We start from the raw sequence: 57,671 nt of genomic DNA on the forward strand, positions 1-57,671 counted from the left end.
CCCCTAGCCCGCCCACCCGACGCATTCAAGCGGCCGGCAGTCTCGGATCTGCCTTACAATCGAAAACGATTAAATGTCATTAGAAGGGCCTTCAGCCTGATCGGCATCGACTCCGTAGCCGCTGTCGAGCCTTGGTGAGATCTTGCTCGGAGATCACCCTACGCACCTCGGGAGTCTTTCAGATCTCGCGACCGCTGCGCGTTTGTAGCCTGCGCCAGCAGCTAAAAAGTGCGTAGTACTAGCTTAACGTTGGTTAGGTTTTTTACCTTGATCTTGCGGCCTCCACATGGCCGAACACAGAGGGTTTGATAGAGAACAATCCGTCATTAGCATCGAACAGTTAACACGACTTTGCGCTGGTGTATGAGCAGCATTTGGAAGGGATTCATCCGTATGACTACCCCGCCAAATTAGCATGCCTAGAATAGCAACCTGAGAGTCTGCTATCCTCGCAAATTTGATTGCAGTAAATAAATTTTAGACACAAGGAGCAGTGCTACTAATCTGATATCAACTCCACGTGTGGCATTTCCTTACCTAGCAGGTCATTTATGGCATTGATGTTTTTTCATATCCCCAGAACTGGAGGATCATCGGTTTGGCACAGCTTGGCAGTTGTAGCTGCAAGGCAAAATAAAATCATTGCTGACCTCTATCATCAGTCTAAGGAGATGGTGGGACATCCATTTGCTCCGAATGAAGCGATCCAGTATTTCCACGACTTCCTTGAGAAAACCAATCTTTGCTTCGATGATGACGTCATTTATCACCACCACACCTATCACAACGTTCCTTACTTGCTTGAGTCTGATCAGATACAGCGTGTGACGATTATTCGTGATCCTGTGAGCCGCGTGATCTCAGAGGCCTTTCACATGCGTCGTTTTTTACGCGATGAGCATGCGAAAATTGTGGCTGGACACTCTCCAGGCGGAGAGTATGAATTTCACCGCGAGAAATTCGGAGAGTCCCTGTTCAATGAATTTATTGCAATTGATTCCGACCCAGACGCGTTGGTCTTGAATTTTGCCCGACTACATCAGAACTATTACCTTTCTTACTTTTCTCACTTCCTCCACCCACAACTTGAGCCAAAAGTATTCGATGAGCACACAGCTTTGGATTTAGCCAGACAGGTATGCCAAGCATTTATCTGGGTAGGCAAGTTCCCCATCTTGGATGAATTCATCAATGTGTGCGGTCTGCTTACTGATCTGGATGTATCCATCGAGCAAGATATGCAGCACATCACCAATAGTAGCGATGCGCCATCGCTGAAACCGGAAACACTTGCCCAAGTCAAAGCCATCAACTTGCTTGACTATGTATTCACTGATGCAGTGTTGGCAGCGTACGATCGTCGCCTGATTAGCAGACTGATTGACCTCAAAGAAAGACGAACCTCTAACAGCAAGAACACCTTAGATTACTCCAATGCAAAACCAGCCGAGCAAGCCGCTTTAGAGCAAGAAATCAACCAAGAAAGACTTAGGGAATCTGCAGCATCTGCCGAGTTGGCAGAGAATCTGGCGCAATGCAGAAGTACGCTTGAAGAAATGCGAAACTCAATTTCTTGGCAAGTAACCAAGCCACTACGCATGATTATTTCTCGGAGCAAGCGTTAGCCTAAAAAATATGTACTCGCCAATAAAAAATGCATCTACTCATTGAAAAACATATCGACCAGATTGAAACCACAGACATAGGTCCGAGACAAGATATGCATAAGACAAGAGTCAACGACAGTCTAATGGTGACATAAAATCTATAAATCGTTTCGTTACCCTACACCTTCGTGCTGCCTCCGACGCGAAGGTAACCCCCATTGCCACGACCAAGCCCCACAATACGCCCCACAAAAAAATCCTGGAAGCAGGACTACGAGGCTTAGACACATGACTCAAAAAAATCAAGATATGCTTGTCTGGCATAGCAGTCAGGTTAACGCTGAGGATCGCGAACAACTACTTGGCCACACACCCTTGACACTCTGGATGACGGGTTTGAGCGCGTCGGGAAAATCAACCCTGGCCTATGCTCTTGAACGCTGGCTCATCGATAATGAGCATCTGTGTTATGTCTTGGACGGCGATAACGTTCGGCATGGACTGAACAGCAATCTAGGATTCAGTAGTGAAGACCGAGCCGAAAATATCCGCCGTGTAGCCGAAGTAGCGAAACTGATGAATGAGGCAGGAATCATCGTGATAGCCGCATTCATTTCTCCCTATAAAAAAGATCGAGAGCGGGCTCTGAAAGTGATCGGTTCAGAACACTTCCGAGAGGTTTATGTAAGCACTAGTTTGGCGACGTGCGAAAAACGGGATCCAAAAGGGATGTACCGCATGGCACGAACTGGGCAGCTATTGAACTTTACTGGAGTTGATTCACCGTACGAGCCCCCCCTTCATCCTGACCTGCAAATAGATACAGATTTATATTCGTTCGAACAATCAATGGAACTGCTCCAAGGATTCATGAGGCACACAATGAGGTTCCAGAAACAACATGTTAAGAAAGCTAAAAGCGACCTTTGAGGAAGATTCGCACACATAGCTGCGCTTTCACATTCAATCAACGGATTATTCTGACTAAAAAAACGATTGTCCGTCGTTCCAACGCATTTTATATCTTCACCGAGGCCGCCCCCCGATACAGCGCCAACACCTGCATGATCTTGTTGGCGATCCCAAATAACCCTGTGATTCTCCTCCGAGCGCTGCGCGTTCGGAGGAGCCTGCGGAATCAGCTACAAAACCGCGGGCGGCGTGAGGTAGTTGAGGAGCCGCCTCAGCGGTACTCTTCCGGCGCCTCGCGTTCGAGGACTTCCTCCAGGTCGCTAAGGCCTCCGCGCTCCTTGAGAATGCCGCTGACCTGGTCGATCCACACCTGCTCCGAGGCAACCCCCACCCACGACTGGCTGCCGAAGCCGTGATACGGCCGGTCGTCGAAGGTGCTGATCAGCAACTGGTTGAAACGCCCGGTTTCCAGCTTGTTGCGCTGGACCTGCACTTGCAGTGCCCCCAGCACTTTCTGCTGCTCTTGCGGGTTGGGGCGATAGCGGTACAGCCGTGGCGAGCTGAGCACCAGGAATTCCGGTGGCAGGTTTTCATCAATGGCTGCCTGCAGGCGGTAATGGCCATCGAGGATCAGGTGGCAGTTCAAGCCGCTGACGTACCACAGCAGGATCGGCGGCAAGCTGCCTTCGCGGGCTTTCTTGCGCCACCACTTCAAGCGCCCGGAATGCGGGTCCACGGCATGCAGGCCGACCACCGCGCCACCGTACTCCCCCAGCTCGACCCAGCGCGCCGTACCGGCCTGTTGGTTGTCGAGGATATTGCGGCCATGGATCGCCCACTGCGGCATATGGCTCTGGCCATCTTCACCGCCCTTGAAATACCAGGCTTCGGTGCCGCTGAGCATGGGTCGCATGGGTTTCTGGGACGCCGGACGCAGGGCCCGCACCAACCAGTAGCCGGGGTAGAAGAAGTCCGGCTGGTGCTGTATCAGTTGCTGGACGAAGAAGCGGCTCCAGGCCTTGAGGCGCAGGGCCGGGTCGAGGCGCGCCTGTTGTTCCACCTGAGGCGAATCGATGGGGCCCACCAGGGTCTGCGGCAGTTGCTCCAGCAGGTCATTGCGCACCAGCCACACACCATAGAGGCAGCGGGACATGGTGCCCCAGAGCAGGGTCTGGTCCCCCAACACCAACTGCATGCGCTTGTTGTTGCCGCTGAGCAGGCACAGGTTGGGCTTGCCGCTGGCCGGACCTTTGACATCCACGCCGAGGCCGTTCCAGTGGCCGGCCAAATCCTCGATATCACGCCAGAAAATCTGTTCCACGATTGTCCCTAACCCTTGATCAATGACCGGCCCGGCGGCGGGCGGGCGCGACTATAGCAGATGGCTTGCCGGCGCTTTCGCCTGTAGGAGCTGGCTTGCCAGCGAAGGCGGCCAGCGCTTTACCCACGTCGGGCAATGACTGCCTCCACCTCATCCGCCAGCCCCTGCCCACTCAGGCACTGACGCACTTCGTCGCACCACTGCGCCTCCGACTCATGACTGGCCCAGGCCTGGGTAGCGCTGTGGTAATGCGGCCGGTCATCGAAGGCCTGAATCAGTACCCGATTGAGGTTCTCGGTGCTCAGGGCCGGGTTGCGCGACACCGAGTCGCCACGCTTGCGCAGTGAGTCCATGACCCGTTGCTGGTGCTCCAGGCTTGGCGCAAAGTCGCGCACCCGGGTGGCGCTGAGGACGATGAACGAGGGCGCAAGATTTTCCGCCAGGGCCGCCTGCAAGCGGTAATGGCCATCGATCACCACATGGGACGCCAGCCCGCCGACGTACCACAGCAGGATCGGCGGCAGGCTGCCTTCGCGGGCCTTTTTGCGCCACCACTTCAAGCGCCCGGCCTCGGAGTCGACACGGTGCAGGCCGATCAGCTTGCCGCCGCCGTGCCACCAGTCGATCCATTCCAGGGTCTGGGGTTGCAGGTTGTCGAGAAAATCCTCGCCGTACAGTCGCCAGTTGGGCAGGTGGGTCAGGGCGTCGTCCCGCGAGTTGAAGCGCCAATTATCCAGGCCCCGCGCGGTGCTGGTCGGCTCCGGCAGCAGGCCCTGGGCCAGCCAGTAACCGGGGGTGAGAAAGTGCCGGGCGCTTTCACTCAGGCGGCTGACGAAATAGCGGCTCCAGGCCTTGATCCGCTGCTCGGGCGCCAGCGCCGCGTGCTGCTCGACCGAGGGTGAATCGATGGGCGCCAGCAATCGGCATTCGGCGCCATCGGCCAGCGGGTTGCGCACCAGCCAAACGCCGCCGTAATCCCGGGCCAGGGTGGCCCAGAACAACGGTGTGTCGTGGTGCATCAACCTGATCCGGGCGTTGGCGCCGGTGCGCAGGTACAGCGGCGGTTTGTCCGTGGCGCCCGGTTCGACCTCGACGCCGAGGCCACTCCAGTTGCCCAAGGTGTCTTCGATGTCGTGCCAGTAAAGCTGTTCTGCCATGGTTCCGGTCCTTGAACTGTTTGAAACGACAAAGCCCGACAGGGCTGCTGTCGGGCTTTGCGCGGCGGACTATTTCAAACTGAAGGTTACTTAGCCATTGGCCCCATTCATGGTTGCAGCAATGGCAGCAGCCCATGCGTCACGGCCAAATAGTACAAATCGAGACTCTATACCCAGCTTTGTAAAAACAGATAAGGAGTTGGGGAAAACGGGGATAAGACCTAAAAATTTAGTCCACGCCGGTTTCAATGACTGGATGTTTGAGATTTCAATCTCGTCAGGAGCGCTTTGGAAGTTAATTTTATGCGCGACAAATAGCAGACGCTGGTTCGTCAGAAAAAGCCTTCCGCCCACCGTCTCAATATTTCTTTGAAGGTTTGCCGCCCCTTCTTTGATGATTTTTTCGCCGCCTCGCAACTCTGCTTTCATTCGGTGCATCCTTGTTATTCTTGCTTCTGCTCAGTCCAATCGATAAGGGCAAACAAAAACCCTTGGCTTAATATTGCCTTTCTATTTCCCCCCTGAATAGGCTTCCTGTAGAGATCGCTCGGTTATGCAGCGGCCGTAAAGTCTGAATGCGCGACCTTCCTGAAGGAGTGAGGCGCAGCCTTCGGGGTGGCTGCGCCCGCCGCATAAGCTTACAAGCCCTCCAGCTCGGCCATCAGGTCGCTCAACCGGTCCACCTTTTCCTCGCTGATTGCATTGGCACCCAGGCCTTCGATGTACGCGGCCAGTTCCTGCACCGTGCTGCACTCGAACATGGCCCGCAGCGGTACGTTGCGCTGCAGGGTTTTCTGCACCCGTGAGGCGATCTGGGTGGCCAGCAGGGAATGCCCGCCCAACTCGAAGAAGTTGTCGCGCACGCCCACCCGTTCGACCTTGAGCACCTCGGCCCAGATGTCCGCCAGGGTCTGCTCCAGTTCGCTGCCCGGGGCTTGATAGTCCTGGCTCTGCAACTGGCCGATCTCCAGGGCCGGCAGGGCCTTGCGGTCGAGCTTGCCGTTGGCGTTGAGCGGCAGGCGCGCAAGCCATAGCCAGTGCAGCGGCACCATGTATTCGGGCAGTTCGGCGCGCAGCCGCGGTTTGATCCGCTCCAGGCATTCGCTCGGGCTCAGGCTTGAGTCACTGGCCACCAGGTAGCCCACCAGATGCTTGCCGTTGACCCCGTCCTGCACGCCCACGGCGGCATCGCGGATTTCCGGCTGTTCGTGCAGGCGCGCTTCAATCTCGCCCAACTCGATGCGGTAGCCACGGATCTTCACCTGATGGTCAATGCGGCCGACGTATTCCAGCACGCCATCGCTGCGTCGGCGGGCCAGGTCGCCAGTGCGGTACAGGCGCTCGCCCGCCGCACCGAACGGATGGGGCACGAAGGCCAGCGCGGTACGCAATGGGTCGCTGACGTAGCCACGGCCGACACCGGTGCCGGCTACGCACAGCTCGCCGACGGCGCCCAGGGGCACCAGCTCCAGGGCTTCGTCCATCAGGTACAGGCGGTTGTTGTCGGTGGGCGTGCCAATCGGCAGGTAGGCGCCCCGGGTCGAAGCCAGGTCCACCCGGAAGAAGGCCACATCGTCGGAACACTCCGCCGGGCCGTAGGCGTTCACCAGACCGATCTGTGGATAACGCAGCAGCCATTGGTGCGCCAGTTCCGGTGGCATGGCCTCGCCGGTGGGCAACATCCAGCGCAGGCTCTCCAGGGCGATGGCGTCCTGGGCGAGCATGCCCTGGATCAGCGACGGCACGCTCTCCAGCACCGTGATGCCCTGCTCCTCGACGTGGGCCAAGAGGCCCTGGGGGTCGTGGGCGATGGCATTGGGCACGATGTCGACCCGGGCACCGAACAGCGGCGCGGCGAGGAACTGCCAGACCGAAATATCGAAACTCTGGGACGCGGTCTGGGCGATCACGTCAGCCTCGCTCAAGTGCAGGTACGGCACCTTGCTCAGTTGGTTGTTGAGCATGCCGCGCTGCTCCACCATCACGCCCTTGGGCAGGCCGGTGGAACCGGAGGTGTAGATCACGTAGGCCAGGTTGTACGGCGCGCTGTAGCGGCCCGGATTGCTTTCGGCATGCCCGGCGCCTTGCAGTTCTTCCCAGACCAGCAACCGTGGCCGCCCGGCGCAGGCGAATTCGTCCAGTAGGGCCAGGGCCTGTTCGTGGCAGGCCGCAGTGCACACCAGGATCGGCGTGCGGCTGAGCTCGATGATGCGCCCCAAGCGCTGGCTCGGCAGGCCCGGGTCCAGGGGCAGGTAGCCGGCCCCGGCCTTGAAGCTGCCGATGATCATGCCCAAGAGTTCCAGGCCGCGCTCGGCCAGCAAGGCCACGGGTTGGTCGAAGCCCACGCCGTTGGCGATCAAGGCATGACCCAGGCGGTTGCTGTCGCGATTCAACTCGGCGTAGCTGTAGCGCTGGTCCAGGCAACTGGCGGCCACGCGCTGCGGATGAGCCACCACCTGGGCCTCGAACAGTTCCACGTAGCTGCGCTCCAGTGGATACGGGTGCGCGCTCTGATTGCAGCCGGCGAGCAGGAAGTCCTGCTCCTCTGCACCCAGCAGCGGCAGGTCGGCCATGTCGCCCTGCAAGCCCTGCATCAGCGCCAGCAGCAGGCGCTTGAACTCGCCGAGCATGCGCTCGATGGTCGCCTGTTCGAAGTAGCGCTGGTCGTAGGACAGGTGCAGGCCCAGGTCATCCCCCGGGTAGCACACGGCGGTGATCGGGAAGTTGGTGTGAGTCCGGCCGGAATCGGAACTGGCGTTCAGGCTCTGGGCGCGGTCGAGCACCGAGACTTCCACCGGGGCGTTTTCGAACACGAACAGGCTGTCGAACAGCGGCTGGCCCTTGGGCAGCTCACTGCATTCCTGAATCGCCACCAGCGGCAGGTATTCGTATTCACGCAGCTGCATGTTGCGGTCGAGCAGGTCGCCAAGCCACTGGCGTACGCTGCAACGCTGGCCCTCTTCGGGCAGCTTGACCCGCAGCGCGATGCTGTTGATGAACAAACCAACGGTACGTTGCATCTCCGGCATGTCCACCGGGCGCCCGGCCACGGTAACGCCGAACAATACGTCGCGATCGCCGCTCATGCGCCGCAGCACCAGGGCCCAGGCCGCCTGGGCGAAGGTGTTGACGGTCAGTTGATGCTGTTGCGCCAGCTCGCGCAGTTGCGCGCCGTCCCGGGCATCGAGGCGGGTGTAGCAGTCACCGACAATCATGCCGCCGCTGTCACCGGCGTGTTCGCGCAGGAATGGCCGGTCACTGGGGATCGGCGTGGTGCGTTCGAAGCCTTCGAGGTTGTGCCGCCACCACTGCCGCGCCTCGGACAGGCTCTGGTGTTGCAGCCAGCCGATGTAGTCGCGGTAGCGCGGCGGTACTGCAAGCTGCGCCTCACGGCCTTCGCCGAGGGCGGTGTAGATCTCGAAGAAATCATTCATCAGCAGCGAGCGGCACCAGGCATCGATGAGGATGTGGTGGTTGCTCATCATGAACCAGTAGCGCGCGGCGCCGACGCGGATCAGCCGCAGGTGGAACGGCGCCTGGTTGAGCAGATCGAAACCGGCCTCGCGCTCGGCCTTGAGCAGCGCCTGGAGCTTGGGCTCCTGCTCGGCCTCGGGCACCGCGCTCCAGTCGAGGAACTCGATCGGGGTGCGGCCCGGCTTGTGGATAACTTGCAGCATGTCTTCGCCGACGTTCCAGCAGAACGACGCGCGCAGCGCTTCATGCCGGGCCACCACCGCCTGCCAGGCCTGGGCGAAACGCTGCGGGTCCAGCTCGCTGTTGATGCGGTAGCGGTCCTGCATGTAGTACAGGCCGGTGCCCGGCTCCAGCAGGGTGTGCAGCAGCATGCCTTCCTGCATCGGGGTCAGCGGGTAGACGTCTTCGATCTGCACGGCCGGCACCGGCAGGCCATCGAGCTGGGCCTGGGTCAGGCGCGCCAGGGGGAAGTCCGACGGCGTCAGGCCACCGGCATCGTCGCCCAGGCAATGGGCAATCAGACTCTGCAGCTCACTCAGGTAGGCGTCCGCCAGTTCGCCGATCAGCTCGGCGTCGAAACGTTCAGCGCTGTAGGTCCAGCGCAGCACCAGCTCGCCGCCGTAGACCTGGCTGTCGATGCTCAGTTCGTTGGGCAACGGCGCCTCTGGGGCGTGGGCCGGGCCGACGGATTCGTCCAGCGGACGCAGCAGCGCGTCAGCACCAAAACTCTGATCGAACTGGCCCAGGTAGTTGAAGGTCACCGGCGCCAGCGGCAGCGCCGCCAAGGCTTCACGGCAGGCGTCATCGGCCAGGTAGCGCAGCACGCCGTAGCCCAGGCCCTTGTGCGGCACGGCCCGCAGTTGTTCCTTGATGGCCTTGATCGAGGCGCCCTGCCCGGCCGCTTCTTCCACCTGCAACGGGGTCAGGCGCAGCGGATAGGCGCTGGTGAACCAGCCGACGCTGCGGGTCAGGTCGATCTCGTCGAACAGCGCTTCACGGCCGTGACCTTCCAGTTGCACCAGGGCCGAAGGCTGCCCGCTCCAGCGGCACAGCACCCGGGCCAGGGCGGTCAGCAGCAGGTCGTTGACCTGGGTGCGGTAGGCCGCCGGGGCCTGTTGCAACAGCTGACGGGTGCGCTCGGCATCCAGGGTCACGCTGTGGCTGCGGGCCTGCTGATGCTGCTGGCGGCCAGTGGCATTCAGGCCCGGCAATTGCGCGGCCGGGCCGGCCAGTTGCTGCTGCCACCAGCCGAGTTCTTCACGCAGGGATTCGCTGCCGGCATAGGCTTGCAGGCGGCTCGACCAGTCCCGCAGGGCGCTGGTCTTGGCCGGCAGGCTCAGGCTCTGCCCGGCTTGCAGTTGGCGATAAGCGTTCTGCAGATCCTCCAGCAGCACGCGCCAGGACACGCCGTCCACCACCAGGTGGTGGATGGCCAGCAGCAGGCGTTGCTCGCCTTGCGGCCCGTCCACCAGTACCGCCCGCAGCAGCGGCCCGTGTTCCAGGTCGAGGCTGCGCTGGGCATCGGCGAACAGCGCCTCGCAGGTGGCCATGGACGGCACCCGCACTTGCCACAGCAGCGGCGCGTCGGACAGCGGCAGGTACTCGGCGCGCCATTGCCCATCCAGCGCTTTGAAACGCAGGCGCAGGGCGTCGTGCTGCTCCAGCACCGCCAGCAGCGCTTGCTCAAGCAGTTGCGCATCGAGCACGCCCAGCGGCTCCAGCAGCAGCGCCTGGTTCCAGTGCTGCGGCTGAGGAATGGCCGCGTCGAAGAACCAATGCTGGATCGGTGTCAGCGGCGCTTCGCCACTGAGCTGACCCTGCTCGGCGCTGACCTGTTGAGTGTGGCTGGCCACCTGGGCCAGGGTCTGCACGGTCTGGTGCTGGAACAGGTCCCGCGGGGTGAAGTGCAGCCCCAGTTGGCGGGCGCGGCTGACCACCTGGATCGACAGGATCGAGTCGCCCCCCAGTTCGAAGAAATTGTCGTTGAGGCCCACCTGCTGCAGGTTCAGCACTTCGCCCCAGACCTGGGCCAGGGTCTGTTCCAGCGCGTTGCTCGGCGCCACGTACTGCTGGCGATTGAGCTCCGGGTCCGGCATTGGCAGGGCCCGGCGGTCGAGCTTGCCGTTGGCGGTCAGCGGCATGCTGGCCAGCAGGATCAGGTGGGTCGGCACCATGTAGTCCGGCAGCTGGGTTTTCAGCTGCTGCTTGAGGGCTTCGCGCAGGTTGGCCTGCTGCACTTCGCTGTGCTCGGCCACCTCGCTCACCAGATAAGCGGCAAGCTGCTTGCCCGCCGGGGTGTCCAGGGCCAGCACCACCGCTTCGCGCACGGCCGGATGATCCAGCAGGCGGGTTTCGATCTCCCCCAGCTCGATGCGGAAACCGCGGATCTTCACTTGGTGGTCGACCCGGCCGATGTACTCCAGCTGGCCGTCGGCGCACTGGCGCACCAAGTCGCCGGTGCGATACAGGCGCCCACCATCCGTGGCGAACGGGTCGGCGACAAAACGCTCGGCGCTCATCCCCGGACGACGGTGATAACCCTGGGCCAGCCCGGCCCCTCCGACATACAGCTCACCGGTGGCGCCGGGCGGCACCAGCGCCAGATCGGCATCGAGAATGTAGGCCACCCGCGCCCCGACGATACTGCCGATCGGCACGCTGGCCACGCCTTCGGCCAACTGCTGCGGCGCCAGGCTGGCCAGGGGCATGACCACGGTTTCGGTGGGGCCGTAGGCGTTGAAGAACAGGCTCGGCTGGAAGGCCGCGCGGATGCGTTGCAGGTGCTCGCCGGTCAGGGCCTCGCCACCGGTGATGCACATGCGCACCGGCAGGGTCTGCTGCTGGCTGGCCAGATGCTGGGCCAGCTGGCTGCCGTAGCTCGGGGTGAAGCCGAGGATGCTGATGCGGTGCTGACGGATCAGTTGGCAGATCTCTTCGGCGTCCCACTGGCCCTGGGCTCGCAGCACCACTTGGGCGCCGCTGAGCAGCGGCACCAGCAAGCGCTCGGTGGCGGCGTCGAAGTTGATGGAATAAAAATGCAGCTCGCAGTCGTCGGGGCGCATGCCGAAACGGCGGATCACCGCCTGGCAATGCATGGCGATTTCCCCGTGGGACACCACCACGCCCTTGGGCTGGCCGGTGGAGCCGGAGGTGTAGATCAGGTACGCCTGATGCTGCGGCAGGCTGATCAACGGCAGCTCGCTGGCCGGGTAGTCGGCCAGGCGCGGACCGTCCTCCTCCAGGCACCACCGGCCGACACCCGTCGGCAACTGGCCGAGGGCGGCGAACATCCGCGCATCGCTGAGCAGCAGGCCGAGGCCGCTGTCTTCGATCATGTAGTGCAGGCGGTCCAGGGGGTATTCCGGGTCCAGGGGCACGTAGGCGCCACCGGCCTTGAGGATCGCCAGCAGGCCGACGACCATCTCCAGGGAACGCTCCAGGGCCAGGCCGACCCGCACTTGCGGGCCCACGCCACGCTCGCGAAGCATCCAGGCCAGGCGATTAGCGCGGCTGTCCAGTTCGCTGTAGCTCAGGGTCTGCCCGGCGAAGGTCAGGGCCGGGGCATCGCCGCGGGCCAGGGCCTGCTCGCTGAACAGCTGGTGGATGCACTGATCCAGGCGTTGCTCGCCGGGCTCGACGCTCAGGCTGTCCAGCAGTTGTTGCTGCTCCTCGGCGTGCAGCAGCGGCAGTTCGCAAAGGCGCCGTTGCGGATCGTCGATCAGGGCCTGCAGCAGGTTGCGCCAATGACCGGCCATGCGCGCAATGCGCGGCTCATCGAACAGGTCGGTGCTGTAGGTCAGGCAGCAACCCAGGCGCTGATCCAGGTCGGTGACTTCCAGGTTGAGGTCGAACTTGGTGGCCCGGGCATCGTTGACCAGATACTCCACGGTCATGCCCGCCAGTTGCCGGCTTTGCTGGAACTCCCAGCGCTGGACGTTGCACATCACCTGGAACAGCGGGTTGTAGGCGGCACTGCGCGGCGGTTGCAAGGCTTCCACCAAATGGTCGAACGGCAGGTCCTGGTGCGACTGGCCCTCGATCACCGTGTGGCGCACCTGCTCCAGCAACTGGCCGACGCTCATCTGCCCGTCGAGTTGGCAACGCAGCACCTGGGTATTGAGGAAGGCGCCGATCAGCCCTTCGCTTTCCGGGCGGATGCGGTTGGCCACCGGCGCGCCGATGCGCAGGTCGGTCTGGCCGCTGTAGCGGTAGAGCAGCAGCGCCAGGGCGGCGGTCATGGTCATGAACAGGGTCAGGCCGTGTTCGGCATTGAAGGCGCGCACCCGGGCCGCCAACTCGTCGCTCAAGTCAAAGCGGTACAGCTCGCCCTGGTGGCTTTGCACCGCCGGCCGTGGCCGGTCGCTGGGCAGTTCCAGCAGCGGGTGTTCGCGGCCCAGTTGCCCGGTCCAGTAATCCAGCTGGCGCTGGCGCTCGCCGGACTCCAGCCACTGGCGCTGCCAGACGCTGTAGTCCAGGTATTGCACGGGCAAGGGTTCCAGGGGCGACTCGCGGTCGTCGAGGAAGGCTTCGTACAGCGCGCCCAATTCGCGGGCGAAGATGTCCATGGCCCAGCCTTCGGTGACGATATGGTGCAGGGTCAGGACGAAGTAGTGTTCCTGCTCGCCGGCCTTGACCAGGCAGGCGCGCAGCAAGGGTCCGGTTTCCAGGTCGAAGGGCTGGTGCGCCTCGCTGTCCGCCAGCTGTTGCAGGCGTTGTTGCCGGGCATCCGCGGCCAGGGCCGAGAAATCCTTCCAGGCCATGCGCAGGCCGCTGTCGGCGTGCACTTGCTGATGGGCCACGCCGTTGACGCTGGGGAAGGTGGTGCGCAGGGTTTCATGGCGCTGGATCAGCGCTTGCAACGCCGCCTCGAAGCGCCCCACGTCCAGCACCCCAGACAGCCGCGCCATGCCGCCCACGTTGTAGGCCGGGCTGTCGGGTTCCATCTGCCAGAGGAACCACATGCGCTGCTGGGAATAGGACAGCGGCACCGGCTGGCTGCGGTCAACCCGGGCCATCGGCGGCTGCTGGTTGCGCGCGCCGGACTGCTGGATCAGCAGCACCTGCTCGGCAAAGTCTCCCAGCTCGCTGGCTTCGAACAGCGCCCGCAGCGGCAGCTCGACATCGCAGGCCTGACGGGTGCGAGAGATGATCTGGGTGGCCAGCAGCGAATGCCCGCCCAGGGCGAAGAAGTCGTCCTTGAGGCCGATGCGGGGCTGGCCCAGCACGTCGCGCCAGATGGCGGCGAGCTGCCGTTCCAGATCGGTGCCCGGTTCGACGTGCTCGCGCACCTGCCATTGCGGCTCCGGCAGGGCCCGGCGGTCGAGCTTGCCGCTGGGGCTCAGGGGCATGGCTTCCAGGCGCAGCAGTTGCGCCGGCACCATGTACTCCGGCAGTTCGGCGGCCAGGGCAGCCTTCAGCCGGGCGCTGAATTGGGTTTCGTCTTCATCGCCGGCATGGGCGGTGTAGTAGCCGATCAACTGCGGGCCGGCGACGGTGTCGCGCACCAGCACCGCGGCCTGGGCCACGCCATCCTGGGCCAGCAGCCGCGCTTCGATTTCCTGTGGCTCGACCCGAACCCCCCGCAGCTTGACCTGCTGGTCGAGGCGGCCGAGGTATTCCAGCGCGCCGTCGGCGCACCAGCGTACGCGGTCGCCGGTGCGGTACAGGCGTGCGCCCTCCTCGCCCAGCGGGTCGACTACAAAGCGCTCGGCGGTCAGCGCCGGGCGTCCCAGGTAACCCCGGGCCAGCCCCTGGCCGCTGATGCACAGCTCACCCGGAACCCCGGCGGGCAGCGGGTTGAGCTCGGCATCCAGTACCCGGCACAGCACATTGCCCAGCGGACGACCGATGGGCGAACGCGGGCCATCATCGACCGAGCACGGCCAATGGGTGACGTTGATCGCGGTTTCGGTCGGGCCGTAGCGGTTGTGCAGTTGCGCGTTCGGCAAGAGCTCCAGCAGGCGGTCGCGCAGCTCGGCGGGCAAGGCTTCGCCACCGGAGAACACCCGGCGCAGGCTGTGGCATTCAGCGCTCAGCGGTTCATCGACAAACAGCTGCAACAGCGGCGGCACGAAGTGCAGCGTGGTCACGCCATATTCCTGTACCAACTGGGCGATGCGATGGGGATCGCGGTGTTCGCCGGGGGCGGCGAGCAGCAGGCGGCAGCCGCTGATCAGCGGCCAGAAGCATTCCCACACCGAGACGTCGAAGCTGATGGGGGCCTTCTGCATCAGCACATCGTCGGGCTGCAATTGATAGCTGTCCTGCATCCATTGCAGGCGCTCCATCAAGGCGCGATGGGTGTTGCCGACGCCCTTGGGCTGACCGGTGGAACCGGAGGTGTAGATCACGTAGGCCAGGTGCTCGCCGTCCAGGTGCAGGCCCGGGGCGTGGCTCGGCCAGTTGTCGAGCTTGAGGCTGTCCATGGCGATGGCACTGACGCCGGGAGCCTCGGGCATCTGGTCGAGCAGGTGGGCCTGGGTCAGCAGCAGTTGCACGCCACTGTCGGTGAGCATGTAGGCCAGGCGCTCGGCGGGGTAATCCGGGTCCAGGGGCACATAGGCGCCACCGGCCTTGATGATCGCCAACAGGCCGATCAGCAGCTGCGGCGAACGCTCGGCGGCGATGGCCACGCACACGTCCGGGCCCACGCCCTTGTCCCGCAGGTAGTGGGCCAGGCGGTTGGCCTGGGCATGGAGTTCGGCAAAGCTCAGCTGCCCGCCGTCCCACACCAGCGCGGTGCGCTCCGGGGTCTGCTGCAGTTGTTCATGCAAACGTTCCGGCAACCAACGCTCGGCCGGCGCACAGGGCGCCATGCTCCATTGCTGCAGTTGCGCCGCTTCGGTCTTGCCTAGCAACGGCAAATCGCCCAGGGCGCTGTCCGGTTGCTGGCAGGCATGCTCCAGCAGGCTGATGAAATGCCCGGCCAGGCGCTCGATGGTCGCCGCGTCGAACAGTTCGTCGGCGTAGTCGAAGGCCAGGCTCAGGCGGCCGTTGCGCTCTTCCTCGCTGTGCAGTTGCAGGTCGAACTTGGCCTCGCGGCTGTGCCACGGCAGCTCTTCGGCCAGCAGCCCCGGCAGGCGGCGCAAGGCGCCAAGATCACGCTGCTGATGGTTGAACATGACCTGGAACAGGCCCTGTTCACGGGCTTCGGGGAAGGCTTCGAGCAGTTGTTCGAAGGGCAGGTCCTGGTGAGCCTGGGCCTCAAGCACGGTGCTGCGGACCTGTTGCAGCAGCTCGGCGAAGGTCTGGCGCGCATCCAGTTGGCCGCGCAAAACCTGGGTATTGATGAAGAAGCCCAGCAGGCCCTGGGTTTCCAGGCGCGGGCGGTTGGCATTGGGCACGCCGATGCGGATCTCGGTCTGCCCGCTGTAGCGATGCAGCAGGGTCTGGAAAGTGGCCAGCAACAGCATGAACGGCGTGACCTGCCAGGCCTGGGCGGTCTGGCGCACGGCCTCGCTGAGGGTCACACCGAGGCGTTGGCTGTGGCGCGCAGCGCTGTGGCGGAGCTGGGCCGAGCGCGGGTGATCGGTAGCCAGGCTGAGCACCGGGGCCTCATCGGCCAGTTGCTGCTTCCAGTAGTCCAGCTGGCGCTGGCCTTCACCCTGGGCCAGCCACTGGCGCTGCCAACTGCCGTAGTCGGCGTATTGCAGGGTCAGGGGCGGCAGTTCCAGGTGCTGGCCTTGAACCGCAGCGGCATAGAGCCGGGAGAACTCGTCGAGCAGCACATTCAGCGACCAACCGTCGGCGATGATGTGGTGCAGGGTCAGCAGCAACTGGTGCTCTTCATCGTCCAGGCGCACCAGGGTCGCCCAGTACAGCGGGCCCTTTTCCAGGTCGAACTGGGTGCGGGCTTGGTCTTCGCGAATCTGCCGCGCCCGGGCTTCGCGCTCGACCGGCGGCAGGTCGCTGAGGTCGATTACCTGCAGGTTGAACTCACCGGCCGCGTCCACCTGTTGCAGGGCCTGGCCGTCGCGCTCGAAAAACCGCGTGCGCAGCGCTTCGTGGCGCTGCAGCAGGTGCTGGAAGCTGGCGCGCAGGGCCTCTTGGTTCAGCTCGCCGCGCAGGCGCAGGCCGCCGGGAATGTTGTAGGCGCTGCTGTGCGGGTCCAGTTGCCAGGTGATCCACAGGCGGTTCTGTGCCAGGGATTGGGGCAGCGGCTGCTGGCGCGACAGGGCCTGGATGCTGCCCTGGGCCACGCCACCGTCCTGTTGCAGGCGCGCCACCGCGGCCGTGAAGGCGCCCAGGGTCGGCGCTTCGAACAGCAGCCGCAGGCTCAGCTCCAGGCCCAGTTCCTCGCGCAGACGGGCCGTGACCTGGGTGGCGGCGATCGAGTTGCCCCCCAGCAGGAAGAAGTGATCGTCGGCGGCCACGGCGGCGCATTGCAGGTGCTCCTGCCAGATCCGCCCGATCAGGCTTTGCAGCGCGTCGTCGGACGCTTCCTGAACGCTGGCGGGGGCGGCGTCGGCCTGGGAGAACAGCGCGTAGTGATCCAGGCTGCCATCGGCCAGCCGGGTGCGGCAGGCGGAACGCTGCAACTTGCCGCTGGAAGTCTTCGGCAAGGCCCCGGGGTTGAGCAGCACCACCACGCTGGGCGCTTCCTGGCAGGCTTCGGCCACCGCCTGGCGGATGGCCTTGATCAGCGCTTCGGGGGGCAGGATCTTCTGCACGCTGCGGCTGATTTCCGCGGCGATGCCGATGCCTTCCTGGCCCTGGTCGCTGACCGCGAACGCTGCCACCCGGCCCTTGCGCACCACTTCCACTTCGCGCTCGATGGTTTTTTCGATGTCCTGGGGATACAGGTTGTGCCCACGCACGATCAGCAGGTCCTTCAGGCGTCCGGTGATGAACAGCTCACCGTCGCGCAGGAAGCCCAGGTCGCCGGTGCGCAGCCAGGTGCGGCCGGCATGCTGGACGAAGGTCTTGGCCGTGGCCTCGGGATTGCGCCAATAGCCATGGGCGATGCTTGGCCCGGCGGCCCAGACTTCGCCGATGCGGTTGTCTGGCAGTTCGCTGAGCTGTTGCGGGTCCATCACCAGCACTGCGTGCGCAGGCTGGCTGAAACCGCAACTCATCATGGCACTGCCCGGCCCCGGCTCGGCGCGGTTCTGCGCCAGGGCCTGGTCGTCCAGGTGCAAGGCCGGGATGCCCTGGCCGCGTACACCGCCGGCGACGAACAGGGTGGCCTCGGCCAGACCGTAGGAAGCCAGGAAGTTGTCGCGCGCAAAACCGCTGGCGCTGAATTTTTCGGCAAAGCCTTCCAGGGTGTCGAGGCGGATCGGCTCCGAACCGGAATAGGCCACGCGCCAGCGGCTGAGGTCGAGACGCTCCAGGGCCGACTCGCTGACCCGCTCGCTGCACAGGCGGTAGGCGAAATCCGGGCCGCCGCTGATGGTGCCGCCGTACTCGCTGATCGCTTCCAGCCAGCGCACGGGCCGCGCCAGGAAGTAGGCCGGCGACATCAGCACGCAGGGCACGCCGCTGAAGATCGGTTGCAGCAGACCGCCGATCAGGCCCATGTCGTGGTACAGCGGCAGCCAGCTGACGATCACATCGTCCGGGTTGAGATCAATGCCGAAGCCGCGGCGGATCAGCAGTTCGTTGGCCACCAGGTTGCCGTGGCTGACCTGCACCCCCTTGGGCAACGCGGTGGAGCCGGAGGTGTATTGCAGGAAGGCGATGTCGTCGTCCTTGAGCTCAACGGCCTGCCAGTCTTCGGCCAGCCCGGGCGCCAGGGTGTCCACGCACAGCAGTGGCGGCGCGCCCGCGGCCTTGAGTTCGTCCAGTTGCAACAGTGAGTCCCGCAGCCCGGCACTGGTCAGCAGCAACCGTGGCTCGGCATCGGCCAGGATCGACAGCAGCCGCTCCTGGTGATGACGCCGGGTCGACTCCGGCGGATAGGCCGGCACCGCGATCACCCCGGCGTACAGGCAACCGAAGAACGCCGCGACGTAGTCCGGGCCGCTGGGGAACAGCAGCACCGCGCGGTCGCCGAACTGGGCGTTGGCTTGCAGGGCTGCGGCAATGGTTCGCGCGCGAAGGTCCAGGTCCCGGTAACTGAGGACCACGTTCTGCTCCTGCTCTTGGGCGAGAAACCGCAACGCCACTTGATCAGGGGCCAGGACTGCCCGGCGTTGAAGGGCTTGGGCCAGGGTGCTGGGGAGTTCGAACGCGTCCGTCATGGGGTTTCCTGCCAGGAGTGTGCTTGCGATGGAGAGCGGCCCCTGCCCTGCCATGCCCCTGGCCACCCACCGACAATCAACGGCTTGGCCACAGGTCACAGGCATCCGCAAGGCGCCACGCCCGGGCTTGCTGCCCGGAATCTTTCTCCCATGGGAACGGATGACCTCGGCAAATAATTAGTCCCCACCGGCCCTGGCAAGACCCGCTCCGGCCCCTGAATGAGCCGCTGTTCTCAATCTGCACCGCTAGAGAGCATTAGTTCTTTTTCTCAATTGACAATCATTATCATTCATCCTAATTTGTCGCTCGATGTGTAGGACAGGTCAGACTTTTCTGACGTCCCACTTACCTCTTTGCAACAAGGTGATTTCCATGACGGAACCAGTATCCACAAGCAGGTGCGATTCACCGTTACTCCAGGCTTTTGTCGACAACCGCCTGATCCTGGTCAAGATCGCAGCACGGATTACCGGCTGCCGGTCCCGGGCTGAAGACGTGGTCCAGGACGCCTTTTTCCGCTTGCAGTCGGCCCCGCAAATCACCTCCTCGTTCAAGGCCCAGCTCAGCTACCTGTTCCAGATCGTGCGCAATCTGGCCATCGACCATTACCGCAAGCAGGCGCTGGAGCAGAAGTATTCGGGCACCGAAGAGGAAGGCTTGAATGTGGTGATTCATGGCGCTTCGCCCGAAACCTCGCACATGAACTTTTCCACCCTGGAACACATTGCCGATGCCCTGACCGAATTGCCCAGCCGCACCCGCTATGCCTTCGAGATGTATCGCTTGCACGGAGTCCCGCAAAAGGACATCGCCAAGGAGCTGGGCGTCTCGCCGACCCTGGTCAATTTCATGATTCGCGATGCCCTGGTGCATTGCCGCAAAGTCTCGGGCAACCGCCCCGACAGCTTCGCCCGGCGCTGAGCGCCGAGCACCGCTCACCCCTCCAGCAGGCCACTGCACCCCAGCACCAGCAACGCGGCACGTTTGTGCAAAAGATCGAAGTCCTGCCGGCAGTACCGACAAAGGTTTGGCCCGGCACAGGCATCGGCGTGGGCGGGTGGCGGTGGCGGCGCACCCGGCGGGTCCAGGTACAGCGCGTGCACCTGGGCCGACAGCCAGAACGCCAACTGATCCTGCCGCTCGGCCTGGGGCCCCGGGGCCAAGGACTCCTGGCCCTGGCTGCGCCATGCCGGGAACAACCGAGGCCGGGCGCCAACCTCATCGATGCCCGATAGCACGGCCGCCGACAGGATTTCGACACTCAGCGGACTTACAAGGGACATGGCAGGCCTCACCGTCAAAGGGCATTCAAGCAAGTGACGTGGGCCGGCGGGAAAAATTTAGGCGCCCCTCGGGGCGCCAGGGGCTCAGGCGTGGGGCACGGGCATCACGACGATGCGGTAGGGGTCGAAGATCTTGCGCATCTGGCCGTTGTCCCGCAGTTTTTGCAGCAGCCCGGCAAAGTCCTCGGCGCTGATCGGCGCCTGGGGGCGGATCAGGCTGTAGTGGTGGTAAACCTGGTCGATGCGCTGGGACACCAGCAACTGACCGTCGTCCTGGGCATTGCGGGCCAGGAAATCGCTGAGGTAGGAACGGGTCACCAGGGCTATGTCCGCCCTGCCCCGCAGGACCATCAGCAGGTTGCTGTCGTGGGAATAGGTAAGCGTGGCGTTGTAGGTGTCGGCCAGGTACTTGGGGTCGGCATTGAACTGGGCAAAGGCGTAGTGATAGCCACTGAACAGTGCCAGGCGCTTGCCCTTGAGGTCGGCGAAATACTCCTGGCCACGATTGGGCTGGCGCTGGGCGACGAAGATCTCCGCATCCTCCAGGCCCATGTCGACGCTGGTGTGGTCAATGTCCTTCCAGCCCCAGGCCGGGTTCTCGAAGATCGCCAAGTCGACCCGGCCTTGTTCGAAATCGCGGAAACGCCGGGGAATCGAGGTCGGCACCAGGACGAACTGGTACTTGCTCTGGGACTGGTTCAGGGCCTCCACCAGTTGCGGCAACAGGCCGGTGTCGGCACCGGTTTCAGGACGCACGGTATAGGGCGGAAAATGCGCCGCCGCGACCCGCACCAGTTGCGCCGAGGAGACCGGACAGACCCAAAGGGTTGCCAGCGCCAGCAAGAGCATTCGCAAGGCTGATCGCAGCGGCAAGGACATCAAGGCAACCCACCTCGGACAAAAGAAAAATAATGCTCTAAAGCTAGGCGCTTTAAGGCTCTTCGACAACGTTGCACGGCAGAATCAGTCGGCCTGCGAATGATCCTTGAGCACCAGCAGCAGGGCCTCCTCGGCCAACTGCTCCAGGGTCATGCTGCCCTGGGCCCGAAACCAGGTGGTGGTCCAGGACAAGGCGCCGGTGAGAAAGCGCCGGGTGATGAACACATCGCCCTTGATAAACCCGGCGGCCTTGGCCTCCCCCAGCACCTGGAGCCAGATCTGTTCATAGATGTCGCGCAGGGCCAGCACCTCGGCCTGACCTTGCGCAGACAGCGAACGCCATTCGTACACCAGCACCGCCATGGCTTCGCCGCTGCCGCCCATGATCGATTGCAGTTCGCAGCGGATCAGCGCCAGCACCCGCTCGCGCACGCTGCCGGCCTCGGCCAGCTCGGCGCGCATCAGGGCGGTGTTGTAGTGGATGGTTTCCTGCATCACCGCCCGCAGGATGTCGTCCTTGCTCTTGAAGTGGTGAAAGATGCTGCCGGACTGGATGCCCACCGCGCTGGCCAGATCGCGCACCGTGGTGCGTTCGTAGCCCTTGTTGCGAAACAGATGGGCGGCGGTCTGCAACAGTTTGCCCCGGGCACTGTCGGGATCGGTCACTTGCCCGCTGGCAATCAGCTCGCGTACCACCTGCAAGGCTTTTTGCTCGTCCACCGGTGTTCTCCTAGCGTCACTTCATCAAGAGCCCAGCCTGAAAGCGGCTGTAGCGCGCGCAATTTAAGCTCCCCGGGATCACCAAGCAAGCGCTTGGGCAGAAGATTCCATCGGCCCATTTACAAACCAAGCGCTTGCTTGGTAGCCTCCTCGCAGTTGTTTTTCCGAGAGCCCTGCCATGACCAAGACTGTACGAATCGGCTGCGCCAGCGCGTTCTGGGGCGACACCAGCAGCGCCGCCGCGCAACTGGTGCACGGCGCACGCCTGGACTACCTGGTGTTCGACTATCTGGCCGAGATCACCCTGTCGATCATGGCCGGGGCACGCCTGAAGGACCCGAACGCCGGTTACGCCACGGATTTTGTCGAGGTGCTCACTCCCTTGCTGGGCTCGATCCATGCGCAGAAGATCCGCGTCATCAGCAATGCCGGCGGGGTCAATCCCCAAGCCTGCGCCAATGCCTTGCGCGCCGCCTGCGAGCAGGCCGGGGTGCCGCTGAAGATCGCCGTGCTGCTGGGGGACGACCTGCAACCGCAGTTCAAGCAACTGGCCGGCGCCGGCATCCAGGAAATGTTCAGCGGCGCGCCCCTGCCGCCGATGTGCGTCTCCATCAATGCCTACCTTGGCGCCCCGGGCATCGTCGAAGCCCTGGGCCTGGGGGCGGATATCGTGATCACCGGGCGCGGCGTCGACAGCGCGGTGGTCAGCGCCGCCCTGGTCCACGAGTTCAACTGGTCGTGGCAGGACTACGACCGCCTGGCCCAGGCCGCCCTGGCCGGGCACATCATCGAGTGCGGCGCCCAGTGCACCGGCGGCAACTTCACCGATTGGCGCGACGTACCGGACTACGAGCACATCGGCTTTCCCATCGTCGAGGTCGAAGCCGACGGCCGGTTCGTGGTCAGCAAGGCGCCGGGCAGCGGCGGGCTGATCAGCCCGCTGTCGGTTGGCGAACAATTGCTGTACGAAATCGGCAATCCACAGGCTTACCTGCTTCCGGACGTGGTGTGCGACTTCTCCGAGGTGCAACTGCATCAGCAAGCGCCGAATGCCGTGACGGTGCAGGGCGCCAAGGGCCTGCCCCCCAGTCATCAGTACAAGGTCAGCGCCACCTACCCGGACGGCTTCCGCTGCACCGCCAGTTGCCTGATGGCCGGGATCGATGCAGTGGCCAAGGCGCGCCGGGTCAGCCAGGCGATCATCGACAAGACCCGCGAGATGTTTGCCCAGCGTGGCTGGCCGGACTACAGCGAAGTCAATATCGAGCTGCTGGGCAGCGAAGCCACCTACGGTCCCCACGGCCGCCGCCAGGACAGCCGCGAAGTGGTGATCAAGCTGGCGGTACGTCACCCGCACAAGGCGGCGCTGGTGCTGTTCTCCCGGGAAATCGCCCAGGCCGCCACCGGCATGGCCCCGGGCCTGACCGGAATTGTCGGCGGGCGGCCCACGGTGTATCCGGTCATCCGTCTGTTCTCGTTCCTGCTGGACAAGGACGCCTGCCAGCTGCACATCGACTTTGCCGGCCAGCAGCATCCCTGTGCCCTGCCCCGGACCGAGCCTCTGGACCCTGGCGCCCTGCCCGCCGCGCATTCACTGCCCAAGCCCCAAGGCCGTCCCGATGCCAGCGTGCCCCTGGTCAAGCTGGCGGTGGCGCGCTCGGGCGACAAGGGCAACCACAGCAACATCGGCGTGCTGGCGCGCCACCCCGACTACCTGCCATGGATCGCCGAAGCCCTGACTCCCGAAGTGCTGGCGGACTGGATGGGCCACGTGCTCGACCCAGTCCACGGCCGCGTACAGCGCTGGTACCTGCCGGGCACCCACAGCCTCAATTTCCTCCTGGAAAACGCCCTGGGCGGCGGCGGTGTCGCCAGCCTGCGCATCGACCCACAAGGCAAGGCCTTCGCCCAGCAGTTGCTGGAGATCCAGATCCCGGTGCCGCAGCGCATCGCCGACGCCGTCAATTAAAGGAGTTGCCGTGGTGTACGAGTCGATTTTCAAAGACCGATTGTTTGCCGGCCAGACCATAATCGTCACCGGCGGCGGCAGCGGTATTGGCCGCTGCACCGCCCATGAACTGGCGGCCCTCGGCGCCCGGGTGCTGCTGGTGGGGCGCAAGGCGGAAAAACTGCAGCAGGTGGCCGGGGAAATAGCCGAAGACGGCGGCCTGGCCCACTGGCAGGCCTGCGACATTCGCGACGAGGACGCGGTCAAGGCCCTGGTGGCGCAACTGATCGAAGGTTTTGGTCCGATCCACGGCCTGGTGAACAATGCCGGCGGCCAATACCCGGCGCCGCTGGCGTCGATCAATCAGAAGGGCTTCGAGACTGTGTTGCGCACCAATCTGGTGGGCGGTTTCCTCATGGCCCGGGAAGTCTTCAACCAGTCCATGAGCCGCCACGGCGGGAGCATCGTCAACATGCTCGCCGACATGTGGGGCGGCATGCCGGGCATGGGGCACTCCGGCGCGGCGCGCTCGGGGATGGACAACTTCACCAAGACCGCAGCCTTCGAATGGGGCCATGCCGGGGTTCGGGTCAACGCCGTGGCCCCGGGCTGGATCGCCTCCAGCGGCATGGACACTTACCAAGGTGCGTTCAAGGCGGTGATCCCCACCCTGCGCGAGCACGTGCCGCTCAAGCGCATTGGCACGGAATCGGAAGTCAGCGCCGCGATCGTGTTTCTGCTCAGCCCCGGCGCGGCCTTTATCAGCGGCAGTACCCTGCGCATCGACGGCGCCGCCAGCCTCGGCAGCCGCGCCTGGCCATTGAGCAAGGCGCGCAACAGTGAGTCGTACAACGGTTTTCACCGGGCCTACCTGCCCGATGTGCTCAAGGGCGAGGAGTAAGTCATGCCGGTGATCCAGTCCCAGCTCGATCCCCACAGCCCGTCGTTCGCCGAGAACCGCGAAGCGATGCTGGCGGGCCTGCAACAGGTGCAGCAGTTGCAGCAAGACCTGCTGAACAAGGCGGCCGAGGCCAAGGCCAGGTTCGACCAGCGCGGCCAGTTGCTGCCCCGCGAGCGCCTCAACCTGCTGCTGGACCCGGGCGCGCCCTTTCTTGAGCTGGCCAGCTTGGCCGGCTACAAGCTGCACGACGACAAGGACGGCAGCCAGGCCGGCGGCGGGCTGATCGCCGGCATCGGTTATGTATGCGGGGTGCGCATGCTGGTGGTGGCCAACAACAGTGCGATCAAGGGCGGCACCATTTCCCCCAGCGGCCTGAAGAAATCCCTGCGCCTGCAACAGATCGCCATGGAGAACAAGCTGCCGGTGGTGACCCTGGCGGAAAGCGGCGGCGCCAACCTCAACTACGCCGCGGAAATCTTCGTCGAAGGCGCGCGCAGCTTCGCCAATCAGGCACGAATGTCGGCCATGGGCCTGCCACAGATCACCGTGGTCCACGGCTCGGCCACCGCCGGCGGCGCCTATCAGCCCGGGCTCTCGGATTACGTGGTGGTGGTACGCGGCAAGGCCAAGCTATTTCTCGCCGGCCCGCCGCTGCTCAAGGCCGCCACCGGTGAAGTGGCCACCGATGAACAACTGGGGGGCGCCGAGATGCACGCCCAGGTCGCCGGCACCGCCGAGTACCTGGCGCAGAACGACGCCGACGGCATCCGCATCGTCCGCGAGATCGTCAGCCTGCTGCCGTGGAATGCCCAGTTGCCGGTGCAGCCGGCGCGGACCTGGAGCGAGCCGCTGTACCCCATCGACGAATTGCTCGGGCTGATTCCCGCTGACCCGAAAAAGCCCTACGACGCCCGGGAAATCGTCGCTCGCCTGGCGGACGGCTCGCAGTTCCTGGAGTTCAAGGGCGAGTTCGATGCCCAGACCCTGTGCGGCCACTTGCAGATCCAGGGCCGGGCCTGCGGCTTTATCGGCAACAACGGCCCGATCACGCCCCAGGGCGCGAGCAAGGCCGCGCAGTTCATCCAGCTGTGCGACCAGAGCCGCACGCCGCTGCTGTTCTTCCATAACACCACCGGGTTCATGGTGGGCACCGAGTCCGAACAGCAAGGGGTGATCAAGCACGGGGCGAAGATGATCCAGGCGGTGGCCAATGCCCGGGTGCCGAAACTGACCATCGTTGTCGGCGGTTCCTACGGTGCCGGCAACTACGCCATGTGCGGCCGCGGCCTGGACCCGCGCTTCATCTTCGCCTGGCCCAACAGCCGCACGGCGGTGATGGGCGGCGCCCAGGCCGGCAAGGTGCTGCGCATCGTCACCGAAGCCAAGCATGCGAAGAACGGCCAGGAAGCCGACCCCAAGATGCTCGACATGCTGGAGCAGGTCACCGCGCAGAAGCTCGACAGCCAGTCCACCGCCTTGTATGGCAGCGCCAACCTGTGGGACGACGGACTGATCGATCCGCGGGATACCCGCACGCTGCTGGGCTACCTGCTGGATATTTGCCACGAAGCGCAGGTGCGGGAATTGGCGCCCAATAGCTTCGGCGTGGCGCGGTTTTGACAGGACATTTCGCGGTCTGACCCACTTGAGGAGAACCCCATGATCTTCACCCAGGAACACGAAGAACTGCGGCGCACGGTGCGCCATTTTGTCGACCGCGAGATCAATCCACATGTCGAGGAATGGGAGAAGGCCGGGCGCTTTCCCATCCACGAGATCTTCCGCAAGGCTGGCGAGCTGGGGCTGCTGGGCATCTCCAAGCCGGAAAAATTCGGCGGCATGGGCCTGGACTACAGCTACTCCATCGTCGCCGCCGAGGAGTTCGGCACCATCCATTGCGGCGGCATTCCCATGTCCATCGGCGTGCAGACCGACATGTGCACCCCGGCCCTGGCGCGCTTCGGCTCCGATGAACTGCGCGAGCAATTCCTGCGCCCGGCCATCAGCGGCGAGCAGGTGGGCTGCATCGGCGTCTCCGAAGTCGGCGCCGGCTCCGATGTCGCCGGGCTCAAGACCCATGCGCGCAAGGACGGTGACGACTACGTGATCAACGGCAGCAAGATGTGGATCACCAACTCCCCCAGCGCCGACTTCATCTGTCTGTTGGCCAATACCTCGGACGACAAGCCCCACGTCAACAAGTCGCTGATCATGGTGCCGATGAACACTCCCGGCATCAGCCTCAGTTCGCACCTGGACAAGCTCGGCATGCGCAGCTCGGAAACCGCACAGGTGTTCTTCGACAATGTGCGGGTGCCCCAGCGCAACCGCATCGGTCATGAGGGCGCGGGGTTCATGATGCAGATGCTGCAGTTTCAGGAGGAACGGCTGTTCGGCGCGGCGAACATGATCAAGGGCCTGGAATACTGCGTCGACAGCACCATCGAATACTGCAGGGAGCGCCGCACCTTCGGCAGCCCGCTGATCGACAACCAAGTGATCCACTTCCGCCTGGCCGAACTGTCCACCGAAATCGAATGCCTGCGGGCCCTGGTCTACCAGGCCACCGAGCAGTACGTGCGCGGCCAGGACGTGACCCGCCTGGCCTCCATGGCCAAGCTCAAGGCCGGGCGCCTGGGCCGCGAGGTCAGCGACAGCTGCCTGCAATACTGGGGCGGCATGGGCTTCATGTGGGACAACCCGGTGGCCCGGGCCTATCGCGACGTGCGCCTGGTGTCGATCGGCGGTGGTGCCGACGAGATCATGCTGGGGATCATCTGCAAACTCATGGGCATCCTGCCGGGGAAAAAGCAATGAGCCCGCTTCCGGCCTGCCAGACGCTGTTGCTGGAGTCGCGCAACGGCGTGCTGTTGATCCGCCTCAACCGTCCCGAAAGCCGCAACGCCATGAGCCTGCAAATGGTCGCCGAACTGCGCATGGTGATGGCGGCAGTGCATGACCGGCGCAGCGTCCGCGCCCTGGTTCTGCGTGGCGCTGGCGAGCACTTCTGCGCCGGCGGCGACCTCAAGGACATGGCCGGCGCCCGAGCCCACGGCAGCGCCGCCTACCGGGAATTGAACCGGGCCTTCGGCGCCCTGCTGGAAGAGGCGCAGCAAATGCCCCAGGTGCTGATTTGCCTGTTGCAAGGAGCGGTGCTGGGAGGCGGCTTCGGCCTGGCCTGTGTCAGCGACATCGCCATTGCCGAGCAATCGGCGCAGTTCGGCATGCCGGAAACCAGCCTGGGCCTGCTGCCGGCACAGATTGCCCCGTTCGTGGTGCAGCGCATCGGCCTGACCCAGGCCCGGCGCCTGACCCTGACCGCCGCCCGCTTCGACGGTGCCGAGGCCCAGCGCCTGGGGCTGGTGCACTTTGTCGAGCCCGATGCCCAGGCCCTGCAGGCACGCCTTGAGCAGCAGCTGGCCCAGGTGCTGCGCTGCGCTCCCGGGGCCAATGCGGCGACCAAGGCCCTGCTGCTGGCCAGTGTCGAACAGCCCCGGGGCCCGTTGCTGGACCAGGCCGCCAGCGACTTCGCCAACGCGGTCATGGGCGAAGAAGGGGTCGAGGGCACCCTGGCCTTCGTGCAGAAACGCCCACCGGCCTGGGCCAACTGAGCCCTGGCTGGAGCCGGCTTGCCGGCGAACGCCCCTCCACCGATTCCCGGGAGCCCGTATGCCCAATTTCAGCAAGATCCTGATCGCCAACCGCGGCGAAATCGCCTGCCGCATCCAGCGCACCGCCCAGGCCCTGGGCTATCGCACCGTGGCGGTGTACAGCGACGCCGACGCCGACGCGCTGCATGTGCACATGGCCGACGAAGCCCTGCACATCGGCCCATCGCCAGTGCAGCAGTCCTACCTCAACGGCGAAGCGATCCTCGACGCTGCCCGTCGCAGTGGCGCCGACGCCATCCACCCGGGCTACGGCTTCCTCTCGGAAAACCACGAATTCGCCGCTGCCTGCGCCGCCGCTGGCATCACCTTCATCGGCCCCAGTGCCGCTGCCATTGAGTTGATGGGCAGCAAGCGCCGTTCGAAAATCGCCATGCTCGAAGCCGGTGTGCCCTGTATCCAGGGCTATCAGGGCGAAGACCAGGCTGACGCGACCCTGCAGCGCGAGGCACAGCGCATCGGTTACCCGCTGATGATCAAGGCCAGCGCCGGCGGTGGCGGGCGCGGCATGCGCCTGGTGCAGGAGCACGAGGATCTGCTGGAGCAGATCCGTACCGCGCGCTCGGAAGCCCTGCACGCCTTCGGCAGCGACGAGCTGATTCTGGAACAGGCGCTGATCGAGCCCCGGCACGTGGAAATGCAAGTGTTCGGCGATCACCACGGTCATCTGATCTACCTGGGAGAGCGGGACTGCTCGATCCAGCGCCGCCATCAGAAGGTCATCGAAGAATCACCCTGCCCGGTGATGACCGAGGAACTGCGTCGGGCCATGGGCGAGGCAGCGCTCAAGGCCGGGCGCGCGGTGAACTATGTCGGGGCCGGCACCGTGGAGTTCCTGCTGGACGCGGGAGGCCGGTTCTACTTCCTGGAAATGAACACTCGCTTGCAGGTCGAGCATCCGGTGACCGAGCTGGTGACCGGCCTGGATCTGGTGGCCCTGCAGCTGCAAGTGGCCGCCGGCGAGCCGCTGCCCCTGAGCCAGGAGCAGGTGCAGCTCAAGGGACACGCCATCGAGGTGCGGCTGTACGCCGAGGACCCGGCGCAGAACTTCCTGCCGCAGACCGGCCAGGTACTGCGCTGGGAGCCGGCGCCGGGGCTGCGCACCGACCATGGCTTGCAGGAAGGCCAGTGGATCAGCCCGTTCTACGACCCGATGCTGGGCAAGCTGATTGCCCACGGCGCTACCCGCGAGGAAGCCCGGCGCAAGCTCTTGCGCGGGGTCGAAGACTGCGTGCTGCTGGGTCTTGAGAGCAATCGCCGGCTGCTCGCCGGTCTGCTTCGGCATCCGGTATTTGCCAGCGGCCGATTCAGCACCGCCTTTATCGCCGAACACTTCTCGCAAGACCCGAGCCTGCAACCTCAGGTGCCCGGCGACGAGGATCTGGCGATCGCCGCGGCGCTGTTCTATCAGCACAGCGCCAGCCACCACGGCGTGGCCTTTCGCGCCTGGCGCAATCAGGCCGGCGCGCCCCTGCTCTATCGACTGGGCCTGGGTGAGCAGCAGTGGTCGCTGCAACTGAGCGCTTCGGCAACCGGCCGGTTGCAGGTGCGGCAGGCGGATGTGCTGCACGAGGTGAAAATCTGCGCCGCCGATGGCCGCCGGGCCAGCCTGGAGGTCAATGGCATCCGGCGCCACTACGCCTACCGTCTGCAGGACGGCGAGCTGTGGCTGGGCAGCGCCAGTGGCAGCCTGCACCTGCAGGACCTGAGCCTCGCGCCGGTACAGGGCCAGTCGGACACCCATGGCGGCACCGTCAAGGCCCCCATGGACGGGGCTATCGTCGATGTGCAGGTCACCGAGGGCATGCGCGTCAGCAAGGGCCAACTGCTGCTGGTGCTGGAGGCGATGAAGATGGAACACCCACTCAAGGCCGGGATCGATGGGGTGATCACCCGGCTTCAGGTCAACCTTGGTGATCAGGTGAAGAACCGGCAGATCCTTCTGGAGGTGCAAGCGCCCGCTGGCGCCCCGGAAATGGAGCACTAGGCGGATGCTGCAGCTTTGGCTACGCTCAAGCCTCATCAGGATGTTGAAGGCTGGAATTTGCGATGCCCCACTGGCTGGTAATAGATTTGGAAGCCACGACGGATGAAGGGGGCTGGCCGGTGAGCGAGATGGAAATCATCGAAATCGGCGCCACCCTGGTCAACCGCCAAGGCCGCGAACAAGACCACTTCCAGCGTTTCGTCCGCCCCTTGCGACGCCCTCGGCTGACGCCGTTCTGTCGCGAACTGACCCATATCACCCAGGCCAACATCGACAGCGCCGCGCCCCTGAGCGAGGTCTGGACCCTGTTCGAGCGCTGGCTGGGCCAGCATCGGCCACGCCTGGAGGGCTGGGCCAGCTGGGGCGACTACGACCGCAAGCAGTTGCAGCTGGAATGGCACAACCAGCAGTTGCACAGCCTGCTGAATGAAGTGCCGCACATGAACCTCAAGCAACGCTTTGCCAAGGCCCGGCGCCTGGAACGTCCTCTGGGCCTGAATGCCGCCCTGCAACTGGCCGGCATGCAGTTCAACGGCCAACAGCATCGGGCCCTGGAAGATGCGCGCAATACCGCGCGCCTGTTGCCCCTGATTCTTCCTTGATGGCGGCAGGTGACGGCCCTTGAGGCCTTGTGCATACTGGCCAGCCTTTTTGACCCTTTCTTGAGGAATCGCCCATGTTTAAAGTCAACGAGTACTTCGACGGCACCGTCAAGTCGATTGCCTTCGGCACGGCCGAAGGCCCAGCCACCATTGGCGTCATGGCCCCGGGCGAATACGAGTTCGGTACGGCGCAGCGGGAAATCATGCACGTGGTGTCCGGCGCGCTGACCGTGCGCCTGCCAGACAGTGCCGATTGGGAAACCTTCCCTGCCGGCAGCCAGTTCAACGTCCCGGCCAACAGCAAGTTCCAGCTGAAAGTCGCGGTGGACACCGCTTATCTGTGCGAGTACCGCGGCTGATCGACACGCTGCGGCTTTAACACCGATAAAAAATGCCCGTCTGCGCAACAGACGGGCATTTTTCTTGGGGCCGGCGAAAGGTTATTCGAGCACCGTTACCGGCATTCCCACCTGCAGACGACCCGGGCCGTCGTTGACCAGGTTCTGCCCGAACATCGCCCCATCGGCCTGGGACCGGTACTTCTGCAAGGTCGCCAGGGGTTCGCGGTCGGCGCTGCGCTCGCCGGTCTGGGGGTCGATGGTAGTCAGGATGCAGCGCGAGCACGGCTTGACCACGCGAAACTCAAGGTCGCCAATCCGTATGCGCCGCCATTGGTCTTCGGCATAGGCCTGGCTGCCCTCGATCACCAGATTGGGGCGAAAACGCAGCATCTCCAGTGGCCGCCCGACCCGGCTGGACAGATCTTCAAGGGACGCCTGGCCAATCAGCAGCAGCGGAAAGCCATCGGCAAACGCCACTTGATCATCGTCCCTGCCGTAGCCGGCGGCGGTGCTCCGCGCCCGTTCCAGCGGCACCTGCACCAGGCGGGTAGGCTTGCCGACGAACTCACTGACCCAGGCAGCCGCCTCATCCCCGGCATCGGGAACCCGCAGGCTGTCCTGCCAGATGGTCACCCCACGCAAGGCCGCCGCGGCGTCCGGCAAGGGCACTTCAAGGCTGGAAAACCCGGTGGCACTGAGGGTCAGGCCACCCTGCTGGTTGTACAGGGCCGAGAGTTGACTCATGCGCGCCACCGCACGCTGGGTGAGAAAACGCCCGCTGGCTTCATCCACCAGCATCCAGCGGCGATCCCCTTGCAGCCCGAGCTTGTCCAGGCCGATCTGTTGCAGGGTTTCGCCCCGGGCGGATTTCAACGGGTATCGATAAAGCGCGCTAAGACGCATGTCCAGCTCCCTGTGTGAGCAAAAAAGCTCACCCTATACCAGCGCTCGGAGCAAACAAAGGCACAGGGAGAGCGGCTGTCGGCGCAGGCCCGGATTCAGGCGCTGACTTCGTCCAGCATCAGGCGCTGACGGACCACGTCCACCAGCTTGTCCGGCTGGAACTTGGAAAGGAAGTTGTCGCAACCAACCTTCTTGACCATGGATTCGTTGAAACTGCCGGACAAGGAAGTGTGCAGCACCACATACAGCCCACGCAGACGCGGGTCGTTGCGAATTTCGGTGGTCAGGCGGTAACCGTCCATTTCCGGCATTTCCGCATCGGTGAACACCATCAGCAGTTTGTCGGTCATCTCGACCCCGGTATCGGCCCAGGCCTTGAGCATGTTCAGGGCCTTGAGGCCGTCGCTGGCGATATGCATCTTCACCCCGAGCTGGCCGAGGGTATCGCGCAGTTGGGAGAGGGCCACATTGGAGTCGTCCACCAGCAGCACTTCGCGACCGCGAGCGCGCTCCAGCACCGGATCTTCGAGTTTGTCCCGGGAAACCTTGGCATTGTAGGGGACGATTTCGGCCAGGACTTTCTCGACGTCGATGATCTCCACCAGTTGTTCGTCGACCTTGCTGATGGCCGTCAGATAGTGCTGGCGCCCGGCGCTGGTGGGCGGCGGCATGATGGCTTCCCAGTTCATGTTGACGATGCGATCCACACCGCCCACCAGGAACGCCTGCACCGAGCGGTTGTACTCGGTGACGATGATGGTGCTGTTGGGCCCCGGAACCAGCGGGCGCATACCGATGGCCTGAGACAGGTCGATCACCGGCAGGGTCTGGCCCCGCAGGTTGACCACACCGCAGACAAACGGATGACGCTGGGGCATGAGGGTCAGCTTGGGCAGTTGCAGGACTTCCTGAACCTTGAAGACGTTGATGGCGAACAACTGCCGACCGGCCAGGCGGAACATGAGGATTTCCAGGCGATTCTCACCCACCAGCTGCGTGCGTTGATCTACCGTGTCGAGAATGCCGGCCATTGATGACTCCTGGGCTTGTTCTGATGAATTCACTAAAGACAGATATCGGCGGGCTGCGCCGTATCTTGACCCACATGCAAATTGCCATATGAAAGCCATTGATGTCACATTAACATCATGCTTTACTGAGGCCGTCAATTCAGCGACACCAGTCTCCGACGGCGCGACCTTATTCTCGGCGTAGAGTTCCTTCGCCTAAGGGTTTCCCCTAGCAACAATCAGGACCATCCTGATATTCGCGATATCCAATAGCCATTAATGTGACGCCATTCTCATTGCATGAACGGAGTCAGGCTTTTGTTTGTGACCGCAGAAAGGTGGCCCAGCACCCTTTCAAGCCTAAACACCCTTGCTCATCACGCCCCAGCGCCCATGCGCCGCATGGCTGTGGCCGGTATTTGGGCTGCGTTCGGAAACGATGAGAATAGTCTCTCGCGTGCGGCTGCAACCCCGGAAATAAAATCAGAATTATCCTATATACAATTTGAAAAAGCGCACCATACCTTAACCCCCTTCAGCCAGAGCCCTATCCCCTCATCGGACACGAAGTCATGGAGATAAGCATGCTAAAGGACAGCCACGAATGCGCGCCCCCCCTGCCTGAGTTCCTGCTCGAAGCCCAGGCCCTGCTGGCGAAATCGGAAGATTGCCTGAGCCATCTGCACCTGATCAGAAACGACGAAGAGGCGATCAACTGCCTGCTCGCCAGCCTGCAGTCCCTGGCCCAGATCGCAGCGCGCCACGCCATCAGTCCGCTGGCCGAGTTCGCCTTGCACATCCACGGCGTGCTCGAACGCACCGCGCACCCGGTGGACCTCAACGATCCGATCCTCGATGCCTTGAGGAGCTGCCTGACCCTGATGGCCTGGCAACTGGAACTGGTCGATCCGCACAATGGCCAACTCAATCTGGATGACAGCGAACAGCTCATGCTGATCGGCGAGCTTACCCAACAAGTGACACAGAACTGCACCTGCACCTACCCGTCCTGCAGCCATTGAAAGTGCACTTGTGCCAACCGATGGCCGATAAAGCCGCTATCTTCGATCGCCAACACAGAATATCGATACAACATAAGGTCCAAGGACAAGTAATGAGTCGTTATTGAATATTTCATACTCAACAACGACAGCATCGTTGCAAAAAAACCAACTAGCAACGGCCGGACTTACAGTTCCAATCCATATTTGCACGCGCAAATTCAACGAAAAGTCCTATTGGCACTTGGCCCTCCAAAACCCGCAGAGTACCTGGCACAAACGTGCCTAAGCCCGATATTCCTGACTTTTAAGACATATATACCTGCGCGCATAAACGCGACCAACGGTATGTTCGGTGGTATTATGCGGCGGATAAACGGACCCAGATAATGGCACTTTGATTCCAATGTCGACAGTCACTACGCGGCTTCTGCAAGAGCAACACACTGCATTGATCGAAGCCGGCAATTCAAATAATACTGTTTCTCAAACAAGCCTCGTCATCCATACCTGACCGGGCACTTCGCAGCGAACATTCATTGGCTCCATCCGCTATGTACGCCAGCCTCAAGTCATTCTTCTCTTGGCCTCCCTCCCGTGATCACCTGCGTTGGTTCAGCCTGTTGCTGTGCTCCGGCTCAAGCCTGGGCAATGTGCTGATCTACAGCCTGGGCCGACCCGTGCCCCTGCCCCTGCTTTTAGTCAATATCGCGGCGCTGGCCTGCATCTGGATGCACTACGGTTCTTCGCGAAAGTCCATCCGATTCCAGCCTCAGGAACTGGCCGAGCGCCTGCTCAAGGTCAAGGAAAATGAACGCCACCGCCTGAGCCGGGAGCTGCACGACGACATTGGCCAACTGCTGACCGCGGCCAAATTGCAGACTGACTGGCTCAAGCGCCGCCTGCCGGAAGACTTGCAGCAACCCTGCACCGTGCTCGCCACCACCCTGGAAGAGACTCTGGCCAAGGTTCGCGACGTGTCCGCCATTCTCAACCCCCGGCAACTGACCAGCCTGGGCCTGGAAGCCAGTCTGCGCGCCCATCTGCTCAAGACCCTGGAAAACACTTCGGTGCACTGGAGCCTGGAATGCCGCCAGAGCCTGACGGGAATTCCCGAGGAGATGGCGGTGGCGGCGTTTCGCATCACCCAGGAAGCCGTGACCAACATGCTGCGTCATGCCCGGGCCAAGAATCTGCTGGTGCGCCTGCAGCGCTTGCCCGAAGGCCTCTCGCTGTTCATCAGCGACGACGGCCAGGGATTCGCCCCAGCCAGCGATCCGGGGGCCCAGGGCCAGCGCGGCATGGCCGGGATGCAGGAACGAATCAGCCAACTGGGCGGCCTGCTGAAAGTCACCAGCGAAGCCGACCAAGGCACCCAGATCGAAGCACTCTTTCCCTGGGCCCCCCGCACTCTGGAACGGGCCAGCACGAATAAGGTTTCCCATTGACCTGTAATTTACTCTTGGTGGATGACCACTCGCTCATCCGGGCTGGCGTGCGAGCCCTGGTCATGGACATTCCCGGATACGCGGTGATCGGCGAGGCCGACGACGGCGCGCACCTGCTGGAAATGGTCGAGCAGTTGCGCCCGGACATCATCCTGCTGGACCTGTCGATGAAGCGCATCGGCGGCCTCGACGCCTTGCGCCGGCTCAAGGCGCTGCACCCGCAAAGCAAGGTCCTGATCCTCTCGATGCACACCGATCCGGCCCTGATCATGCAGGCTCTGGAGTCCGGCGCCCATGGCTACCTGCTCAAGGACACCACCGCCACCGAGCTGGAACATGCCCTGGAAGCCCTGCGCAACAACGAACGCTACCTGAGCCCGGCCATCGCTCACACAGTGATCACCCAGGCCCTGACCCGGGCCCAGAAACACACGCCACAGCCGGTGGACAACCACAACCTGACCGCTCGCCAACTGGAAATCCTGCGGCTGATCGTGCGCGGCAAGTCCACCCGGGAGATCGCCCTGGGCCTGGGTCTGAGCATCAAGACCGTGGAAACCCACCGTTCGCAGATCATGAAACGCCTGCAGATCTTCGATGTCGCCGGCCTGGTGCTGTTCGCCGTGCGCGAACACATCATCAGCCTCGACGACTGACCTAAGGCGTACCGCCGAGCAACGGCGAGTCCGCCGGCAAGTGCACCTGCAAGGCCGCCGGACGTGCGCTGAAGCGCAAGGTGTCGCCCTGCAGCGGCTCGCCATCGAGATTGATGTCCAGCCCCCGCGAAGCCTTGATCTCGACCCAGGGCAGACGCGCGCGAACAAACATGTTGTCGATCCCCAGGCCGCCGGCCAGCAGGTTCTTCAACGTGCCCACCAGTTCCTGCGGGGCCGGCAGGATGCTGATATCCAGCAAACCGTCATCCGCCAGGGCGCCCGGACACAGTTCATGCCCGCCCCCCGCCTGACGGCCATTGCCGATGCCCAGGGCCAGGAGTTCGCCACGCCAGTGGAAATCCGGCCCCTGCAACTCGCCATAGGCCGCGCTCAACTCGGCAAAGCGCGACAGCCCGGTAAACAGATAAGCAGCGCCGCCGAGGACTTTCTTCAGGTCTTCCGAGGTGTTGGCGGTCACCTGACTGCCGAAGCCGCCGGTGGCCATGTTGAGGAATATCTGCCCACCCACCTCCCCCAGGTCGACCGCCCGGGGAGCAACCTCCAGCAGTTCCAGGGCGGCGGCTGGCTCCAGTGGCACCCCGGCGGCGCGGGCAAAGTCATTGGCCGTGCCCAGTGGCAACAGCACCAGGCTGGCCGGATTCGGCGCGTTGGCCAGGGCCTCGGCGATGTCGCGCAAAGTGCCATCACCGCCCCCGGCAATCAGCCGCGTGTGGCCGGCGGCCAGCCCTTCATTTACCAGGCGCCGGGCATCCCCCGCCTCCCAGGTCAGCCGCACCGACAATGCCCAGCCCTCGGCCCGCTTGGCCTCGACCGCCGCGCGGACCTCTTCGTTGAGGGCCTGTTTGCCGTGCAGTATCAGCAATGCCTTGCGCTCACTCATCAGCCATGACTCCGGTTATTGAATCCTTGAAGGATGTTGACCTTGGGCAATGCGAAAAAAGTCTGTCCCGTCGATTAATTTTTACCGGCGGCGGATCTGTCCGGGCAGCCCTTCTCTGATCAGGATGAGTCAGCTGCCGCCCCCTCAGCACCTGCAGCCGCTTGCCCATGGCTGGCACAAACCAATGGCCGAGCAACCTCAACCGACAGCCCGGAAAAATCACCCAACCTGGCGAAATCCCTTCGCGCCACAGCAAAAACTGCTCAATCCGCTTTGATCTGTGCATCCACTGGCGCACCATGGCGCCCATCATCATGTCCCGCGAGACCTACTGAGTGAGCACTCTCATTCCCTGCATCATTGCTGGCGGCGCCGGCGCCCGCCTGTGGCCGGTATCCCGCGAGGCCACGCCCAAACCCTTCATGCGCCTGCCCGACGGCGACAGCCTGCTGCAGAAAACCTTCGCCCGCGCTGCCGCCCTCAAGGACGTCGAGCGGCTGCTGACGGTGACCAACCGTGAAGTGTTCTTCCGCACCCTGGACGACTACCGTCCGCTGAACCAGACCCGGATCGAGCTGGACTTCATCCTCGAACCCTTTGGCCGCAACACCGCGCCGGCCATCGCCGCTGCGGCGCTGCACGTCAGTCAACGCTATGGCGCTGACGCACAACTGCTGGTACTGCCTGCCGACCACCTGATCAAGGATGTCGCGGCATTTGTCGCCGCGGTGGACAACGCCCGGCCTCTGGCCGAACAAGGCTGGCTGGTAACCTTCGGTCTGGTGCCCACCCATGCGGAAACCGGCTTCGGCTATATCGAGAAAGGTCAGGCTCTGAACGACCACAGCTTCCAGGTCGGGCGCTTTATCGAGAAACCCGATGCCGCCACGGCCCAGCGCTACGTCGAGGGCGGCCAGCATCTGTGGAATGGCGGAATGTTCTGCATGCGCGCCGACGTGATGCTTCAGGAGCTGCGGGAGTTCGTGCCGCAAGTGCTCAGCGCCGTCGAGCACTGCCTGGAGCGCAGCTACTGCAAGGAAGGCCCGCACGAGTTGCAAGTGGAACTGGAGAGCGACAGCTTCGCCCAGGCGCCGGACATCTCCATCGACTACGCGGTGATGGAACGCTCGAAGAAAGTCGCTGTGGTGCCCTGCCAGCTCGGCTGGAGCGATATCGGCTCCTGGCAGGCGGTGCGCGAGCTGATCCCGGCGGACGAACAGGGCAACCAGTGCACCGGTGAAACCGTGCTGCACGAGGTCAGCAATTGCTACATCGATTCGCGCCAGCGCCTGGTAGGCGCCGTCGGCCTGGACAACCTGATCATCGTCGACACCCCGGACGCGCTGCTGATCGCCGATGGCAAGCGCAGCCAGGACGTCAAACTGATCGCCCAGGAGCTCAAGCGCCTGGGCCACGATGCCTACCGGCTGCACCGCACCGTGAACCGCCCCTGGGGCGCCTACACCGTGCTCGAGGAAGGGCCGCGCTTCAAGATCAAGCGCATCGAGGTCAAGCCCGGCGCCTCACTGTCCCTGCAGATGCATCACCACCGCAGCGAGCACTGGATCGTGGTCAGCGGCATGGCCCGGGTAATCAACGGAGAAGACGAACTGCTGCTCGACACCAATGAATCGACCTTTATCAAACCCGGGCGCCCCCACCAGTTGAGCAATCCCGGAGTCATCGACCTGGTCATGATTGAAGTACAAAGCGGCGAATACCTGGGCGAAGACGACATCGTGCGCTTCAACGACCTGTATGGCCGGGCCCCGATCACCCCTGGCACCCGCTGAAATAGCGTCGAGCCCATGAGTCCGGCCCGCCAGCCCTGAGGACCGGAAAAAAGGTGCAGGATTTAAAGTAAATTTTCTGACCGCAGAATGAGAATTGCCTGAATTGACCCTGTCGAGCCAATCAGTGACTGTGCATGCCAGGCACTGATGCCTCATACAGGGAAGTGAATCGTCATGAACGACAAAGGGTTTTATCCACGAGGGCATTCACCCCTCACCCGCATCAAGGACAGCTCCTGGCTGACGGGACATCCGTCACCGGAGTTCGAGCTGCCACTCTCGTGCGAGGCGCAAGCGCATCACTCCAGGCTGCTGTCGATACTCAAGGGCGTGGGCTGGCTGACGCTGGCAGCCTCGATACTGGCGGGGCTGGTGAGCTGGGGTTTGCACAGCCGTTTCGGCCTGCTGCTGTTGCTCCTGCTGCGCTGAACCACGAGGCGCGGGCCCGACACCGAAGCGGCCCCGCGCTCGATCAATCCAGCACCTCGCTCAACGGGATGAAGCTGACCCAATCGCCCTCTTCCAGGGTCCGACCTTCCAGCACTTCCACCAGGCCTTCCGCCCAGGCCGCGCTGCGCAATACCCCCGAGCTCTGGTTGCGATAGATGATCGCTCGCCCGTTCTCCAGGCGGCCGCGCAGGTACTCGCGACGATTGCCCGGCTGGGGCCAGACAAAACCGCCAGGCACCTGGAAGCGCATTGGCTGCACCTGCTGCACGCCCTGGCGTCGGAGCAGATAGGGCCTCGCCAGCAGGGCGAAGGTCACCAGAGTGGAAGCCGGGTTGCCCGGCAGACCAATCACCGGCACACCGCGAAAATGGCCGACGGTCAGGGGCTTGCCGGGTTTGATCGCCAGCTTCCACAGCGTCAGTTCGCCGGCTTCCCGCAGGGCCATCCCGAGAAAGCCCGCCACCCCCCCCGACCCCCCGCCAGTGGAGAGAATCAGATCGACCTCGCCCAACTCCGCCAGGCGCTGGCGGGTCGCGGGCAGATCATCAGGCAGGATGCCCGCGTCCAGCACTTCGCCGCCCAGGCGCTGCAACCAGCTGCACAGCAGTACCCGGTTGCTGTTGTAGATCTGCCCGGGCCCCAGGGCCTGGCCCGGCTCCACCAACTCGTCACCGGTGGACAGCACCGCCACCCGGACCCGCCGCACCACGGCCAGTTCGGCACATCCCAGGGAAGCCGCGAGCCCCTGCTCGATCGGCCCCAGGCGTGTCCCGGCCGCCAGCACCTGCTCGCCCGCCGTGGTTTCCTGCCCCTGGGGACGGATATTCTGGCCGACCTTCAAGGATTGAGTGAACAGCACCCGCTGATCGTCCTGAACCTGGGCGTTTTCCTGCATTTCAACGCAATCCGCGCCGGCCGGTACCGGCGCGCCGGTAAAGATCCGCGCACAGGTTCCCGGTTGCAACGGCTCGGGGGACTGTCCGGCGAAGATCCGCTGGCTGACCGGCAAGGGCTCGCCCTTCCAGTCCTCCAGGCGCAAGGCGTAGCCGTCCATGGCGCTGTTGGGCCAGGGCGGCAGGTCCAGGCTGGAGATCAGTGCCTCGGCCAGCACCCGGCCCTGTGTAGCCGCCAGGGGCAATTGTTCACGCTCAACAATCGGCGCCGCCGCGGCCATGGCCAGCAAACGCTCCAGCGCCTCCTCAACCGGCATCAAGGCGCCGAGCTTGCCCGGCTTACCCACGGGACTCACAAGCCGCCACCTGTTTCAGATGGGTAACGAAATTGCACGGCCGGTGGCGTGAATCCAGCTGCTCGGCGAGGATTCCATCCCAGCCGGTGCGCACTGCATTGGTGGAGCCCGGCAGGCAGCACACCAGGGTGCCGTTGGCCAGCCCGGCCAGCGCTCGGGACTGCACGGTGGAAGTGCCGATGTCGGCCACCGAGATCTGCCGGAACAGTTCACCGAAACCGTCGACCTGCTTGTCCAGCAGACAGGCCACCGCTTCAGGAGTGCTGTCGCGACCGGTAAAGCCGGTACCGCCGGTGATCAGCACCACCTGCACTTGTTCGTCGGCGATCCAGGTGGCGACCTGGGCGCGGATCTTGTACAGATCGTCCTTGAGCAACACCCGTGCGGCCAGACGATGACCTGCGGCGCCCAGACGCTCGACGAAGACCTGTCCGGAGGTGTCGGTTTCCAGGGTGCGGGTATCACTGACGGTCAACACCGCAATGTTCAGGGGAACAAAAGGTACATCAGCCTTGGCTTTCATAGGCTCGATCCTGAGGTGAGAGAAACAGCCCGGTGTTATATCACAGCGCTCCGACCCGCCGCCCCTGGCGGCCGGCAATCCCCCTGGGGACTGTGCGGGCCGCCAGGGCCAGGCATGTGCCTACGGGACCAGGCACGCAACACAAATCAAGATAACTCGCTTAACGCCTACGATCTGTCTGGCAACGTGGCAGAATGCACCCGACCAAGGAACTTGCAGACGCTCAATACGTCTGAAGACCAGCACTCAAAAGTACTCATTTCGGAGACACACAATGACTCATCGGACCCTCGCCACTTTCATGCTCGCACTGGGCCTGGCTACGCTCGCTGGTTGCGCTTCGCCATCAGTGATCACCTTGAATGACGGTCGCGAAATCCAGGCCGTTGACACCCCCAAATACGACAAGGACTCGGGTTTCTACGAGTTCGAGCAGTTGGACGGCAAGCGCACCCGAATCAACAAGGATCAGGTCCGTACCGTCAAGGAGCTGTAAGCCCAACGGCTATCGATCTGCACGCAATGAAACCCGCCTGGTGCGGGTTTTATTGTTTCTGCGAAACGGTTTTCACCACTGCAGGCGGATGCGGCTTTCGAACTCGCGCTCATGTCCGGTCAGCGGATCGATGAAACGCAGCCCCTGGGCCAACAGCTTGAGCGGCCTGGCATGATCGTCCTCGGCATCCTTGAGCACCTCGGGGTAGAAAGGGTCGTTGCAGATCGCAGCCCCCAGTGCGCTCATGTGCACGCGCAACTGATGCTTCTTGCCGGTCACCGGGTACAACGCGTAACGCCACAGGTCGCCGTGCTTTTCCCTGACCTCGATGGCGGTTTCGGTGTTGCTTGCCCCCGCGCCTTCCTGCATGCGGAAGAACGGCTCGCCGTCCACCAGGCGGCTCTTGTGCACCAGGGGAAAGCTCATGTGCGGCAAGGCGCCGGCGATGGCCTCGTAGCGTTTCTCGATCTGCCGGGTCGGGAACAGCGCCTGATAGGCCGAACGACTGCCGGGATCGGCGGAAAACAGCACCAGCCCGGCGGTGTGTCGGTCGATACGGTGCAAGGGCACCAGGTGCGGGTTGTCCAGGCGCCGGATCAGACGGCGCAGCAGGGTCTGCTCGACATACTCCCCCGACGGCGTGACCGGGAGGAAATGCGGTTTGTCCGCCACCACCAGATGCTCGTCGGCATAGAGGATGCTCTCCTGCACCGGGATTACCTTCTCGTCCGGCACCTCGCGAAAATAATGAATCCGCAGGCCTTCGCGATAGGCCAGATCCACACTGATGGGCTGGCCATGCCCGTCCAGCACCCGACCACGGGCGATGCGATCCAGCCATTGCTCGCGGCTGATGGCCTTGAAGTGATCGCACAGGCAGTCCAGCACCGTCGGCCAGGAGCCGGGGGGCAGGTACAAGGTGCTGGCTTGATGCTGTGCAGCAGAAAAACTCGCGGAGGACATGACAAAGCTCGAGGGTTCAATGCGAGGCGGCATTATCCAACAGCAGCCCCCAGGAAACCTAGGATCAGTTTGCCGGCCTCAAGCACACGAATGCTGGGCCTGCGCGGCAGCCTCGGTGAACTCCTTGAGCCAGCGCAACACATCCACGGCCTCCCAGCGACCCGGATCATAGAGGGCGTACAGCAGCCCCTGGTAGCCCACCACATCCAGTTGCCGATGGTAACCGGCACGCTGGAACAGGGCCTCGATCTCGGCAAAGCAGGTGTTGAAATGCAACTTGTTGAAGGGCGTCTTGCCTTCGGTGACCAGTCCGTCCAGGCGCAGCTCTAGCACCGCCTCCCGAACCACATCGGCAGACATGCCGTTCACGCTGTTTTTCAGTTGTTCGACATTGACCATCATGTATTCCTTTAACGATTCGAAGCGTGCGCCACATCCATCAGGGCTGCTTGCGCCCCACATAACTGACCACCCACAGCACCACGCCCCAGATCTCGATCGAGTCCGGGTCATCCAGCGCCATGGAGGGAATTGAAGGTCGCGCCGCCTTGAGCAACAGGCCGCCACGAGGATCGGGCGCCAGCAGGCGCAGGGAGTATTCAGCCGCGCCCCGGGGCCTGACCACCAGGTACTGATCCACCACCGGAGTGGCCGAACGATCGACGATCAGCCGATCTCCGGGATAGATGCCGAACCCCAGCAGGTTGTCGTCATCCACCAGTAGGCCATGGATCTGCGGAGCTCCCAGCCCCAGAGTCCGATCCAGGGAAAAACCGTTGCCGATGGGCTCACTGGCCGGGGAGGCACAGTCGCCGTCACCCTGCTCCAGGAAACGGGCTGGCAAGGGCTGCGAGCGTTCGGAACCGGTCAGGAAAGTGAGAGACATGGCGAGACTCCTCGATAACTGTATATGCATACAGTAACCGAATCGACGGATATCGCCAACGAATTCCAGGGACGGGCGACAGGCGGAAGTCGCGCCCCGGCCTGCAGGGGGTCAGCGCAGGAACGCCACCACCTGCTCGGCATCGAAGGGCCAGCCCAGCTCGCCGCCGTTGTCCACGCGGCGCAACACCGGAATGCGCAGGCCGTAGGTTTCGAACAGCTCCTGACTCTCGGCGATATCCACCAGCTCGACCATCAGGCCGTGCTCCACCAGCGGCATCAACTCGGCCTCGGCCAGTTCGCACAAATGGCAACCAAGGGTGCCGAACAATTGGCATTCAGGGGGCATGACAGGGCAACCGTGTGAAGAACAGGTGCTTATTTTAGGCGCGAGCAGGCAAGCCGTCGACCCGCTCCCGGCCCTGGCCAACCCAGGGGCCGTGCCCCGCATGGCGCTGCTCCGAGAATGCTCGGGCCGGCGGACAGCCCCCGGGCAGACAGTTCCTGAGGCTCGTGAACATGAGGCATTCTCGACAAAGAATGACATGTGTCAGGGTGTTTTCTTGCCGTCCAAGCGATCCTCGCGGCTTTTTTGCCTCTAGGCTTTGCCCTGCCCGCCCCCTTGTCCGGAGATGCCCGTTGTTTGCCAATCTGCTGATCATTCTCGCCTCGTCACTGGTGGTCATCGCGCTGTTCCGGCGCCTGAGCCTGCCGCCGGTCCTGGGCTACCTGTCCGTCGGACTGATGGTCGGGCCCACCGCCCTGGACTGGGTCAACGACAGTGAAGAATTGCCGGACCTGGCCGAATTGGGCGTGGTGTTCCTGCTGTTCTCCCTGGGCCTGGAATTCTCCCTGTCGAAGATGCTCGCCCTGCGCCATGTGGTGTTTGGCCTGGGCAGCCTGCAAGTGCTGTGCACCGGGCTGATCCTGGGGGTGCTGCTGGCCTTGTTCGGCATGCCACTGACCTCGGCGTTGATGCTCGGCGCCGGGCTGGCCTTGTCCTCCACCGCGATTGTCAGCAAGGAGCTGACCAGTCTCGGCGAGATCTTCAGCAGCCACGGGCAGAACGCCATCGGCGTACTGCTGTTCCAGGACGTGGTGGCGGTACTGCTGCTGACCCTGGTGCCGGTCTTCGCCGGCAACGGCGAGCACGCCTGGTACTGGGCCCTGCCGGCGACGCTGGGCAAGACCCTGGTGCTGTTCTTCGGCCTGCTGCTGGCCAGTCGCTGGCTGCTGCCGCGGCTGTTCCATGAAGTCGCCGCCTCCCACTCCGCCGAGCTCTTCGTGCTACTGGCCCTGGTGATCGTGCTGCTGACCGCCTGGCTCACCCACCTGCTCGGCCTGTCGCCAGCCCTGGGCGCCTTCCTCGCCGGCATGCTGCTGGGAGAAAGCCATTACCGGCACCAGATCGAAGCCGATATCCGCCCGTTCCGCGACATCCTGCTGGGACTGTTCTTCGTCAGCATCGGCATGCTCATCGACCTGCAACTGTTCATCGATCACAGCCTGCTGATCCTCGGCCTGACCCTGGCCCTGCTGCTGATCAAGGGCAGCGTGGTGGCGATCCTGCTCAAGCTGCGCGGCAGCGACGGCGAGACGGCCTGGCGCAGCGGCCTGGCCCTGGCCCAGGGCGGCGAATTCTGCTTCGCCCTGATGGCGCAGATGCAACTGACCCAGATGATCCCGTCCCACTTGAGCAGCCTGCTGCTGGCCGCCACCTTCAGTTCGATGCTGCTGACCCCCCTGTTGCTGCGGGCCGCGCCAATGATCACCGCGCGCCTGCACCGCAAGCCCAACCAGGCCGCGCAGCTGGAGGAAATCAGCGCGCAGAACGCCGAACTGCAGGGCCATGTGGTGATCTGCGGCTATGGCCGGGTCGGCCAGTCCATCGGGCGCTTCCTGCGTCACGAGCAACTGCGTTTCATTGCCCTGGACGATGATCCGGTGCGGGTCCAGGAAGCCTCGGCGGCAGAGAGCTGCGTGCATTACGGCGATTGCCGCCGTAGCGACCTGCTGGCCGCGGTGGGCCTGGAGCGGGCCCGCCTGCTGGTGATTGCCGTGGACAAGACCGACATTGCCCTGACGGTACTCAAGGCCGCGCGGCGCCTGGACCGCAACGTGCCGATCCTGGTGCGGACCCGGGACGACAGCCAGTTGGTCGAACTCAAGGCCGCCGGTGCCAACGAAGTGGTGCCCGAATTGCTGGAGTCGAGCCTGATGCTGGCCTCCCACGCACTGATCATGCTCGGCCTGCCGGAACAGCGGGTACAACGCAGCGTGGACGACGTGCGCCACAGCCGCTATCGCCTGCTGCACGGTTTCTACCACGGCGCGCAAAGCACCACCCAGGACAATCACGAGCCGCCGGCGGTACAGATGCACGCGGTGAACCTGGACGCCGACGCCCACGCCTGCAACCGGCTGCTGCAAGAGCTCGGCCTGGAAGCCCTGGGAGTGGATGTACAAGGCGTGCAACGCAACGGCAGCGACCTGCCGCTGAACCCGGCACCGCGCCTGCAGGCCGGCGACCGGGTACTGGTGTCCGGCTCCCAAGCCGCGATCGAGGCCTGCGAAGCCCGCCTGCAGGGCGGTTGAGGCCGCCCTGCCATGGCCCTGGGCGTCGCGCCGCCCAGGCCGCCGGTATCTCAGTCCTGGCTCACCGCCCCGATCTTGTGCAGCGACAGGTCGGCGCCGTAGTACTCCTGCTCCTGAGTCAGGCGCAACCCGCAGGCGGCCTTGATCAGGCCATACACGGCAAAGCCGCCCAGCAGCGCCACCAGCACCCCGAGGCCGGTGCCGAACACCTGACTGGCCAGGCTGACCCCACCCAAGCCGCCCAACGCGCTCTGGCCGAAGATCCCGCAGGCAATCCCGCCCCATGCCCCGCACAGGCCATGCAACGGCCAGACCCCGAGCACGTCGTCGATCTTCCAGCGACTCTGGGCGGCGATGAAGCACCAGACGAACAAGGCCCCGGCAATCGCCCCGGTCACCAGGGCTCCTACCGGGTGCATGAGGTCCGAACCGGCGCAGATCGCCACCAGCCCGGCCAGTGGCCCGTTGTGCAGGAAGCCCGGGTCATTGCGCCCGACAATCAATGCCGCCACGGTGCCACCGACCATGGCCATCAGCGAGTTCACCGCCACCAGGCCGCTGACCCCTTGCAAGGTCTGGGCGCTCATCACGTTGAAGCCGAACCAGCCGACAATCAGGATCCACGACCCCAGAGCCAGGAACGGGATGCTCGACGGCGCGAAGGCCACCAGCTTGCCGTCGCGATAACGGCCGTTGCGCGGTCCCAGCAACAGCACCGCCGCCAGCGCCAGCCAGCCGCCCATGGCGTGCACCACCACCGACCCGGCGAAATCATGGAACCCGGCGCCAAAGCGCTGCTGCAACCAGGCTTGCACGCCGAAGTTGCCGTTCCACACCAGCCCCTCGAAAAACGGGTAGACGAAGGCCACGATCAGCACCGTGGCGCACAATTGCGGCACAAAACGCGCGCGCTCGGCGATGCCCCCGGAGATAATCGCCGGGATCGCCGCGGCGAAGGTCAGCAGGAAGAAGAACTTCACCAGGCCATAGCCGTGATCGGCGCTGATCACCGCTGCCGGTTGCAGGAAGCTCACGCCGTAGGAGATCCAATAGCCTATAAAGAAATAGGCCAGGGTCGAGACGGCGAAGTCACTGAGGATTTTCGACAGCGCATTGACCTGGTTTTTCAGCCGCACGGTGCCCACTTCAAGGAAGGCAAAACCGGCGTGCATGGCCAGGACCATGACCGCCCCGATCAGGATGAACAGGGTGTTGGAACCGTGGACCAGGGTGTCCACAGCGCTTTGCAGATTTTCCATGGAGTAGGCAGATCCGAAATCGGCCATCATCTCCCGCGCCCTGCAGCCGACCTTGCACCAAGTTGGCCCCGGGGCGCGCGATCCGCGCTGCCGGTGAACCGTTTTGGCGCGCCAGGCAGCGGACGCAGGACCACGGAAAGCAGATTGACCTTAAGGTTGTGATTTTTCGGCCAGGGTTTACGCGGGCTAGCGCGCCACCCTCGCTCGTTTTCGGCGCAAGCCTCATGTCTTGCGCACCAGGACAAAGCAAAAGCTGTACCAGGCAATTACAGTGAACCTTCACTCAGGGCTCACACTCATAGCTCACACACGCAATCAACGGAGAAACAACCATGGCCAGCAAAACGGCGAAGACGGCTCAAGAAGTACTGATGGCGGATTTTCAGGCACTGGTCAGTGACACGGAGCGTCTCTTGGAACACACCGCGACCCTGGCTGGCGACCAGGCCGATGAACTGCGCGAACAGATCCACGACAGCCTGCTCAAGGCCCGGGAAACCCTGCAACTGACCGAGGAATCCCTGCGCCAGCGCGGCCAGGCCGCCGTCACCGCCGCCGAGGACTACGTGCAGAGCAACCCTTGGCAGTCGGTCGGGATCGCAGCCGGCGTGGGCTTTCTGATCGGCCTGCTGGCGACGCGGCGCTGATATGGCTATCGGCGAATCCACTTCCTCCGGCAGCGGTCCAAGCGCCTCCTCCCGGCGTCTGGGAGCCGCGGTGCTGGGCCTGCTGCACAGCCACGTAGAGCTGTTCGGCATCGAGTTGCAGGAGCAGAAAGCCCGCACCGTCAGCCTGCTGCTGTTCGCCGGGCTGGCCCTGGTGTTTGCCCTGCTGTTGCTGGTGGGGCTGTCGGCGCTGGTGCTGATCCTCTTGTGGGACAGTTATCGCCTGGCCGGGATCATCGGCCTGTGCGTGTTCTACGCCCTGGCGGCGCTGTTCTGCGGCCTGCGCCTGAAAGCGGCGATCTTCGATGAATCCTCGCCCTTCAACGCCACGCTCGAAGAGCTGGCCAACGATCGGGAGCGCCTGCTGCCATGAAACTGCCCGACATTCCGCAGAACACCTCACGCCGGGAAATGCGCAAGGTACTGATCCGCCTGCGCATGGAAATGCATCGCCAGGAAATCCGCCACGAGTCCCAGCAACTGCTGCAACCCCTGCAACGGATGCGCGGCCTTGGACGTAGCTGGCAGGAAGGCTTGGGCATCAAGCACGCCCCACTCTGGGGCGTGGCGGTGGTGACCCTGCTGGGGTTCCTCACCGGCAAGGGCGCCAAGAGCGGCGGCACCGGTGGCCTCACGCGCCTGGTGCGCCTGGGCACCAGCCTGCTGCCGCTGATCCGGCTGGCGCTGCAAGGCGCCTCGCGCAAGCCCTGATCAACCCCGCGCAACCGACCTGTCACTGGCGGTTCCACACCTGGCTGCATTCTTGCTATGCAACCCCGATCGGCCCCTTTACCCAGGGGCCGACTCCTGCCTGTCCACCCGGCAGCCAAGACTCCCTACCCACAAGAATCTTATAAGGAGGCTCTGTGATCGACGGGCAACCGCTCGCCTGCTTCCAGCCGTTCATCGATACCGCCACCGGGCGGATTGCCGGAGTCGAAGCCCTGGGCCGCCTGCGCCAGGGCAATGGCCAGTTGACGTCGGTGGGACCGCTGTTCGCCGATCCGCGTACCCCTTCCAGCGCCTTGCGACGCCTTGATCGCCTGATCCGCGATGACGCCCTGCGGCGCCTGCGCGAGGCCCCGGCGGACTGGTTCCTGAGCCTGAATATCTCCCCGCGCTGGATCAGTCGGCTCAGGCCCGGGCAGGCCCTGCCGAGCCTCAGGCAGATCCAGCACCACGCTGTCGACCCGCGGCGCATCGTCTTCGAAATCACCGAGCTGGGGGGCAACAGCCAGCGTCTGAGCGAAGTGGTGGCGCGCTACCGCCAGGCCGGGGCGCGGATCGCCATCGACGACTTCGGTGCCGGCTACTCGCAGCTGGACCGGGTGCTGGCGCTGCAACCGGACATCCTCAAGCTCGACATGCGCCTGTTCCAGGCTGCCGCCCGCGGCGGCCCCAGCAGCGACGTGGTCAAGGCCCTGGCGCAGATGGCGGAAAAGACCGGTTGCTGGATCATTGCCGAAGGGGTGGAAACCGAGGCCGAGCTGGATTTCGCCCTGGAGTGCGGCTCGCGCTATGTCCAGGGCTTTCTGTTTGCCGGGGCCCAGGAACAGCTGTTCGCCAGCGATGCCTTCGTCCAGCCCTTCGCCCGCCTGCGCGAACGCTACGTGCGGCACAAGCTGGCCGAACGCAAGCGCCTGATGCACATGCGCCTGCAACTGGCGGAACTGATGCACCTGCTGCAAGCCTGGGCCCAGGCCCAGGCGCCCATCAGCCAGTTGCCCGAGGTCAAGGCGTTTCCCTGGCTGCTGCGCTTCTACCAGTGCGATCGCCACGGCACCCAACTGACGCCGAATCTGGAGTGGCGCCACAACCATTGGCAGGCCGACAGCAGCTACGTCGGCCACAACTGGTCCTGGCGCCCGTACTTCTATCACCTGCTGGCCGAAGGCTGGGAGGAACGGCGCCTGACCCTGTCCAGTACCTACCGCGACGCCACCAGCAACCAGTACTGCCTGACCGCCGGCCAGTTCTTCGACAACGGCCAGCGCCTGCTGCTGATCGACATCGACGCCGCCGGCCTGTAACCCCGTCCCGCCTGCCGGCGAGCGCAGCGACGCGATGGGTGCACAGGCTGCGGGCCCTTTCGCCGGCAAGCCGTCTCCTGCAGGTGGGGCGCAGGCCACGCCATTTCCGCGTAGGAGCTGGCTTGCCAGCGAAGGCGTCGGCCATATGGATGCACCAGCGCAAGCCATGCGCCTCTTGCGGCGGCGCCCGGGAACCCGGAAGCTCTGCCCTTCAGTTTTTTTTCGGAGTGACCCCGCCTTGGATTGGCAGACCCTGCTCAACCGCGAACGCCTCGGAAAGCCAGTGCACAGCCCGGAAGAACTCGGCCGTAGCCCTTTCCATAAAGACCACGACCGCATCATCTTCTCCGGTGCCTTCCGCCGCCTGGGGCGCAAGACCCAGGTGCACCCGGTGTCCAGCAACGACCATATCCACACCCGCCTGACCCACTCCCTGGAGGTCAGTTGCGTCGGTCGCTCCCTGGGCATGCGCGTCGGCGAGACGCTACGCGACGCCCTGCCTGACTGGTGCGAACCCAGCGACCTGGGGATGATCGTGCAGTCGGCCTGCCTGGCCCACGACATCGGCAACCCGCCCTTCGGCCATTCCGGCGAAGACGCCATCCGCCACTGGTTCCAGCAGGCCGCCGGGCGCGGCTGGCTGGACGCGATGAGCGAGGCCGAACGCCTGGACTTCCTCAATTTCGAAGGCAATGCCCAGGGTTTCCGGGTCCTCACCCAACTCGAATATCACCAGTTCGATGGTGGCACCCGGCTGACCTACGCCACCCTCGGCACCTACCTCAAGTACCCCTGGACCGCGCGCCACGCCGATTCACTGGGCTACAAGAAGCACAAGTTCGGCTGCTACCAGAGCGAATTGCCGCTGCTGGAACAGATCGCCCACAAGCTCGGCCTGCCGCAGTTGGAGGAACAGCGTTGGGCCCGGCATCCGCTGGTGTACCTGATGGAAGCCGCGGACGACATCTGCTACGCCCTGATCGACCTGGAAGACGGACTGGAAATGGACCTGCTGGAGTACGCCGAAGTCGAGTCCCTGCTGTTGGGGCTGGTGGGCGACGACCTGCCGGAAACCTATCGCCAGCTGGGCCCGAGGGATTCGCGCCGGCGGCGCCTGGCGATCCTGCGGGGCAAGGCCATCGAGCACCTGACCAACGCCGCCGCCCGGGCCTTCGTCGAACAGCAGGACGCCCTGCTGGCCGGCACCCTGCCTGGCGATCTGGTGGAACACATGCATGGCCCGGCCAAGCGCTGTGTGCTCAATGCCAAGGACGTGGCACGGCGCAAGATCTTCCAGGACAAGCGCAAGACCCTGCACGAAATCGGCGCCTACACCACCCTGGAGATCCTGCTGAACTCGTTCTGCGGCGCGGCACTGGAGCAGCACGGCGGCAAGACTCCGTCGTTCAAGAACCGGCGGATCCTCGATCTGCTGGGCAACAACGCGCCGGACCCGAACTGGCCGCTGCACACCTCATTCCTGCGCATGATCGATTTCATCGCCGGCATGACCGACAGCTACGCCAGTGAAATGGCCCGGGAAATGACCGGGCGCTCAAGCCCGCAATGACCCTCGCCCCACAAGTGCCTGGCGGCCGCGCCAGGCACTTGATATGAGTTGCAACATCCAATCGGCAACTAAGGGATTCCCCTAGCCCGACCGCCGCAACAGCGGCCGGCAAACTCCGGATATACGCCAGTACCAGAGGAAGAATACTCGGCATTACGGGCATGTCCTTCAGGACATCCAAATCTAAGGTATTCCCCGAGCAACATGACTTCAATTAACGAACAACGAGACTAGAGCAAGTACTCAGATAGAAAGAGCAACTAGCCCTAGACACTCAGTGCCTGGTTCACAGATATCGGGAGCCTTTCACAAAATCCAACACCTGCTCTTGATTCAACCAAACATCCTACCTTTGCAGATTCTCACGAAATACCTGAACCCCTTGCCAATCAAGGCCGGCAGGTTTTTTTGTTAGCTTTCTATGCATTTACAATTTACGTACAAATCCAGTTTTTAGTTTCGGATAGTCTCGATTTCAACAAGATATTTCCCCGCTGACCGCTCTCGGAAAAATTAATTTCACACTGCGCTGTAACGTTTCCACTGCAACTCACTCAACCCTTTTGTCATACCTGAATCAAGATTGAAGCACCCGGCTCTCACTCAGGAATTGTCACTCGCGAGCACTTGAAGACAGGCCACCGATATAGCTATCGACGGCCTCTCATATTCACAGTGCAGAACTTAAAGCGACGTCACTAGTTGAGCCTCAACGATCGGCTTTTCTGTTGTTCGTCACTTGGTCTTTTTACAGTAAGGACGCCAAGTGCCCTGTTCATCACGCACCAACTGCCTCCCACCGCTGGGCAACGGGAGCCTGGGATTGCTCCTGGGCCTGACCTGGCTGATCCCGGCCCTGGCCCTGGCCGACGTGCAACCGGGCCAGGAAGCCCTGCGCCTGCAACAGCAACAGCAACGCGACCTGCAACAATTGCAACTGGAACAGCGCCAGCGGCAGATGCAGCGCGGCAGCTTCAGCAGCACTCCGGCCAGCCCCGACCTGCCCCGGCAGCCCGCCAGCGACGAGCGCTGCTGGCCCTTGAGCGGCACCCGCATCGGCGGTGTCAGCCTGTTCGACAAAACCCGGCTCAACGACGCCATGAAGCCGTATGTGGCGCCATGCATGGGGGTCAATCAGATCAACCAGCTGCTGGCGGCCATCACTCGCCTCTATGTCGAGGCCGGCTACATTGCCAGCCGCCCGTACCTGGCCAGCGCCCCGGCCGCCGGGCACAGCCTGGATATCCTGGTGGAGGAAGGCTACGTCGAAGCCATCGAACTGGCCGACCAGAGCCTGCCGGTGTCCCTGGGTGGAGCCTTCCCCGGCATGCTCGGCAAGCCGCTGAACCTGCGCGACCTGGAACAGGGCCTGGATCAGTTGAACCGCCTGCGCTCCCTGGACCTGACCGCCGACATCGCCCCCGGCAGCCAGCCCGGCGCCTCGCGGATCATCCTGCGTTCGCGCAGCAGCGCCGCGCGCTGGGGCCTCGGCCTGGGTGTGGATAACCTCGGCAGCGCCGGCACCGGGCGTGACCGCCAGTCGATTAACCTCAACCTCGACAGCCCGTTGCAGATCAACGACGCACTGAACCTGAACTACAGCGACACCCTCAACCACGGCCCGCGCTACAGCCGCAGCAGCAGCCTGTTCTACTCGGTGCCCTATGGCTACTGGACCTACAGCCTGTTCGCCAGCCACGCCGAATACCGCGCACCGCTGAAGCTGGCCCGCACCACCCTGTACAACAGCGGCCGCACCGACATGGTCAGCGGCCGGGCCGACCGGGTGCTGTGGCGCGACCAGAGCCACCAGCTCAGCGCCAACCTGCAACTGGCCTACAAGGACGTCGACAGCTACCTGCAAAAGGCCCACCTGCAGATCCAGAGCCCGACCCTGACCGTGGCCGAGGCCGGGCTCAACCTGTTCTGGCTCGACAGCGCGGTGTGGAACCTGGATGTCAATTACGCCCAGGGCCTGACCTGGTTCGGCGCCGACCGAGATTCCCAGCAGGTGCAACGCAATCTGCCCCAGGCGCAGTTTCGCAAGTACCGCGCCGGCCTCAGCCAGTGGCGCAACGGCCAGTGGGGCAACCAGCGCTGGCAGTGGCAGAGCCAGCTCTCGGCGCGGTACAGCCCGGACCCGCTGCCGGCCATCGAACAACTGCTGGGCACCGATGATTCGGCGGTACGCGGCTACCGCCTCAACAGTGCCTCCGGCGCCATCGGCGCGGTGTGGCGCAACACCTTGCGCCTGCCGCTCAACAGCGACCTGCCGCTCAAGCTCACCCCGCGCCTGGGCCTGGACAACGGTTGGATCAAGGCCGAACACGGTGCCCAGAGTCGGCACCTGAGCGCTGCCAGCCTGGGCCTCAACCTGGCCTGGAAAAACTTCCAGGTCGACCTGGATTACCAACGCAGCCTCAACACCCCGCAAGGTTTCCGAACGGAACCGGAAGTCTGGCTGGCGAGGTTCAGCCTGCAGATTTGATCAACCGCCGATTAGCCTGAATTACCCGATGAACCTGAGCACCACGCGCCGTCGCCCCCCTAGAAGGCAACGCCCGGCTCACCCAATCAGAACGAGGTTCTCATGCCTGACAACACTCACCGTTTCAACCTTTCGCCCCAGGGCAGGTTGCGCTGGACCATCGCCGGCCTGCTGCTGGTGTCCCATCTGCCCCTGGCCCTGGCCGGCGGGATCACCGTGGTCGAGGGCCCCGGCGGCACCCCGCAACTGCAAAACCAGGGCGGCGTGCCCATCGTCAACATCGTCGCGCCCAATGCCGGCGGCCTGTCCCACAACCAGTTCCTGGACTACAACGTCGGGCAACAGGGCGTGGTGCTGAACAACGCCCTGCAGGCCGGGCAATCGCAACTGGCCGGGCAACTGGCGGCCAACGCGCAACTCCAGGGCCAGGCGGCCAGCGTGATCCTCAACGAGGTGATCAGCCGCAACGCCTCGCAACTCAATGGCGCCCAGGAAATCTTCGGTCGCGCCGCCGACTTCGTGCTGGCCAACCCCAACGGCATCTCGGTCAATGGCGGCAGCTTCATCAACACCCCCAACGCCAGCCTGGTGGTGGGTCGCCCGGAGCTCCAGGACGGCAAGCTGCAAGGGCTCAACACTCGGAATGCCCGGGGCCAGCTGGATATCCACAACGGCGGCCTGCGCAACGCCGAGGGTTCGATCAACCTGATCGCCCCGCGCATCGACAGCCAGGGCAGCCTCAGCGCCCGGGAGCAGTTGAATGTCACCGTCGGCCGCAACCAGCTGGACTACCCCAGCGGCCAGGTACGCAACGTCGACCCGGCGAGCCGCACCCAGGAGCAGCGCATCGACGCCAGCCTGTTCGGCGCCATGCAGGCCGGGCGGATCAATATCGTCAGCACCGCTGAAGGTGCCGGAGTCCGCGTTGGCGCGGTCCAGGTAGACGGCCGCGACGGAGTCAAGCTGAGCTCCGCCGGCGATCTGGACATCCGCGGCGAGGCCGTGGACAACAGCCTCGATGCGATTCGCGCCGGGGTCCGCAGCCAGGGCGACATCGAACTGCACGGCGCCAAGGACCTGACCCTGGCCGCTACCGACGTCAGCGGCCGCAACGTCAAGCTCGATGCCGGGCGCAACCTCACCCTGAGCAGCATCGAAAGCCGCAAGCTCCAGGAAAAACGCCAGCAGTGGGACAAGAGCACCATCGGCATCACCTGGGAAACCTACGACGCTACCCAGACCGACAGCGAAACACGCCAGCACGGGAACAAGGTGCTGGCCCAGCATGACGCCGAGTTGAAGTCCGGCGCCAATACCCGGATCCACGGCAGCAGCGTCGAAGCCGGTGATAACCTCAGCGCCCGCAGCGGCGGCGACCTGCAACTGACCGCCGCCACCGAAACCCACACCCAGCGCGACCAGGGCCAGCACCGCAAGCACCTGTGGAAGGAAAACTGGGACAACTCCAGCAGCCAGCAACGCACCGTCGCCAGCCAGCTCAAGGGCGGCCAGCAACTGGACCTGACCAGCAAGCAGCAACTGCAACTGCAAGGTGCCGAGCTGCATAGCCAGGGCGATATCCTGCTCAGCGCCAAGGACGTCGACATCACCAGCGCCAGCCGCCAGCAGAGCCAGAGCAACCAGCATTACTCCGGCGACCTGGTGGGCGGTGGTTTCTTTGGCAAGACCGCCGACGGCGACCAGGGCAAGACCGAGAACCAGGGCAGCAAGGTCAACGCCGACGGCAAGCTGATCGTGCGCGCCGACAGCGTGCGCATCAGCGGCAGCCAGGCCCGGGGCGGCACCCAGGCCAGCGTCATCAGTGAGCAGGGCTCGCTGACCATCGACGGCGTGCAAGACACCTCCCACAGCAACAACCACAGCAAGGACAGCAAATTCTTCGGTATCGCCAAGGATGAGAGCCGTCAGCAGAGCAAAGGCAGCACCACCGTCGGCAGCCAGCTGCGTTCGGACAGCAACCTCAAGTTGCAGAGCGCCAAGGACCTGAACATCAGCGGCTCCCAGGTCGCCGCGACGGGAGCACTGGACGCCAGCGCCAAGGGCACGGTCAAGGTGGCGGCCGCCGAAGACACCCGGCACGACAGCAGCAGCACCCAGAAGCGCGGCTTCGACGCCTACGCCAAGGAAAACGCTCCAGGCACCGGCCAGTACCGGGCCGGGGTGCGCTACCAGGATCAGCAGCGCAACGACAGCAGCGACAGCACCCGGCAACAGGCCTCCAGCCTTACCGGCGGCACCCTGGCGGTCACCGCCGGCGAGGACCTCAAGGTGCAAGGCAGCGACCTTGCGGCCACGGCCGGCGATGCCAGCCTGAGCGGCAAGAATGTGCAGTTGCTGGCCGCGGACAATCAAACCCAGCAGCACAGCGACAGCACCACCACCGGTGGCGGCTTCTACTACACCGGCGGCCTGGACCGCGCTGGCAACGGCCTGGAAGTGGCCCACAACAGCAGCCAGGACAGCAGCAGCAAGAACACTGCCCAGACCAGCAACATCGCTGCCAGCGGCAACCTGACCATCAACGCCGGTAACCGCCTGACCACCGAAGGCGCCCAGGTCAAGGCCGGCGGTGCATTGCAGGTCAAGGCTGCCGAGATCGACAACCAGGCCGCGCACAACCGCGAAAGCAGCAGCCACAAGGACAACAACTGGGCGGTGGATGTCGGCGCCAACGTCGAATACAAGGGCGTCACCCGCCCCATCGAAAAAGCCATCCAGGGCGTGGCCCAGCGCAAGTTCCACCAGCCTGGGGTACTCGATGCCCTGGAACAGCCCAATGTCGGGCTCGATGTGGACGTCAGCCACCAGAACCGTCAGCGCAACGAAAGCGCCAGCACCGCCGTGGTCAGCCAGTTGAGCGGCGCCCAGGTCACGGTCAAGGCCGACGGCCAACTCAAGGACCAGGGCACCCAGTACCGCGCCACCGACGGCGCCGTGCAGATCAACGCCGGCAGCCTGCTGGCCAGTGCCGCCAGCGATACCCACAGCGCTAGCGAACAGGCGGTGGACGCCAAGGTTGGCGTGCGGGTCTACACCAATACCGGTGAAGACCTGAACATCCGTGGCAGCGGTGCCGGTGGCAGCAGCAACGTCACCAGCAGCTCCGAGAAGGCCCAGGTCGGCAGCTACGCCGGCAGCCAAGGCGTGAACATCAAGGTCACCGGTGATGCCGGCTTCGAAGGCAGCCAGTTCAATGGCGGCCTGGGCGGCGTCGACATCGATACCGGCGGCAAGCTGGCGCTCAATCAAGCCAACGACCGCCAGAGCAGCAACAACTCCAGCCTGCGTGGCGATGCCTCCCTGACCCTGGGCACCACGCCCGGTAGCAGCGGCACCAACCTCAATGTCGGCGCCGGCTTGCAACTGGATCACAAGAGCCTTGAGCAACAGGACAGCCAGGCGCGGGTCGCCAGCCTCCAGGGCCAGGGACCGGTCAACCTCAAGAGCACCGGCGACCTGACCTTGCAAGGCACGCAGATCGGCAACGCTTCGCATCCCGCCGGCGACATCACCCTGGACGCTGGCGGCAAGCTCGATCTGCAAGCCGCGGTGGACACCCACCACAGCCAGGGCAGCAACCTCGGAGGGGGTTTCACGGCCGGTGGCAGCAAGACCAGCAGCGAGCAGAGCAGCGGCAAGAGCGTCAACCTCAGCGCCAACTTCAACATCGGCCGGGTCAATGAAAACGACCAGAGCCAGCGCGGCGCCCAGCTCTACAGCCAGGGCCAGGCCCACCTGACAAGCAGCGCCGCGGGCGACAGTGCGATTCACCTGCAGGGCACG

Annotated in this window: 42 protein-coding genes (1 of these 42 running past the window's edge); 25 read left to right on the top strand and 17 right to left on the bottom strand. The window is 63.9% G+C overall.

Features of this window, described 5'->3' with window-relative positions; all coding sequences use genetic code 11:
* Positions 1-551 precede the first annotated feature (551 nt).
* Both DNK59_RS23255 and cysC read left to right on the top strand, forming a co-directional pair.
* Complete coding sequence (locus tag DNK59_RS23255) at positions 552-1,625, top strand: sulfotransferase family 2 domain-containing protein (RefSeq protein ID WP_110724791.1); 1,074 nt, start codon at positions 552-554, stop codon at positions 1,623-1,625.
* Positions 1,626-1,895: 270 nt separating this feature from the next.
* Positions 1,896-2,537 carry an adenylyl-sulfate kinase gene (cysC, locus tag DNK59_RS23260; protein WP_110724792.1) on the top strand — a complete coding sequence of 214 codons (642 nt, stop codon included), beginning with the start codon at positions 1,896-1,898 and terminating at the stop codon, positions 2,535-2,537.
* A gap of 253 nt (positions 2,538-2,790) precedes the next feature.
* Here cysC and DNK59_RS23265 read toward each other — a convergent pair whose 3' ends face one another.
* The 4 genes from DNK59_RS23265 to DNK59_RS23280 form a co-directional block, all read right to left on the bottom strand.
* Positions 2,791-3,840, bottom strand: coding sequence for a hypothetical protein (locus DNK59_RS23265; protein ID WP_110724793.1), 1,050 nt, complete (start codon positions 3,838-3,840; stop codon positions 2,791-2,793).
* Between the two features lie 119 nt (positions 3,841-3,959).
* A complete protein-coding gene (locus DNK59_RS23270; RefSeq protein ID WP_110724794.1) occupies positions 3,960-4,997 on the bottom strand; it encodes a hypothetical protein in 1,038 nt (345 codons plus the stop codon).
* 90 nt (positions 4,998-5,087) lie between these two features.
* Positions 5,088-5,426: a hypothetical protein gene (locus tag DNK59_RS23275; protein WP_110724795.1), complete on the bottom strand. Its 339-nt coding sequence runs from the start codon at positions 5,424-5,426 to the stop codon at positions 5,088-5,090.
* Positions 5,427-5,635: 209 nt separating this feature from the next.
* Positions 5,636-18,652 carry a non-ribosomal peptide synthetase gene (locus DNK59_RS23280; protein WP_110724796.1) on the bottom strand — a complete coding sequence of 4,339 codons (13,017 nt, stop codon included), beginning with the start codon at positions 18,650-18,652 and terminating at the stop codon, positions 5,636-5,638.
* Between the two features lie 373 nt (positions 18,653-19,025).
* On the opposite strand from DNK59_RS23280, the gene DNK59_RS23285 reads away from it, so the two are divergent.
* On the top strand, positions 19,026-19,574 hold the full coding sequence (locus DNK59_RS23285) for an RNA polymerase factor sigma-70 (protein ID WP_110724797.1): 549 nt from the start codon (positions 19,026-19,028) through the stop codon (positions 19,572-19,574).
* Positions 19,575-19,588: 14 nt separating this feature from the next.
* Here the strand turns inward: DNK59_RS23285 and DNK59_RS23290 are convergent, their stop codons facing one another.
* The 3 genes from DNK59_RS23290 to DNK59_RS23300 all read right to left on the bottom strand — a co-directional run bounded on the left by DNK59_RS23290 (position 19,589) and on the right by DNK59_RS23300 (position 21,535).
* Positions 19,589-19,936, bottom strand: a complete 348-nt coding sequence (locus DNK59_RS23290) for a pyoverdine biosynthesis protein (RefSeq protein ID WP_110724798.1) — start codon at positions 19,934-19,936, stop codon at positions 19,589-19,591.
* An 84-nt stretch (positions 19,937-20,020) separates the two neighbouring features.
* Positions 20,021-20,815: an ABC transporter substrate-binding protein gene (locus DNK59_RS23295; RefSeq protein WP_110724799.1), complete on the bottom strand. Its 795-nt coding sequence runs from the start codon at positions 20,813-20,815 to the stop codon at positions 20,021-20,023.
* Between the two features lie 84 nt (positions 20,816-20,899).
* Entirely contained in the window at positions 20,900-21,535 is a 636-nt protein-coding gene (locus DNK59_RS23300) for a TetR/AcrR family transcriptional regulator (protein WP_092312297.1), read from the bottom strand.
* Positions 21,536-21,713: 178 nt separating this feature from the next.
* On the opposite strand from DNK59_RS23300, the gene DNK59_RS23305 reads away from it, so the two are divergent.
* From DNK59_RS23305 to DNK59_RS23340, 8 genes are all read left to right on the top strand, one after another.
* Positions 21,714-23,504, top strand: a complete 1,791-nt coding sequence (locus DNK59_RS23305; RefSeq protein WP_110724800.1) for an acyclic terpene utilization AtuA family protein — start codon at positions 21,714-21,716, stop codon at positions 23,502-23,504.
* Positions 23,505-23,514: 10 nt separating this feature from the next.
* The gene (locus tag DNK59_RS23310; RefSeq protein ID WP_110724801.1) at positions 23,515-24,384 is read left to right on the top strand and encodes an SDR family oxidoreductase; all 870 of its coding nucleotides are present in this window, start codon (positions 23,515-23,517) and stop codon (positions 24,382-24,384) included.
* Between the two features lie 3 nt (positions 24,385-24,387).
* Complete coding sequence (atuC, locus tag DNK59_RS23315) at positions 24,388-26,004, top strand: geranyl-CoA carboxylase subunit beta (RefSeq protein WP_110724802.1); 1,617 nt, start codon at positions 24,388-24,390, stop codon at positions 26,002-26,004.
* A gap of 39 nt (positions 26,005-26,043) precedes the next feature.
* On the top strand, positions 26,044-27,201 hold the full coding sequence (gene atuD, locus DNK59_RS23320) for a citronellyl-CoA dehydrogenase (protein ID WP_092312285.1): 1,158 nt from the start codon (positions 26,044-26,046) through the stop codon (positions 27,199-27,201).
* A complete protein-coding gene (locus DNK59_RS23325; RefSeq protein ID WP_110724803.1) occupies positions 27,198-27,995 on the top strand; it encodes an enoyl-CoA hydratase/isomerase family protein in 798 nt (265 codons plus the stop codon). The genes atuD and DNK59_RS23325 overlap by 4 nt, the downstream gene beginning before the upstream one ends.
* A 58-nt stretch (positions 27,996-28,053) precedes the next feature.
* Positions 28,054-30,039, top strand: coding sequence for an acetyl/propionyl/methylcrotonyl-CoA carboxylase subunit alpha (locus DNK59_RS23330; protein WP_110724804.1), 1,986 nt, complete (start codon positions 28,054-28,056; stop codon positions 30,037-30,039).
* A gap of 62 nt (positions 30,040-30,101) precedes the next feature.
* The gene (locus tag DNK59_RS23335) at positions 30,102-30,641 is read left to right on the top strand and encodes an exonuclease domain-containing protein (RefSeq protein ID WP_092312276.1); all 540 of its coding nucleotides are present in this window, start codon (positions 30,102-30,104) and stop codon (positions 30,639-30,641) included.
* Positions 30,642-30,715: 74 nt separating this feature from the next.
* The gene (locus DNK59_RS23340; RefSeq protein ID WP_011062476.1) at positions 30,716-31,000 is read left to right on the top strand and encodes a pyrimidine/purine nucleoside phosphorylase; all 285 of its coding nucleotides are present in this window, start codon (positions 30,716-30,718) and stop codon (positions 30,998-31,000) included.
* A gap of 81 nt (positions 31,001-31,081) precedes the next feature.
* On the opposite strand, the gene DNK59_RS23345 is transcribed toward DNK59_RS23340, so the two are convergent.
* Positions 31,082-31,885 carry an MOSC domain-containing protein gene (locus tag DNK59_RS23345; protein WP_110724805.1) on the bottom strand — a complete coding sequence of 268 codons (804 nt, stop codon included), beginning with the start codon at positions 31,883-31,885 and terminating at the stop codon, positions 31,082-31,084.
* Between the two features lie 95 nt (positions 31,886-31,980).
* Complete coding sequence (locus DNK59_RS23350; protein ID WP_060840378.1) at positions 31,981-32,916, bottom strand: chemotaxis protein CheV; 936 nt, start codon at positions 32,914-32,916, stop codon at positions 31,981-31,983.
* A 563-nt stretch (positions 32,917-33,479) separates the two neighbouring features.
* On the opposite strand from DNK59_RS23350, the gene DNK59_RS23355 reads away from it, so the two are divergent.
* The 3 genes from DNK59_RS23355 (at position 33,480) to DNK59_RS23365 (ending at position 36,000) form a co-directional block, all read left to right on the top strand.
* Positions 33,480-33,917: a hypothetical protein gene (locus DNK59_RS23355; protein WP_110724806.1), complete on the top strand. Its 438-nt coding sequence runs from the start codon at positions 33,480-33,482 to the stop codon at positions 33,915-33,917.
* Positions 33,918-34,450: 533 nt separating this feature from the next.
* Positions 34,451-35,344: a sensor histidine kinase gene (locus DNK59_RS23360; RefSeq protein WP_110724807.1), complete on the top strand. Its 894-nt coding sequence runs from the start codon at positions 34,451-34,453 to the stop codon at positions 35,342-35,344.
* The gene (locus DNK59_RS23365) at positions 35,341-36,000 is read left to right on the top strand and encodes a response regulator transcription factor (protein ID WP_110724808.1); all 660 of its coding nucleotides are present in this window, start codon (positions 35,341-35,343) and stop codon (positions 35,998-36,000) included. Before DNK59_RS23360 ends, DNK59_RS23365 begins: the two co-directional genes overlap by 4 nt.
* Position 36,001: 1 nt before the next feature.
* Here the strand turns inward: DNK59_RS23365 and yegS are convergent, their stop codons facing one another.
* The gene (yegS, locus tag DNK59_RS23370; protein WP_092312260.1) at positions 36,002-36,901 is read right to left on the bottom strand and encodes a lipid kinase YegS; all 900 of its coding nucleotides are present in this window, start codon (positions 36,899-36,901) and stop codon (positions 36,002-36,004) included.
* A gap of 335 nt (positions 36,902-37,236) precedes the next feature.
* Here yegS and DNK59_RS23375 point away from each other — a divergent pair, with 335 nt between their 5' ends.
* Both DNK59_RS23375 and DNK59_RS23380 read left to right on the top strand, forming a co-directional pair.
* Positions 37,237-38,694: a mannose-1-phosphate guanylyltransferase/mannose-6-phosphate isomerase gene (locus DNK59_RS23375; RefSeq protein ID WP_110724809.1), complete on the top strand. Its 1,458-nt coding sequence runs from the start codon at positions 37,237-37,239 to the stop codon at positions 38,692-38,694.
* A 174-nt stretch (positions 38,695-38,868) separates the two neighbouring features.
* Complete coding sequence (locus tag DNK59_RS23380; protein WP_092312251.1) at positions 38,869-39,123, top strand: hypothetical protein; 255 nt, start codon at positions 38,869-38,871, stop codon at positions 39,121-39,123.
* 43 nt (positions 39,124-39,166) lie between these two features.
* Here DNK59_RS23380 and glp read toward each other — a convergent pair whose 3' ends face one another.
* The gene (gene glp / locus DNK59_RS23385) at positions 39,167-40,354 is read right to left on the bottom strand and encodes a gephyrin-like molybdotransferase Glp (RefSeq protein ID WP_177431290.1); all 1,188 of its coding nucleotides are present in this window, start codon (positions 40,352-40,354) and stop codon (positions 39,167-39,169) included.
* Positions 40,355-40,376: 22 nt separating this feature from the next.
* Entirely contained in the window at positions 40,377-40,916 is a 540-nt protein-coding gene (gene moaB / locus DNK59_RS23390) for a molybdenum cofactor biosynthesis protein B (RefSeq protein ID WP_092312245.1), read from the bottom strand.
* Positions 40,917-41,190: 274 nt separating this feature from the next.
* Between moaB and DNK59_RS23395 the strand changes: the two genes are divergently transcribed.
* Positions 41,191-41,412 carry a YgdI/YgdR family lipoprotein gene (locus tag DNK59_RS23395; protein WP_016964711.1) on the top strand — a complete coding sequence of 74 codons (222 nt, stop codon included), beginning with the start codon at positions 41,191-41,193 and terminating at the stop codon, positions 41,410-41,412.
* Positions 41,413-41,484: 72 nt separating this feature from the next.
* Here the strand turns inward: DNK59_RS23395 and DNK59_RS23400 are convergent, their stop codons facing one another.
* The 4 genes from DNK59_RS23400 to DNK59_RS23415 form a co-directional block, all read right to left on the bottom strand.
* Positions 41,485-42,375: a pseudouridine synthase gene (locus DNK59_RS23400; protein WP_110724811.1), complete on the bottom strand. Its 891-nt coding sequence runs from the start codon at positions 42,373-42,375 to the stop codon at positions 41,485-41,487.
* Positions 42,376-42,453: 78 nt separating this feature from the next.
* Positions 42,454-42,774, bottom strand: coding sequence for a transcriptional regulator (locus DNK59_RS23405; RefSeq protein WP_092312239.1), 321 nt, complete (start codon positions 42,772-42,774; stop codon positions 42,454-42,456).
* 40 nt (positions 42,775-42,814) lie between these two features.
* A complete protein-coding gene (locus tag DNK59_RS23410; protein WP_092312236.1) occupies positions 42,815-43,261 on the bottom strand; it encodes a S24 family peptidase in 447 nt (148 codons plus the stop codon).
* A gap of 111 nt (positions 43,262-43,372) precedes the next feature.
* Positions 43,373-43,609 (bottom strand): glutaredoxin family protein, encoded by a 237-nt coding sequence (locus DNK59_RS23415; protein ID WP_060840391.1) that lies wholly within the window; start codon positions 43,607-43,609, stop codon positions 43,373-43,375.
* A gap of 290 nt (positions 43,610-43,899) precedes the next feature.
* Between DNK59_RS23415 and DNK59_RS23420 the strand changes: the two genes are divergently transcribed.
* A complete protein-coding gene (locus DNK59_RS23420; protein ID WP_110724812.1) occupies positions 43,900-45,855 on the top strand; it encodes a monovalent cation:proton antiporter family protein in 1,956 nt (651 codons plus the stop codon).
* A gap of 50 nt (positions 45,856-45,905) precedes the next feature.
* Here the strand turns inward: DNK59_RS23420 and DNK59_RS23425 are convergent, their stop codons facing one another.
* Positions 45,906-47,114 carry an ammonium transporter gene (locus tag DNK59_RS23425; protein ID WP_092317122.1) on the bottom strand — a complete coding sequence of 403 codons (1,209 nt, stop codon included), beginning with the start codon at positions 47,112-47,114 and terminating at the stop codon, positions 45,906-45,908.
* Between the two features lie 332 nt (positions 47,115-47,446).
* Here DNK59_RS23425 and DNK59_RS23430 point away from each other — a divergent pair, with 332 nt between their 5' ends.
* From DNK59_RS23430 to DNK59_RS23460, 7 genes are all read left to right on the top strand, one after another.
* A complete protein-coding gene (locus DNK59_RS23430; protein WP_092312230.1) occupies positions 47,447-47,761 on the top strand; it encodes a YqjD family protein in 315 nt (104 codons plus the stop codon).
* Between the two features lies 1 nt (position 47,762).
* Positions 47,763-48,152 carry a phage holin family protein gene (locus DNK59_RS23435; RefSeq protein ID WP_110724813.1) on the top strand — a complete coding sequence of 130 codons (390 nt, stop codon included), beginning with the start codon at positions 47,763-47,765 and terminating at the stop codon, positions 48,150-48,152.
* Complete coding sequence (locus DNK59_RS23440; RefSeq protein WP_092312227.1) at positions 48,149-48,490, top strand: hypothetical protein; 342 nt, start codon at positions 48,149-48,151, stop codon at positions 48,488-48,490. The genes DNK59_RS23435 and DNK59_RS23440 overlap by 4 nt, the downstream gene beginning before the upstream one ends.
* A 155-nt stretch (positions 48,491-48,645) precedes the next feature.
* Positions 48,646-49,809, top strand: coding sequence for an EAL domain-containing protein (locus tag DNK59_RS23445; RefSeq protein WP_092312224.1), 1,164 nt, complete (start codon positions 48,646-48,648; stop codon positions 49,807-49,809).
* A gap of 238 nt (positions 49,810-50,047) precedes the next feature.
* Positions 50,048-51,379 carry a deoxyguanosinetriphosphate triphosphohydrolase gene (locus DNK59_RS23450; RefSeq protein WP_092312221.1) on the top strand — a complete coding sequence of 444 codons (1,332 nt, stop codon included), beginning with the start codon at positions 50,048-50,050 and terminating at the stop codon, positions 51,377-51,379.
* Positions 51,380-52,202: 823 nt separating this feature from the next.
* Positions 52,203-53,867 carry a ShlB/FhaC/HecB family hemolysin secretion/activation protein gene (locus DNK59_RS23455; protein ID WP_371920317.1) on the top strand — a complete coding sequence of 555 codons (1,665 nt, stop codon included), beginning with the start codon at positions 52,203-52,205 and terminating at the stop codon, positions 53,865-53,867.
* A gap of 102 nt (positions 53,868-53,969) precedes the next feature.
* Positions 53,970-57,671, top strand: the 5' portion of a protein-coding gene (locus DNK59_RS23460) for a hemagglutinin repeat-containing protein (protein ID WP_110724815.1). The gene runs 1,257 nt beyond the window's last position; the window shows 3,702 of its 4,959 coding nt (coding positions 1-3,702); its start codon is at positions 53,970-53,972; its stop codon lies off the right edge, out of view.

It is taken from the genome of Pseudomonas sp. TKO26, from assembly GCF_003225665.1.
GTDB classification, from domain to species: Bacteria; Pseudomonadota; Gammaproteobacteria; order Pseudomonadales; family Pseudomonadaceae; genus Aquipseudomonas; species Aquipseudomonas saponiphila.

Bases quoted from the DNA above. Each gene is read 5' to 3' on its own strand.
- DNK59_RS23255 (WP_110724791.1), top strand. From the start codon at position 552: ATGGCATTGATGTTTTTTCATATCCCCAGAACTGGAGGATCATCGGTT.
- cysC (WP_110724792.1), top strand. From the start codon at position 1,896: ATGACTCAAAAAAATCAAGATATGCTTGTCTGGCATAGCAGTCAGGTT.
- DNK59_RS23270 (WP_110724794.1), bottom strand. From the start codon at position 4,997: ATGGCAGAACAGCTTTACTGGCACGACATCGAAGACACCTTGGGCAAC.
- DNK59_RS23275 (WP_110724795.1), bottom strand. From the start codon at position 5,426: ATGAAAGCAGAGTTGCGAGGCGGCGAAAAAATCATCAAAGAAGGGGCG.
- DNK59_RS23280 (WP_110724796.1), bottom strand. From the start codon at position 18,652: ATGACGGACGCGTTCGAACTCCCCAGCACCCTGGCCCAAGCCCTTCAA.
- DNK59_RS23285 (WP_110724797.1), top strand. From the start codon at position 19,026: ATGACGGAACCAGTATCCACAAGCAGGTGCGATTCACCGTTACTCCAG.
- DNK59_RS23290 (WP_110724798.1), bottom strand. From the start codon at position 19,936: ATGTCCCTTGTAAGTCCGCTGAGTGTCGAAATCCTGTCGGCGGCCGTG.
- DNK59_RS23295 (WP_110724799.1), bottom strand. From the start codon at position 20,815: ATGTCCTTGCCGCTGCGATCAGCCTTGCGAATGCTCTTGCTGGCGCTG.
- DNK59_RS23305 (WP_110724800.1), top strand. From the start codon at position 21,714: ATGACCAAGACTGTACGAATCGGCTGCGCCAGCGCGTTCTGGGGCGAC.
- atuC (WP_110724802.1), top strand. From the start codon at position 24,388: ATGCCGGTGATCCAGTCCCAGCTCGATCCCCACAGCCCGTCGTTCGCC.
- atuD (WP_092312285.1), top strand. From the start codon at position 26,044: ATGATCTTCACCCAGGAACACGAAGAACTGCGGCGCACGGTGCGCCAT.
- DNK59_RS23325 (WP_110724803.1), top strand. From the start codon at position 27,198: ATGAGCCCGCTTCCGGCCTGCCAGACGCTGTTGCTGGAGTCGCGCAAC.
- DNK59_RS23330 (WP_110724804.1), top strand. From the start codon at position 28,054: ATGCCCAATTTCAGCAAGATCCTGATCGCCAACCGCGGCGAAATCGCC.
- DNK59_RS23335 (WP_092312276.1), top strand. From the start codon at position 30,102: ATGCCCCACTGGCTGGTAATAGATTTGGAAGCCACGACGGATGAAGGG.
- DNK59_RS23340 (WP_011062476.1), top strand. From the start codon at position 30,716: ATGTTTAAAGTCAACGAGTACTTCGACGGCACCGTCAAGTCGATTGCC.
- DNK59_RS23345 (WP_110724805.1), bottom strand. From the start codon at position 31,885: ATGCGTCTTAGCGCGCTTTATCGATACCCGTTGAAATCCGCCCGGGGC.
- DNK59_RS23350 (WP_060840378.1), bottom strand. From the start codon at position 32,916: ATGGCCGGCATTCTCGACACGGTAGATCAACGCACGCAGCTGGTGGGT.
- DNK59_RS23355 (WP_110724806.1), top strand. From the start codon at position 33,480: ATGCTAAAGGACAGCCACGAATGCGCGCCCCCCCTGCCTGAGTTCCTG.
- DNK59_RS23360 (WP_110724807.1), top strand. From the start codon at position 34,451: ATGTACGCCAGCCTCAAGTCATTCTTCTCTTGGCCTCCCTCCCGTGAT.
- yegS (WP_092312260.1), bottom strand. From the start codon at position 36,901: ATGAGTGAGCGCAAGGCATTGCTGATACTGCACGGCAAACAGGCCCTC.
- DNK59_RS23380 (WP_092312251.1), top strand. From the start codon at position 38,869: ATGAACGACAAAGGGTTTTATCCACGAGGGCATTCACCCCTCACCCGC.
- glp (WP_177431290.1), bottom strand. From the start codon at position 40,354: ATGCCGGTTGAGGAGGCGCTGGAGCGTTTGCTGGCCATGGCCGCGGCG.
- moaB (WP_092312245.1), bottom strand. From the start codon at position 40,916: ATGAAAGCCAAGGCTGATGTACCTTTTGTTCCCCTGAACATTGCGGTG.
- DNK59_RS23395 (WP_016964711.1), top strand. From the start codon at position 41,191: ATGACTCATCGGACCCTCGCCACTTTCATGCTCGCACTGGGCCTGGCT.
- DNK59_RS23400 (WP_110724811.1), bottom strand. From the start codon at position 42,375: ATGTCCTCCGCGAGTTTTTCTGCTGCACAGCATCAAGCCAGCACCTTG.
- DNK59_RS23405 (WP_092312239.1), bottom strand. From the start codon at position 42,774: ATGGTCAATGTCGAACAACTGAAAAACAGCGTGAACGGCATGTCTGCC.
- DNK59_RS23410 (WP_092312236.1), bottom strand. From the start codon at position 43,261: ATGTCTCTCACTTTCCTGACCGGTTCCGAACGCTCGCAGCCCTTGCCA.
- DNK59_RS23415 (WP_060840391.1), bottom strand. From the start codon at position 43,609: ATGCCCCCTGAATGCCAATTGTTCGGCACCCTTGGTTGCCATTTGTGC.
- DNK59_RS23425 (WP_092317122.1), bottom strand. From the start codon at position 47,114: ATGGAAAATCTGCAAAGCGCTGTGGACACCCTGGTCCACGGTTCCAAC.
- DNK59_RS23430 (WP_092312230.1), top strand. From the start codon at position 47,447: ATGGCCAGCAAAACGGCGAAGACGGCTCAAGAAGTACTGATGGCGGAT.
- DNK59_RS23435 (WP_110724813.1), top strand. From the start codon at position 47,763: ATGGCTATCGGCGAATCCACTTCCTCCGGCAGCGGTCCAAGCGCCTCC.
- DNK59_RS23440 (WP_092312227.1), top strand. From the start codon at position 48,149: ATGAAACTGCCCGACATTCCGCAGAACACCTCACGCCGGGAAATGCGC.